Source organism: Longimicrobium sp. (assembly GCA_036389795.1).
GTDB lineage: Bacteria > Gemmatimonadota > Gemmatimonadetes > Longimicrobiales > Longimicrobiaceae > Longimicrobium.
In genome coordinates this window covers 1-40765 of the sequence record DASVWD010000149.1, presented here as the reverse complement: position 1 = coordinate 40765, position 40765 = coordinate 1, and the positions used below count along the sequence as shown (strand labels likewise).

At 72.7% G+C, this 40765-nt stretch carries 30 protein-coding genes; 15 read left to right on the top strand and 15 right to left on the bottom strand.

Features of this window, described 5'->3' with window-relative positions:
- Positions 1–236 precede the first annotated feature (236 nt).
- From VF746_20465 to uxaC, 8 genes are all read right to left on the bottom strand, one after another.
- Complete coding sequence (locus VF746_20465; GenBank protein HEX8694812.1) at positions 237–1868, bottom strand: RagB/SusD family nutrient uptake outer membrane protein; 1632 nt, start codon at positions 1866–1868, stop codon at positions 237–239.
- A 118-nt stretch (positions 1869–1986) separates the two neighbouring features.
- A complete protein-coding gene (locus tag VF746_20460; GenBank protein ID HEX8694811.1) occupies positions 1987–5172 on the bottom strand; it encodes a TonB-dependent receptor in 3186 nt (1061 codons plus the stop codon).
- 523 nt (positions 5173–5695) lie between these two features.
- Complete coding sequence (locus VF746_20455; protein HEX8694810.1) at positions 5696–7117, bottom strand: MFS transporter; 1422 nt, start codon at positions 7115–7117, stop codon at positions 5696–5698.
- Positions 7104–8126: a sugar kinase gene (locus VF746_20450; protein HEX8694809.1), complete on the bottom strand. Its 1023-nt coding sequence runs from the start codon at positions 8124–8126 to the stop codon at positions 7104–7106. The genes VF746_20455 and VF746_20450 overlap by 14 nt, the downstream gene beginning before the upstream one ends.
- The gene (locus tag VF746_20445; GenBank protein HEX8694808.1) at positions 8123–8812 is read right to left on the bottom strand and encodes a bifunctional 4-hydroxy-2-oxoglutarate aldolase/2-dehydro-3-deoxy-phosphogluconate aldolase; all 690 of its coding nucleotides are present in this window, start codon (positions 8810–8812) and stop codon (positions 8123–8125) included. Before VF746_20445 ends, VF746_20450 begins: the two co-directional genes overlap by 4 nt.
- A 14-nt stretch (positions 8813–8826) precedes the next feature.
- Positions 8827–10362 (bottom strand): tagaturonate reductase, encoded by a 1536-nt coding sequence (locus VF746_20440; protein HEX8694807.1) that lies wholly within the window; start codon positions 10360–10362, stop codon positions 8827–8829.
- Positions 10359–11876 carry an altronate dehydratase family protein gene (locus VF746_20435; GenBank protein ID HEX8694806.1) on the bottom strand — a complete coding sequence of 506 codons (1518 nt, stop codon included), beginning with the start codon at positions 11874–11876 and terminating at the stop codon, positions 10359–10361. Before VF746_20435 ends, VF746_20440 begins: the two co-directional genes overlap by 4 nt.
- A 19-nt stretch (positions 11877–11895) precedes the next feature.
- On the bottom strand, positions 11896–13401 hold the full coding sequence (uxaC, locus tag VF746_20430; GenBank protein HEX8694805.1) for a glucuronate isomerase: 1506 nt from the start codon (positions 13399–13401) through the stop codon (positions 11896–11898).
- A gap of 196 nt (positions 13402–13597) precedes the next feature.
- Here uxaC and VF746_20425 point away from each other — a divergent pair, with 196 nt between their 5' ends.
- The 5 genes from VF746_20425 to kduD all read left to right on the top strand — a co-directional run bounded on the left by VF746_20425 (position 13598) and on the right by kduD (position 19857).
- Positions 13598–14815, top strand: coding sequence for an ROK family transcriptional regulator (locus VF746_20425; protein HEX8694804.1), 1218 nt, complete (start codon positions 13598–13600; stop codon positions 14813–14815).
- Positions 14815–16113: a pectate lyase gene (gene pelA, locus VF746_20420; GenBank protein HEX8694803.1), complete on the top strand. Its 1299-nt coding sequence runs from the start codon at positions 14815–14817 to the stop codon at positions 16111–16113. The genes VF746_20425 and pelA overlap by 1 nt, the downstream gene beginning before the upstream one ends.
- Positions 16114–16250: 137 nt before the next feature.
- Positions 16251–17786: a glycoside hydrolase family 28 protein gene (locus VF746_20415; protein HEX8694802.1), complete on the top strand. Its 1536-nt coding sequence runs from the start codon at positions 16251–16253 to the stop codon at positions 17784–17786.
- Positions 17783–19075 (top strand): glycoside hydrolase family 88 protein, encoded by a 1293-nt coding sequence (locus tag VF746_20410; GenBank protein ID HEX8694801.1) that lies wholly within the window; start codon positions 17783–17785, stop codon positions 19073–19075. Before VF746_20415 ends, VF746_20410 begins: the two co-directional genes overlap by 4 nt.
- A complete protein-coding gene (gene kduD / locus VF746_20405) occupies positions 19072–19857 on the top strand; it encodes a 2-dehydro-3-deoxy-D-gluconate 5-dehydrogenase KduD (protein HEX8694800.1) in 786 nt (261 codons plus the stop codon). Before VF746_20410 ends, kduD begins: the two co-directional genes overlap by 4 nt.
- Positions 19858–19946: 89 nt before the next feature.
- Here the strand turns inward: kduD and VF746_20400 are convergent, their stop codons facing one another.
- Positions 19947–20174 carry a pinensin family lanthipeptide gene (locus tag VF746_20400; GenBank protein HEX8694799.1) on the bottom strand — a complete coding sequence of 76 codons (228 nt, stop codon included), beginning with the start codon at positions 20172–20174 and terminating at the stop codon, positions 19947–19949.
- 210 nt (positions 20175–20384) lie between these two features.
- On the opposite strand from VF746_20400, the gene kduI reads away from it, so the two are divergent.
- Complete coding sequence (gene kduI / locus VF746_20395; protein ID HEX8694798.1) at positions 20385–21221, top strand: 5-dehydro-4-deoxy-D-glucuronate isomerase; 837 nt, start codon at positions 20385–20387, stop codon at positions 21219–21221.
- A gap of 37 nt (positions 21222–21258) precedes the next feature.
- Positions 21259–22482, top strand: coding sequence for a DUF4861 domain-containing protein (locus VF746_20390; protein HEX8694797.1), 1224 nt, complete (start codon positions 21259–21261; stop codon positions 22480–22482).
- Positions 22483–22757: 275 nt separating this feature from the next.
- On the opposite strand, the gene VF746_20385 is transcribed toward VF746_20390, so the two are convergent.
- Positions 22758–25973, bottom strand: a complete 3216-nt coding sequence (locus VF746_20385) for a VIT domain-containing protein (GenBank protein ID HEX8694796.1) — start codon at positions 25971–25973, stop codon at positions 22758–22760.
- Positions 25974–26283: 310 nt separating this feature from the next.
- On the opposite strand from VF746_20385, the gene VF746_20380 reads away from it, so the two are divergent.
- Positions 26284–26673 (top strand): enhanced serine sensitivity protein SseB C-terminal domain-containing protein, encoded by a 390-nt coding sequence (locus VF746_20380; GenBank protein HEX8694795.1) that lies wholly within the window; start codon positions 26284–26286, stop codon positions 26671–26673.
- Positions 26674–27066: 393 nt separating this feature from the next.
- Entirely contained in the window at positions 27067–27594 is a 528-nt protein-coding gene (locus VF746_20375; protein HEX8694794.1) for a hypothetical protein, read from the top strand.
- A 74-nt stretch (positions 27595–27668) separates the two neighbouring features.
- On the opposite strand, the gene VF746_20370 is transcribed toward VF746_20375, so the two are convergent.
- Entirely contained in the window at positions 27669–29363 is a 1695-nt protein-coding gene (locus VF746_20370; protein HEX8694793.1) for an ATP-binding protein, read from the bottom strand.
- 58 nt (positions 29364–29421) lie between these two features.
- Positions 29422–29787 carry a hypothetical protein gene (locus tag VF746_20365; GenBank protein HEX8694792.1) on the bottom strand — a complete coding sequence of 122 codons (366 nt, stop codon included), beginning with the start codon at positions 29785–29787 and terminating at the stop codon, positions 29422–29424.
- A 543-nt stretch (positions 29788–30330) separates the two neighbouring features.
- On the opposite strand from VF746_20365, the gene VF746_20360 reads away from it, so the two are divergent.
- The 4 genes from VF746_20360 to VF746_20345 all read left to right on the top strand — a co-directional run bounded on the left by VF746_20360 (position 30331) and on the right by VF746_20345 (position 35666).
- Positions 30331–32343 (top strand): alpha/beta hydrolase, encoded by a 2013-nt coding sequence (locus VF746_20360; protein ID HEX8694791.1) that lies wholly within the window; start codon positions 30331–30333, stop codon positions 32341–32343.
- Positions 32344–32353: 10 nt separating this feature from the next.
- Positions 32354–33499 (top strand): PQQ-binding-like beta-propeller repeat protein, encoded by a 1146-nt coding sequence (locus tag VF746_20355; GenBank protein ID HEX8694790.1) that lies wholly within the window; start codon positions 32354–32356, stop codon positions 33497–33499.
- A gap of 224 nt (positions 33500–33723) precedes the next feature.
- Positions 33724–35016, top strand: coding sequence for an ATP-binding protein (locus tag VF746_20350; GenBank protein HEX8694789.1), 1293 nt, complete (start codon positions 33724–33726; stop codon positions 35014–35016).
- Entirely contained in the window at positions 35016–35666 is a 651-nt protein-coding gene (locus tag VF746_20345; GenBank protein HEX8694788.1) for an RloB family protein, read from the top strand. Before VF746_20350 ends, VF746_20345 begins: the two co-directional genes overlap by 1 nt.
- Positions 35667–35766: 100 nt before the next feature.
- On the opposite strand, the gene VF746_20340 is transcribed toward VF746_20345, so the two are convergent.
- A complete protein-coding gene (locus tag VF746_20340) occupies positions 35767–36777 on the bottom strand; it encodes a hypothetical protein (GenBank protein ID HEX8694787.1) in 1011 nt (336 codons plus the stop codon).
- Positions 36778–36811: 34 nt separating this feature from the next.
- Positions 36812–37171 (bottom strand): helix-turn-helix transcriptional regulator, encoded by a 360-nt coding sequence (locus tag VF746_20335; GenBank protein ID HEX8694786.1) that lies wholly within the window; start codon positions 37169–37171, stop codon positions 36812–36814.
- Positions 37172–37508: 337 nt separating this feature from the next.
- Between VF746_20335 and VF746_20330 the strand changes: the two genes are divergently transcribed.
- A complete protein-coding gene (locus VF746_20330; protein ID HEX8694785.1) occupies positions 37509–38051 on the top strand; it encodes a hypothetical protein in 543 nt (180 codons plus the stop codon).
- Positions 38052–38192: 141 nt separating this feature from the next.
- Entirely contained in the window at positions 38193–39074 is an 882-nt protein-coding gene (locus VF746_20325) for a surface-adhesin E family protein (protein ID HEX8694784.1), read from the top strand.
- A 245-nt stretch (positions 39075–39319) separates the two neighbouring features.
- Here the strand turns inward: VF746_20325 and VF746_20320 are convergent.
- Positions 39320–40765: serine hydrolase (locus tag VF746_20320; protein HEX8694783.1), on the bottom strand; the 1446-nt coding region annotated here is incomplete at its 5' end.

The following is a 40765-nucleotide window of genomic DNA, read 5'->3' as shown; positions in this document are numbered from 1 at the left end:
ACAGATTGGCATCACACAGAGGACACGGAGGACACGGAGAGAACTTCAATCTCTTCCGCTGTTCCTCTGTGTTCTCTGTGCCCTCTGTGTGAGACCTTTTCAGGGCTGATACCCGAACGATTCCCTGCGAAATGGTATGAGTCCAAAAGGTGTTCAGCACAAACGACAGCCCCGCCGGACTCGCGAGGAGCCCGGCGGGGGTCGTTCTTCAGGTCAGGATTCGGTGCCCGCTAGTGCTAGTACCCCGGGTTCTGCTCCAGCAGGTCGTTGGAGTCGATGGCGCCCTGCGGGATCGGGTAGAACATGTGGTGGTCGTCCAGCGTGAGCGTCACCTTGGGCACGCTGCTGTCGCGGGCCAGGCAGGTGCTGCACCCCGACGGGCGCGGGCGGTTCCAGAACGCGCGGGCGGCGTTGGTGGAGACCGCCTCGATGCGCGCCTTGGCCCACGCCCAGTTCCGCTGCGAGTCGAAGTGGCCGTGCCCCTCGGCCGCGAGCTCGAAGCGCCGCTCCAGGAAGAGCGAGTCCTTGAACGCCTGCTTCGAGAGCCCCGGCGTGAGGTCGGGCACGTTCGCGCGCCGCCGCACCTGGTTCACGAAGCCGTACGCCTCGGCCGTCGGGCCCGAGTTCTCGTTGATCGCCTCGGCCAGCGACAGGAGCACGTCGGCGTAGCGGATCAGGATGAAGTTGGGCCCCTCGGCCCCGTCCTGCGCGCCCGGCACCTTGTCCATGTACTTCTGCGGTACCGGGGCGAAGTGGCCGTACGCCGTCACCGCGGTGGCCGTGGAGTCCCAGGTCACCGTCTGCCCGTTCTTCTTGGTGTAGGTCAGCAGCCAGGTGGCCGCGCGGCGCGTGTCGCTGGGGTTGTAGCTGTAGTAGAACGGCCACTCCGGCCCGAACGACGGGTTCTGGCTGTCGCACCAGGGGAAGTCGGTGGCGGTGGGGACCGGCCGCGGCGCCAGCTGGTCGCAGAGGTGGCCGCCCGCCCCCGGGGTGCGGGAGTTCTGGATGTCGAAGATCACCTCGGCGTTGTTCTCGTTGGACTCGGCGAACACCTGCGCGTAGCTGGTGAGCAGCGAGTAGCCGCCGGTGGCCACCACCTGCCGCGCCGCCTGCTCGGCCGCCTGGAACGCCGCCGCCCCGCCGCCGCCCACCGCGCCGTACTGCAGCTGCACCTTGGCCAGGAGCGCCCGCGCCGCGCCGCTGGTGGCGCGGCCCACGTTGTTGCCCGTGTAGCGCGCGGGAAGAGCCGGCGCCGCCGCCTCCAGGTCGGCGATGATCGCCTGGTACACCTCGGCCTGCGTGGCGCGCGGACGGCGGATGTCGTCCAGCGAGCGCGTCTCGCTGAGGTAGAGCGGCACGCCCCCGAACAGGCGCACCAGGTTGAAGTAGTGGTACGCCCGCAGGAACTTCGCCTCGGCGATCACCCGGTCGCGCAGCGCCGGGTCCATCCCGGGGACGTTCGGGGTGTTGTCGATCACCGAGTTGGCCCGGTTGACCGCGTGGAAGGCCGCCTTCCAGATCCCGATGATGTAGGTGTGCGAGGGGTCCACCCGGTAGATGTCGGGCATGGTCCGCTCGTTGGTGGCCCCCAGCCTGAGCGTCATGGTCTCGGTGGGGTAGTCGGTCAGCATCCAGTAGTGCCGGCCGTAGTAGTCGTTGTCGCTGATCCCCAGCTCGGAGACGTTCGCCTGGAACGCCCCGTACGCCCCGGAGAGCGCGGCCAGCGCGCCCTCGCTGCTGGTGAACAGGTTCTCGGGCGAGACGAAGGAGAACGGCACCTCCGTCAGGCTGTCGTCGCAGGCCGCCGTCGCCGCCAGGGGCGCCAGCGCCGCGCAGAGGAGCACGAGGGCTCGGGTTCGCTGCTTCATGTCCGTTCCATCCCGTGGAAGGGGAAGTTCTTTAGTCCTTAGTGCTTAGTCCTTAGTGCTCTAGTCCTGGTGTTCACGACTGAGGACTAAGCACTAAATCACTAAGGACTGCTGTTCCTCAGTAGCCCAGGTTCACGCCCACGATCACCGAGCGCGACGACGGGTAGGCGCCGATGTCGATGCCGCGGTTCAGGTTGCCCACGCCGAAGCTGCTCACTTCGGGGTCGAAGCCCCGGTAGTCGGTCCAGGTGAGCAGGTTGCTCCCCGTCACGTAGACCCGCGCCGAGCTCAGGCCCCGGCCGCGCAGCCACGACGCCGGCAGGCCGTACGAGAGCGAGACGGTCTTCAGGCGCAGGTAGCTGCCGTCCTCGAGGATCAGGTCGTTGTAGTCCGTCGTCCCCGCCCCCACGGTGTTCACGCCGAAGCGCGGGTACTTCGCGTCCGGGTTGGTGGGCGTCCAGCGGTCCTCGTAGCGCTCGCGCAGCACGTTGGTCGCCAGGTCGCCGCCGGTGAGCCGCCACAGGTTCAGGTTCAGGATCTCGTTGCCGAACGCCCCCTGCACCAGCGTGGAGAGCTCGAAGCCGCGGAACGCCACCGTGTTGGTCCACCCGAGCGTGAAGTCGGGGTGCGGACTGCCGATCACGGTGCGGTCGCGCACGTCGATGGTGTCGTTGCCGTCCACGTCGTCGAAGATCACGTCGCCCGGCTGGTACGCCCGGTTGTTGACGCGGTTGGTGACGCCGGCGAGCGACGCCGCGTGCGCCGAGTCGCGCACGATGCCCGCGGTGCGGTAGCCCACGAACACGCCGATCGGCTCGCCCACGCGCACCACCGTGCCGCCCAGCTTGAAGTCGTCGGAGATGGTCGAGGCGCGGATCTCGGTGTCGCCGGCCAGGTCCACCACCTCGTTGCGGTTGCGCGCGAAGGTGAGCCCCGTGTTCCAGCGCAGCGCGCCCGTCTCGCGGTCGCCCTGCAGCACGTCGGCCCGGATCGCCAGCTCCACCCCCCGGTTCTCCACCGAGCCGGCGTTCACCAGCGCGCGGGCGAAGCCCGACTCCGAGGGGAGGTCGACGGTCAGCAGCAGGTCGTCGGTCTTCTTGTGGTAGTAGTCGGCGGTCAGGGTGAAGCGGCCCAGGAACGCCGCGTCGACGCCGACGTCCAGCTGCGTGGTGGACTCCCAGGTGAGGTCGTCGTTGGCCACGCCCACGGGGAAGTAGCCGGTCACCGGGTTGCCGCCGAAGGAGTACTGCGTGGCGATGAGCCGGGCGAGCGACTGGTACGGGCGGATCGCCGGGTTCCCCGCCACGCCGTACGAGGCGCGCAGCTTGAGCTCGTCGAAGAGGTCGCTGCCCCGCAGGAACGGCTCGTCGGAGACGCGCCAGCCGAGCGCGACCGAGGGGAAGAAGCCCCACTTGCTCCCCTTGCCGAAGCGCGAGGAGCCGTCGTAGCGCCCCGTCACCGTCAGCAGGTAGCGGTCGAGCAGGGTGTAGTTCAGGCGGCCCAGCCACGACTGCAGCGCCCAGCGCTGGCGGTCGGAGCTGGGGGTGCCCAGCTGCTGCGCGGCCGAGATGTCGTTGTAGCCGGTGGCGTCGGTCACGAAGCGGCTCCCCGAGACGCCGTTCCTCGCGGTCTCCGCGGTCTGCCGGGTGTAGCCGCCCAGCAGCGTGAAGCGGTGCGCCTCGCCGAAGCCGCCCTCGTAGGTGAGCGTGTTCTCGTTCAGCCAGGAGAGGATCTCGGTGCGCCCGCGGATCGCCTCGCCCTGCGCCTCCTCGCCGCGGCGGGTGGTGCGCGGGTAGTAGGTGTCGCGGAAGCGCCCCGAGTAGTCGCCGCCCAGGGAGACGCGCGCGCGCAGGCCGCGCAGCAGCTCGTACTCGCCGTAGGCGTTGCCCAGCACGCGGGTGTCGCCCAGGTCGTCCTTCACCTGCGTGGCCATGGAGACCGGGTTGGGCAGCTCCGAGGCGCCCGACAGCGAGATCCCCAGCGCCGCCAGGTCGCGCCCCTGGTACGGGTAGACCCCGCTCGGGAGCTGCACCGGGAGGAAGGGATACGCCTGCAGCGCGGTGCCCACCGCGCCCGCGCGCCGGTTGCTCTCGCCGTCGGTGGGGACGAACTTCGTGTTCACCCGGCTCCCGGTGAGGTTGGCGCCGAACTTGAGCCGCGCGCTGAAGCCCTGCTCCACGTTGGCCCGCAGCGAGTAGCGCTCGAACGAAGATCCCGTGACCACGCCCTCCTGGTCGAAGTAGCCGCCCGAGACGGCGTAGCGGGTGTAGGCCGTGCCCACCGAGCCGCCCGAGACGGTGGCCTGGAGGCTCCGGACCGGCGCGTTGCGGAAGATGGCGTCCTGCCAGTCGGTCCCCGCGCCCAGCGTGTCGATCACGGCCTGCGAGAACGGCGGCGCCTGGTTCTGGTCGGCCGCGGCCTCGTTCATGGCGATGGCCAGCTCGCGCGCGCCCAGCAGGTCGTAGCGGCGGGCGACGTCCTGCACCCCCGTGTACGCGTCGAAGGTGAACTGCGGGCGGCCGGCGCGGCCCTTCTTCGTCGTGATCAGCACCACGCCGTTGGCGCCGCGCGCGCCGTAGATGGCCGTGGCCGAGGCGTCCTTGAGCACCTCGATCGACTCGATGTCCTGCGGGTTGAGCGCGGCCAGCGGGTTCGACGGCACCGAGCCGGTGGGCGTGCCGCCGTTGCCCGGCGAGGCGCTCTCGGGGTCGTTCTCGATCGGGAAGCCGTCGATCACGTACAGCGGCTCGCTGTTCCCCGTGATCGACGCCGTGCCGCGCACGCGGATCGAGATCCCGCCGCCCGGGGCGCTGGAGGCCGTGGTCACGTTGACGCCGGCGGCCGTGCCCTGCAGGAGCTGGTCGAGCGACTGCACCGGCGCGTTCTCGAGCGCCTGCGTGTTCACCGAGCTCACCGCGCCGGTGATGTCGCGCCGCCGCTGCTGGCCGTAGCCCACCGCCACCACCTCCTGCAGCTGCACGGCCGAGGTCTGGAGGCGGAAGCTTGCCGTGGCGGTCTGCCCGGCGGCCACCGTGACCGCCTGGTCGGCCGGCGCGTAGCCGGGGCGGCTGGCGCGCACGGTGTGGGCGCCCGCGGGCACCTGGGTGAGGGTGTAGCGCCCTTCGGCGCTGGTGACGGTGCTCCGCTGGGTGCCGACCACGGTCACCGCCACGTCGGCCAGCGGCCGCGCGGTCTGCGCGTCGACCACGGTGCCGCTCACCGTGCCGGTCCCGCCCTGCGCCAGGGCCGCGGACACCGGCAGCAGCAGCGCGCCGACGAGGGTGAGGATGCGCGTCCAACTCATCTTGGACTCTCCTGAACGAGGATGGGTACGGGAACGGGGTGTCTCACTGCGACCGCAAGCCGACACGCCGCGGGACGGAGTTTGTCCCGCTTGCGAACATATTCCGGGCGGAGACGGTCCGAACGGGTCTCCGCGGTTCGTCCCGGGTGGGGACCGCGACGCCGAGAGGCGGAAATGCCCCGTTCCGCCGGGGTGGAGCGATTTTGTTCTCATCCAGAACAATGTGGATGCCCTAAGGTATGCGTTCCCGTGCTCTCCGGCAACCATCGCCGCGGAGGGTTCCACCTGCCTTGCGCTACCCGAAACGCTGTCATCCTGAGGGCGCACCCACCGAAATCGCGTCTGCACGAGAGCCTGTGCGCCCGAAGGATCTGCGGACGGGGACCGCACGTCATCCGGTCTCACGCTCGGACGCAACCCGCAGATCCTTCGTCGCCGCCCGGGATCCGGTCGATTCGCCAGTTCGGCGCGGCGGCTCCTCAGGATGACGGCGTTGTGCTTCCGTGCTCGAAAAGTCCCTCTCTCAGGCGCGGGCGCGTCCGTCGAGGTCGGCCGGGGCCAGCCGGGGCGCCAGCAGGTGGATCACCAGGAGCGCCGTGACGTACGCCAGCCCGCAGACGGTGAAGATGATCGAGTAGTTGTTCCCCGTGGCCTCCAGCACGCGGCCGGTCACCCGCTGGAAGAGCACGCCGCCCATCGCCCCCGCGAAGCCGCCGATCCCCACCACCGAGGCCACGGCGCGGCGCGGGAACATGTCGCTCGCGGTCGTGAACAGGTTGGCCGACCACCACTGGTGCGCGGCCGCGGCGACGCTCACGATCCCCACCGCCAGCCACAGGCTCTTCGCGTGCGGCGCGAACATGGTGGGGACGATCAGCAGCGCGGCGATGAGCATGGCGGTCTTGCGCCCCGCGTTCACCGTCCAGCCGCGCTTGATGAGCGAGCTGGAGAGCCACCCGCCGCCCACGGACCCCACGTCGGCCACCAGGTAGATGACGATGAGCGGCGCGGCCACGCCGGCCAGCTTCACCCCCCAGTTGGCGTCCAGGAATTTCGGGAGCCAGTACAGGTAGAACCACCAGATCGGGTCGGTGAGGAACTTCCCCAGGAAGAACGCCCAGGTCTGGCGGTGCCCCAGCAGGCTGAGCCACGGCACCGACTCGGTGCTCTCGACCGGGTCGCTGCGGATGTACGCCAGCTCGCCGCGGGAGAGGCGCGGGTGCTCCTCGGGGCGCCGGTAGAGCAGGAGCCAGAAGGCGAGCCACACGAAGCCGAGCGCGCCGGTGACGATGAACGCCATCTGCCACCCCCACTGCAGGGTGACCCACGGCACCAGGAGCGGGGCCACGATGGCGCCCACGTTGCTGCCGGCGTTGAAGATCCCCGTGGCCAGCGCGCGCTCCTTGCGCGGGAACCACTCGGCGGTGGCCTTGATGGCGCCGGGGAAGTTGCCGCTCTCGCCGAGCCCCAGCGCGGCGCGCGCGTACGAGAAGCCGGCGGCGGTGCGGGCGAGCGCGTGCCCCATGGCCGCCAGGCTCCACGCCACGATGGCGAAGGAGAAGCCGCGGCGCACGCCCACGCGGTCCAGCAGCCGCCCCATCCCCAGGAAGCCGAAGGCGTACGCCAGGCTGAACCAGGAGACGATGTCGCCGTACTGCGCCTCGCCCCACCCCAGCTCGCGCTGGAGGGTGGGGGCCAGGATCCCCAGCACCTGGCGGTCGACGTAGTTGATCGTCGTGGCCGCGAAGAGCAGCGCGCAGATCGTCCACCGGTAGCCGAAGCGCTTCCCCTCGGCGGCGGCCAGGGCCTCGGCCTGGGCGATCGCCGAGGCGCCGGCGCTGGAGGCCAGGGTCGGGTCCGCGGCGGGCGACTCGACGCCCGGCCGGGGCGATTCCGTGCGCGCCCGGGGCGTTTCGGTGCTCGCGTGCGAGTCAGGCGGGGGCATCGGCCTCACGGGGTGGCGGGGGAAGGGTGGCGCGGTCCACCTCGTCGGCGGTGACGCGGTTGAAGTCGCCGGGGATGGTGAGCTTGAGCGCGCTGGCCGCCGTGGCGAAATCGAGCGACCGGGCCGGCGCGCGGCCGTCGAGCAGCGCGTAGAGGAGCGCGGCCGCGAAGCTGTCGCCGCCGCCCACGCGGTCCACCACGCGCACCTGGTAGCGGGCGCTGCGGTGCAGCTCGCCGCGCTCGGGCTCGTACAGCGCCGCGCTCCACCCGTGCTCGCTCGCGGACACCACCTCGCGCGCGGTCAGCGCGACGGCGCCGCATCCCAGCTCGGACGCGACGCGCCGGGCGGTGCAGCGCAGGGTCTCGGGAGACTCGGGACGCGAGGCGCCGGCCTCGATCCCCAGCATCGCCGCGACGGCGCCGGGGTTGCCGATCAGCAGGTCGCAGCCTTCGACGAGCGCGCGGGTGACGGGGACCGGGTCGCGGTCCTTCCACAGCGCGGGGCGGTAGTTCAGGTCGACGCTCACCTTCACGTCGAGTTCCCGCGCCGCTTCGACGGCGGCCCGCGCGGCCGCCGCGGGGCCCTCGCCGAGCGCGGGGGTGATGCCGGAGACGTGGAACCGGTCCGCGCCGGCCAGGACGAGCCCCCAGTCCAGCTCCGCCGGGTCGAGCCGCGCGAACGCGGAGCCGGCGCGGTCGTAGACCACGCGGAGCGCGCGCAGGTCGGCGCCGGGCTCGACGAAGTAGATCCCCAGCCGCTCGCCGCCGCGCAGCACCTCGCCCGTGCCCACGCCCTCGGCGCGCAGCGCGGCCAGCGCGGCGTCGCCCACGGGGTTCACCGGGAGGCGCGTCACGTAGTCGCTCCGCACGCCGAAGTGCGCCAGGCTGACGGCGACGTTCGCCTCGCTCCCGCCGAAGTACGTGCGCAGCCGGGGCGACTGGAAGAGCCGCTCCTGCCCCGGCGGGGAGAGCCGCAGCATCAGCTCGCCGAAGGTGACGACGCGGCTCACGGCTCGCCTCCCGTCCGCCCGCGCGCCGCGGCGACGCTCGCGACCAGCCGCCGCGCGCGCTCCGTCAGCGCGTCGAAATCCCCCGCGGCGACGAGCTTCGGGTCGACCAGCGCGCCGCCGAGCCCGACCGCCGCGGCGCCTGCGCGCAGCCAGTCCCCCGCGTTCTCCGGGGTGACGCCGCCGGTGGGGACGAGGCGGAGGAACGGCATCGGGCCGAGCACGCCTTTGATGAACGCGGGGCCGAGCGCGTCGGCGGGGAAGACCTTCACCAGGTCCGCGCCCGCCTCGTGCGCCGCCAGGATCTCCGTCGGCGTGAAGGCGCCCAGCAGCGCGGCGGCGCCCCGCCCATGCACCTCGTCGACCAGCTCCGGCCGGACGACGGGGCTCACCACGAAGCGCGCGCCGGCGTCGATCGCCCGTCGCGCATTCTCCGCGTCGAGCACCGAGCCGGCGCCGACCAGCACGCCATCGTCCGCGTCGGAGGCCAGCCGCTCGATGACGTCGAAGGCGCCGGGCGTGGTGAGCGTGACCTCGAGCGCCGCGACGCCGCCGGCGTGGACGGCCCGCGCCGCGCGCAGCGCCGCCTCCGCGTCGTCCAGCCGGATCACGGCGACGGCGCCGAGTCCGACCAGCCGCTCGGTCACGGCTGCGGCTCCGGGCATCGTCGGCGCGGCGGAGGTGGGCATGGCGGCTCCGGGGCTCACGCGGCGGACGCGGCCGGCGCCGCCAGGTGCGCCTCCAGCGCGGCGGAGACGCCGTCGCGGTGCGCGCGGACCAGGCTGCACGTCACCGCTTTCGCGAAGCCGGGCACGCGCGCGAGGTCCGTCCCCCAGAGCGCGCGGTCGGCGCAGGCGACCTTGACCAGCGCCGCGAGCGACGCGTCGGAGCCGTCGTGCAGCGCGGACCACATCGCCCGTACGCGGTCTCCCTGGTCGTCCGCGGGGACGGGGAGCCCGGCCGCGCGCCGCCGCTCCTGCACGTCGCCGCGCATGTAGAGCAGGTACGCGGCGAACCCGAACGCCAGCGACGGCGGCGCGTCGCCGAAGCGCTCGGCCCAGCGGACGATGGAGGGGACCACGCGCACCCGCGTCTTCATCGTCTGCTGCAGCGAGATGTCGATCAGCGCGTGGCGGACGAACGGGTTGGCGAAGCGGTCCAGCACCTGGCGCGCGTACTCCTCCGCGCCGGGCGCGTCGAGCGTGGGGACGATCTCCTCGAGCATCGCCCGGCGCAGGAAGGCGCCCACGTGCTCGTGCCCGACCGCCTCCAGCACCGTCTCGCACCCGGCCAGCAGAGCCGCGGGGACGGTGACGGTGTGCCCGCCGTTCAGCAGCCGCACCTTGCGCTCGCGGTACGGCGCGACGTCGGGGGTGACCAGGATCCCCGGCTCGCCCTCGGCGAAGCGGAGCCGCGCGCGCAGCGCACCGTCTCCCTCGATGGCGAACAGCGTGTAGACCTCGGCCACGGTCAGCAGCCCGTCGCGGTAGCCGAGCTCCGCTTCCTCGCGGGCGCGCTCGTCGTCCCGGGGCGTGCCCGGGACGATCCGGTCCACCAGCGTGTTGCAGAAGGGGACGGCGGCGTCGATCCACGCCGCGAACTCGGCTCCGAAGCCCCAGCGCTCCGCCAGGGTGAGCACGATCTCGCGCAGCCGGGCGCCGTTGTCCTCGATCAGCTCGCAGGGGAGGACGACCACGCCGCGCGCGGGATCGAAGCCGAACGCGCGCGCCCGCTCCCACAGCCAGCGCGCCAGCTTGCCGGGGAAGGAGCGCGGCGGCGCCAGGTCCGGCCGGTCGCCCTCGTCCAGCGCGATCCCCACCTCGGTGGTGTTGGAGAAGACGAGCTCGATGCGCGGGTCGCGCGCGGTGGCGAGCACCGCGTCCCAGTCGCCGTGCGCGGAGAGGGCGCGGCTCACCGAGGCGATGACGCGGCGCTCGCGGCGCACCCGCCCGTCCTCCACGCCCTGCACGCAGAGGGTGTAGAGCCCGTCCTGCTCGCCGAGCACCCGGTCGCGCCCGCTGCCGGTCGACCCCACCATCACGATCCGCCCGTCGAAGGCGCCGCGCCGGTTCGCCGCGTCGACGAAGTCTTCCACGAAGCCGCGCAGGAACGCGCCGGTGCCGAACTGCACCACCCGCTCGGGGAGCTCCAGCAGCGCCGGGTCGGGCACCGCCAGGCGGCCGGCCGGCGCGCCGGAGCGGAGCAGCTCCGCATTCAGCGTCGGCAGGGGCGGCGTCACAGCGTCACCCCTTCCTTCCAGATGGCGATCTCGCGGTAGCCGTGCGTCTCGTTGCGCGTCTTCACCCGGCCCGAGGCCACGTCCAGCACCAGCGCGAAGAGGTCGTCCGCCAGCGAGTCGAGCGTGGCGGCGCCGTCCAGCAGCGCGCCCGCGTTGAAGTCGATCCAGTGCGGCTTCTTCTCCGCGATCGCCGTGTTCGAGGAGACCTTGATCGTCGGCACCGGGAAGCCGAGCGGGGTGCCGCGGCCGGTGGTGAAGAGGAGCACCGTGGCGCCGCTGGCCACCATCGCGGTCGACGAGACGCCGTCGTTCCCCGGCGCCTCCAGCAGCAACAGGCCCCCCGCCGCCGCCGGCTCGCCGTAGCGCAGCACGCGGGTGACGGTGGCGCGGCCGCCCTTCTGGATGGCGCCGAGCGACTTCTCCTCCAGCGTCGTCAGGCCGCCCGCCTTGTTGCCGGGGGACGGGTTCTCGTAGACCGGCTGGCCGTGGCGGAGGAAGTACTCCTTGAAGTCGTTCACCATCGCCACCACGTCGGCGAAGACGCGCTCGTCGGCGGCGCGGTCCATCAGCACCTGCTCGGCGCCGAACATCTCGGGGACCTCGGTGAGGATCACCCCGCCGCCCAGCGCCGTCAGCCGGTCGGCGACGCGGCCCAGGAGCGGGTTGGCGGTGATCCCGCTGAAGCCGTCGGAGCCGCCGCACTTGTGGCCGAGGATCAGCTCCGAGGCGGGGCACTCGACGCGCCGGTCGCCCTCCATCGCCGCCACCAGCTCGGCCACGGCGTCGAGCCCCTCCTCCACCTCGTCCACCACGTCCTGCGTGTTGAAGAAGCGCAGGCGCGCGGGATCGACGTTCCCGGCGCGCCGCAGCAGGTCGTCCATCTGGTTGTTCTCGCACCCCAGGCCGAGCACCAGCACGCCGCCCGCGTTCGGGTGGCGCAGCAGCCCGGCGAGCACCCGCTGCGTGTTCGCCAGGTCGTCGCCGAGCTGGCTGCAGCCGTAGGGGTGCGAGAAGGCGTACACGCCGTCCACGCGCCCCGCGAAGCGCTCGTTCGCCGCGCGCGCGATCCGCTCGGCGGCCGTGTTCACGCAGCCGACCGTGTTGACGATCCACACCTCGTTGCGCGTCCCCACGCGCCCGTCCGCGCGCCGGTAGCCCAGGAACGTCGGCATCTCGCGCATGGGCTCGGCCTGGCGGGGAGCCGGCCGATAGCTGTAGTCGAGCGTCCCCGACAGCCGCGTCGCCAGGTTGTGCGAGTGCACCCACTCCCCGGCCGCGATCGGCTGCGTGGCCGCGCCTACGGGGAAGCCGTACTTCACCACCGGCTCGCCTGGCTCCAGCGCGCGCAGGGCGACCTTGTGCCCGGCCGGCACCTCGCCCTGCAGGACGATCGCGGCGCCCTCCACCTCCAGCTCGGCGCCGGCGGGGAGCGCGCGCACGGCCACCGCCACGTCGTCCGCGGGGTGGACGCGCACCAGGAGCGGCTGCGCGCTCACGGCGGGCACGGTCGCCATCTCCGTCGCCATCCTCGCCTCAGTCCGCGGCCAGGGCGGGGGCGCCGGCCTCGGGGGCGGCGCCGTCGATCCGGTACGTCTCGCGCGCCAGCTCGTACGCCAGCGCGCGCGCCATCTCCCGCGCGTCGTCCATCCCCACCACGTGGCGGGCGACCAGGCCGGCCAGCCAGTTGGCGTCCACCCGCCGCGACAGGTCGTGCCGCGCGGGGATCGAGCAGAAGGCGCGCGTGTCGTCGTTGAAGCCGGCGGTGTTGTAGATCCCCGCCGTCTCCGTGGTGCGCTCGCGGAAGCGCTTCATCCCCTCGACCGAGTCGTGGAACCACCAGGGCGGGCCCAGGCGCAGGGCGGGGTAGTGCCCCGCCAGCGGCGCCAGCTCGCGCGCGTAGGTCGACTCGTCGAGGGTGAAGAGGACCAGCGTCAGACGGGGATCGTTGCCGTAGGCGTTCAGCAGCGCCCGCAGGTTGCGCGTGTACTCGGTGGCGACCGGGATGTCCGCGCCCGTGTCGGGGCCGAAGCGGTCGGCGACGGCGCGGTTGTGGTCGCGCAGCGCGCCCGCGTGCAGCTGCATCACCATCCCGTCCTCCACCGACATCCGCGCCATCTCCATCAGCATGTGCGCCTCGAAGCGGCGCTGGTCGGCCTCCGCGGCCTCGCCCGTGCGGGCCCGGCAGAAGAGCCGCTCCGCCTCCTCGTCCGGCAGCCGCTCGGTGTACGGCTCCACCACGGCGTGGTCGGTGGAGGTGGCGCCCAGGCCGCGGAAGTACTCCCGCCGCTCCTCGACGGCGCGGAGGAAGCCCGCGTAGCAGTCCACGCCCAGGCCGCTCACCCGCTCCAGCTCGCCGATCGCGTCGCTCCACCCGGGCGCGGCGATGCGGAAGAGGGCGTCGGGGCGGAAGCAGGGGACCACGCGCCCGCCCCACCCCGACTCGCGGATGGCGCGGTGGTGCGCCAGCGTGTCGGTGGCCGCGTCGGTGGTGGTGAGCACCTCGATGTTGAAGCGCTCGAACAGCGCGCGCGGCCGGAACTCGGGCGAGGCCAGCCGCTCGGCGATCTCGTCGTAGACCCGCCGCCCCGTCTCGCCGTTCAGCCGCGTGCGCACGCCGAACACCTCGTGCAGCTCGTGGTCGAGCCACGCGCCGGTGGGGGTGCCGCGGAAGAGGTGGTAGTGGTCGGCGAAGAGCTGCCAGATGCGGCGGGGGTCGGTCTCCACCGGCGCCCCGTCCGTCGTGGGGATGCCGAGCGCCTCCATCGGCACGCCCCGCGAGTACAGCATCCGGAAGATGTAGTGGTCGGGGACGACGATCAGCGCGGTGGGCTCGGGGAAGGGCGCGTCCTCGGCCAGCAGGCGCGGGTCGACGTGCCCGTGGGGACAGACCAGCGGCAGGTCGCGCGTCTCCTCGTACAGCTCGCGCGCCACGCGGCGGACCGCGGGGTCGGGGTCGAAGAAGCGGTCGGGGTGGAGCACCAGCGCGTCGCCCGGGAGGGGAAGCGCGTCCGCCCGGCGGGCGGCGGCGTTCGTCGGCATCTATGGCACCTGCGGGGGAACGAAAGCCCTCCGTGGGTCAGCCCGGCTGAAGCGCGGGGGCTTGCGCCGGAAGCGGGAGGCCTGCATTTTGTTCCGAGAAGGAACAATTGCGGTGAATGTATCACCGTCCCCCGGATCGCGCAACGCTCTCGTATCCGGACCCGCTTCCGCCGAGCCTTACGAGGACCGATCCTCCGTGAGAAAGATCAACGTCGGCAACTTCAAGCTCGCCACCCGCTCCACCTCGCGCGAGATCAACCGGCAGATCGTGCTGAACCTGGTGCGCGAGCACCAGCCGATCTCGCGCGCCGACCTGGCGCGGCGGATGAAGGTGGGGCGCGGGCGGGTGACCGCGCTGGTGAACGAGCTGCTGGCCGAGGGCGCGGTGCTGGAGGGCGAGGCGGTCGACGCGCCGCGCGGCCGCCGGCCGAAGATGCTGTACGTGCGCACCCGCGACCGGCTGGCGGTGGCGGTCGACATCCGCTTCAGCCGCACCTACCTGATGCTCTCCGACTTCGCGGGGACGCAGATCGCGCTGGAGACCTTCGAGACGATCCTGGACCCGGCGCGGCTGGCGGACGAGCTGGCGGGGCGCATCGCCCGGCTGCTGCACGTGCACGGCGCGGGCGGCGACTGCGAGGGGATCGGGATCGCGGTCCCCGGCATGGTGGACCACCCCACCGGCCGCGTGCTGAACGCCCCGCAGCTGGGCTGGAAGGAGGTGGAGTTCCGCGGGCTGCTGCAGGCGGCCACGGGGCTCCCCGTCTTCATCGAGAACGCCCCCATCGCCTGCGCGCTCGCGCAGATGTGGCTGGGCCAGCGCGGCGGCGACACGGGCGACTTCGTCTACGTCACGGTCAGCGAGGGCGTGGGCACCGGGGTGGTGGTGAACGGGCAGGTGGTGCGCGGGCACGGCCACGCCGCCGGCGAGTTCGGGCACGTGCCGATCAACCCCGAGGGCCCCCGCTGCCTCTGCGGCGCGCGCGGCTGCTGGGAGGCGCACACCTCCAACCTGGCCACCATCTCCCGCTACCTGGGCCGCGAGCTCTCCCCCGCCGACGCGCGCGAGCTGCTGGCGCAGACGGCCATCACCGTCCCCGACCTGGTCACCCGCGCGCGCACCGGCGACGAGCGCGCCAGGCAGGCGCTGGTGGAGACCGGCCGCTTCCTGGGGCTGGGGCTGTCGATGATCGTGAACTCGCTGAACCCGGCGCGCATCTTCGTGGGCGGCGAGATCACGGCCGCGTGGGACCTGGTGGAGCCGCAGGTGCGCGCGGCGATCGAGGAGCGCGCGCTCACGAAGGCGGCGGCCGCCACCCCGGTGATCCCCGAGCTGGCCGTCGGCTACCCGCGCCTGCGCGGCGCCGCCGCCCTGGTGGCCGCCCCCGTCTTCGCCGCGCCGCAGGTCGCGTGATGGCCGGCACCACGCAACGGACGGCCGCCCTCGCCGCGGCCGCGCTCCTGCTCGCGGCCGGGTGCCGCACGCTCCCCGCGCAGGACCCGGCGCGGAACCCGGTGGACTCCATCGCCCGGCTCCCCGGGGCCGCGGTGGAGCGCGACACCACGCCCCTGCTCGGCCCCGCGCGCATCTCCGCCCTCCCCGCCGCCGAGCGGGAGGCGTGGACGCAGTACGTCGAGACGTCGCGCCGGGACCGCGCGCGCGACCGGGCGCTCCTCGCCGAGGAGATGCGCACGCTCGGGCGGGAGCGGATGGAGCGCGCCGCGTACGCGCGGAAGTCGTTCGAGGTCGAGGACCGGATGACGGAGGCGTGGTTCCGGGGCGACTCGGCGCGGCGGATGGCGGAGACGATCCTCTCCTACCAGACGCCGTCGGGCGGGTGGTCGAAGCACGTCGACATGAGTGGCGGGCCGCGGCGGCCGGGGCAGAGCTTCTTCTCCGAGAGCGACTCCTGGCAGTACATCGCCACCCTCGACAACAATTCGACCACCGAGGAGATGCGCTTCCTCGCGCGCGCCTACGCGGCGCACGGGGACGCGCGCTGGCGCGACGCCTTCCTGCGCGGGCTCGGCTGGCTGCTGCGCGCGCAGTTCCCCAACGGCTGCTGGCCGCAGGTCTACCCCCTCCAGGGCGGCTACCACGACGCCGCCACCTTCAACGACGACGCCATCGTGCACGCCGCCGCGCTCCTGCGGGACGTCGCGCGCGGCGAGTACGCGTTCGTGACGGAGGAGGAGAGGCGGCGCGCGGACGCGGCGGTCTCCCGCGCCCTGGACTGCATCCTCGCCAGCCAGGTGGTGGTCGGCGGGAAGCGCACGGTGTGGGGGCAGCAGCACGACCCGCTCACGCTCCGGCCGACCTCCGCGCGCAGCTACGAGCCGGCCTCGCTCGCGTCGAAGGAGAGCGCCGGGATCACGCGCTTCCTGATGTCGCTCCCGTCGCCGGACGCGCGCGTGGTGGAGGCGGTGCACGCGGCCGCCGCGTGGTTCCGCGAGAACCGCATCTACGGCTACGTCTACGACTTCCAGACCGGGCGGCGCGAGCAGGCGGGCGCGGGGCCGCTCTGGGCGCGGATGTACGAGATCGGCACCAACCGCCCGGTCTTCAGCAACCGCGACGGGGTGGTCCTCTACGACTACGAGCAGCTCACCGACCGGCGCACCGGCTACGGCTGGTACGCCGAGGAGCCGGCGTCCGCGCTGCGGGCCTACGAGCGCTGGGCGGCGCGCCATCCCGCGCCCGCCGGCAGCTGAGCAAAGGAGACTTGGTTGGAACTGCTTAGCTCACACAGAGGACACAGAGAACACAGAGGAACTGCAATGAAGTTCTCTGTGACCTCTGTGTCCTCTGTGTGAGACCATCAGCGGAGCCTGCACACGCGAGGAGATTGGTGGAAAGCCCGAACCTCACCCGCCGCGACTTCCTCCGCGCCGCCGCCCTGGGCGCCGGCGCCGTCCTGGTGCTCCCCGGCCTGGAGGGGTGCGCGACCGCGGCGCGGAGTGCCGCCGCGAGGCACGGCGTCCTCGCCGGCTGGGAGCTGGTCCCCGGCATCCTGGCCCGCATCCGCCCGCCCGCGTTCCCCGACCGCGACTTTGCCGTGACCAGCTACGGCGCGGCGGGCGACGGGAAGACGGACTGCACCGAGGCGTTCCGCCGCGCGGTGGCCGCCTGCGGCGAGGCGGGCGGCGGGCGCGTCGTGGTTCCCGCGGGGCGCTTCCTCACCGGGCCGATCCACCTGCGGAGCCGGGTCAACCTGCACGTTCAGGGCGGCGGGACCATCGCCTTCAGCCAGGACCCCCGCGCCTACCTCCCCGCCGTCTTCACGCGCTGGGAGGGGGTGGAGGTGATGAACTACTCGCCGCTGATCTACGCCTTCGAGGCGACGGACGTGGCGGTCACGGGCGAGGGGACGCTGGACGGGCAGGCCGACAACGCGCACTGGTGGCCGTGGAACGGCAAGACGCAGTACGGCTGGCGCGAGGGGCAGCCGAACCAGCGCGCAGCCCGGACGCGGCTCTTCGAGATGGCCGAGCGCGGCGTCCCCGTCGAGCAGCGCGTGATCGGCGAGGGCGGCTACCTGCGGCCGCAGTTCATCCAGCCGTACCGCTGCCGCAACGTGCTGGTCGAAGGGGTGACCATCGTCAACTCGCCGATGTGGGAGATCCACCCGGTCCTCTGCCAGAACGTCACGGTGCGCGACGTGAAGATCGTCACCCACGGCCCCAACAACGACGGCTGCGACCCCGAGAGCTGCCGCGACGTGCTGGTCGAGGGGTGCCTCTTCGACACGGGCGACGACTGCATCGCCATCAAGTCCGGCCGCAACGCCGACGGCCGGCGGCTGGCGGCGCCGAGCGAGAACCTGGTGATCCGCCGCTGCCGGATGAAGGACGGGCACGGCGGGGTGACCATCGGCAGCGAGATCTCGGGCGGGGTGCGCAACGTCTTCGTCGAAGACTGCGAGATGGACAGCCCCAACCTGGAGCGCGCGCTCCGCTTCAAGAACAACGCGATGCGCGGCGGCCTGCTGGAGCACGTCTACATGCGCAACGTCACGATCGGCGAGGTGAGCGACGCGGTGCTCTCGATGGACCTGTACTACGAGGAAGGGCGCAGCGGCCCGTTCGTCCCCGTGATCCGCGACGTGGAGATGCGGGGCGTCACCAGCCGCAAGAGCGAGTACGGCCTGTACATGCGCGCCTACGAGCGCTCGGAGATCTCCGACGTGCGCGTGATCGACTGCCGCTTCGACGGCGTGGCGCGCGGGAACGTGACCGAGGGGGTGCAGGGGCTGCGCTTCGAGCGCGTGTCGATCAACGGCCGGCCCGCCACCCCCACCTCGCACCTGGCCGCGGCGAGGTCGGACGCCGAGCGGCTCCCGAGCGACGTGCGCGCCCCCGCGCCCGCCCGCCCCTCGCCGCGATGAGCCGCCTCCCGCGCCTGCGCCGCGCCGCGGTGGTGCTCGCGCTCGCCTGGCTCCCGGCGGTGACGTCGGACGCGCACGCCCAGGTCGCGCATCTCCCCGCGGGAGAAGGGCTCGGCGAGGGCTCGCGCCAGCCGGGCGACGCGCCGCTGGCGATCCCGAACGCGGCGCCGCGCGCGCGCCGCTCGCCCGACGGGCGCCCGTGGTCGGTGCGCATGGCCGAGTCGGTGATGCGCCGCAACCCGCAGACGCACCGCCGCTGGGACTACACGCAGGGCGTGGTGCTGGGCGCCATCGAGCGCGTGGCCCTGGCCCGGCGCGACGCGGCGATGCTGGCGTACGTGAAGACCAACATGGACCGCTGGGTGAAGCCGGACGGGACCATCGAGGGCTACGAGCTCGACGAGTACAACATCGACGAGATCTCGCAGGGGCGCCTGCTCTTCGGCCTGTACGAGCGCACCCGCGACGAGCGCTACCGCAAGGCCGCCGACCTGCTCCGCCAGCAGCTCCGCACGCACCCGCGCACGGCGGAGGGCGGGCTGTGGCACAAGCAGATCTACCCGCAGCAGATGTGGCTCGACGGCCTGTTCATGGGGCAGCCGTTCTACGCCCAGTACGCGAAGACCTTCAACGAGCCGGCCGCGTTCGACGACGTCGCGAAGCAGTTCCTCCTGGTCACGCGGCACACGCGCGACCCGCGCACCGGCCTGATGTACCACGGGTGGGACGCGGCGAAGGCGCAGAAGTGGGCCGACACCGCCACGGGGCTCTCGCCGAACTTCTGGGGGCGGGCGATGGGGTGGTACGTGATGGGCGTCGTCGAGACGCTCGACCACTTCCCGGCCGACCACCCGGACCGCGCGGCGATCGTCCAGACGCTGCGCGACGCGGCCGAGGGGATCGCGCGCGTGCAGGACCCGGTGACGGGGCTCTGGTGGAACGTGCTCGACCAGCCCAACCGCGCCGGCAACTACCTGGAGGCGAGCGCGTCGAGCATGTTCGTCTACGCGCTGGCGAAGGCCGCGCGGCTGGGCTACGTCGACGCGCGGTATCGGCGGATCGCCGAGCGCGGCTTCGACGGGCTGCTGGCCAACCTGGTGCGCGAGAACCCCGACGGCACCGTGTCGCTCGTCAACGTGGTGCAGGTCTCCGGGCTCGGCGGCAGCCTGCGGCGCGACGGCTCGTACCGCGACGGCTCGTACGCCTACTACGTGAGCGAGCCCGTGGTCACCGACGACTACAAGGGCGTGGGGCCGTTCATCCTGGCCGCGCTGGAGCTGGGGCGGTGACAGCCGACGTCACCCCGCGGCTCGCGCGCCTCTTTTCGCTGGAGGGCAGGCGCGCGCTGGTGACGGGCGCCAGCCGTGGCCTGGGCCAGGCGATCGCCCGCGCGCTCGCCGAGGCCGGCACCGACGTGGTCTGCGCCAGCACGCAGCGCGCGGGGACGGACGAGACCGCGGCGCTCGTGCGCGCGGCCGGGCGGCAGGCATGGCAGGTGGAGGCCGACCTCTCCGACCGCGAGGCCGTGCTGGCGATGGCCGACGAGGCGGAAGCGTTGGCCGGTCGCATCGACGTGCTGGTGAACAACGCCGGGACGATCCGCCGCCACCCGGCCGCCGAGTTCCCGCTGGGTGACTGGGACGTGGTGATGCACACGAACCTGGACTCGGTGTTCGTGCTCTCGCAGCGGCTGGGGCGGAAGATGGTGGAGCGCGGGGCGGGGAAGATCGTCAACGTGGCCTCGCTCCTCTCCTTCAGCGGCGGGATCACGGTGCCCGCGTACACGGCCAGCAAGCACGCGGTGGCCGGGCTGACGAAGGCGCTGGCCAACGAGTGGGCGCGCCACGGCGTGCAGGTGAACGCCGTCGCCCCCGGCTACTTCGCCACCGACAACACGGAGCGGCTGCGCGACGACCCGGAGCGCTCGCGCGAGATCTCCGCGCGCATCCCCGCCGGGCGCTGGGGCGAGCCCGAGGACCTGGCGGGAGCCGTCGTCTTCCTCGCCTCCCCCGCCAGCGACTACGTCAACGGCCACGTGCTGGTGGTGGACGGGGGATGGATGGCGCGGTGAGGCGGTGCCCCCGCCCACCGGGCTTCGATGGCGCCAGGAGCGGATACGTAGCTAGGGGTCCTCTAACGGGGATTACCCTGTGGTCCGATCTAGATCTCGCAGTCGATGCATTCCGACACCGCGTAGTTGCAGCTGTGGCAGGTCTCATTCCCGCTGATACCACCGCAGCCGGCCCAGCACGTGGTCCCGTAGGTCTGGCAAGCGCTGTCCTTCGAGTGGGTCGAGTGGGCATGCACGGTACCGCGACTCTCCGTGGTCGCGTCCGTCACGAACGACTCGACGCGAAGCGACTCCACGTTCAGCTGGAGCTTCTTCATGCTGGCCTCCGGTTCAGCGGGGTTTCTGCACGTCGGATGGAATCGCCGATAGAGCACCGGCGACCCGGCGCGCGGGGGAAGACGGAGCGACCACTCTCTCAAAATACGTCTGGTTATGGGCGCCCGCAACAGTTTTGCATCCCGCTATCGGCCAGACGCCTTTGCGCGGCAGCGAGACGGAGCGCGCGTTGAAGAACCCGAATCCCTGAGATGACCGACCGCATGCACTACCTCCCCTCGCCCGACGCGGCGCGCCGCATGGACACCGCGGAGCTGCGCGACCGCTTCCTGGTGGAAGGCCTCTTCCAGCCGGGGCGGATCACGCTGCGCTTCGTGGACCTCGACCGCGTGGTGCTGGGCGGCGCCGTCCCCACCGGCGGGCCGCTGCGCCTGGACGCGCCCGAGGCCATGGCGGCGGACTACTTCACCGAGCGCCGCGAGCTGGGGGTGCTGAACGTCGGCGGCCCGGGCGCGGTCACCGTCGACGGCGAGCGCTACGGGATGGCTACGCGCGACGGGCTGTACGTCGGCCGCGGGAGCCGCGAGGTCGCGTTCGAGAGCGACGACGCGGCAGACCCCGCGCGCTTCTACCTGGTGAGCTACCCGGCGCACGCGTCGCACCCCACCACGCACCTGGCGCACGCGGACGCGCAGGCCACGGAGCTGGGCTCGGTCGCGCAGGCCAACCGCCGCGTCCTGCGCAAGTACTTCCACCCCGACGGAGTGCGCACCGCGCAGCTGGTGATGGGCGTCACCGAGCTGATGGAGGGCAGCGTGTGGAACACCATGCCCGCGCACACCCACGCGCGCCGCACCGAGGTCTACCTCTACTTCGCCGTCCCCCAGGACGCCGTCGTCGTCCACCTGCTGGGCGAGCCCGGCGAGACGCGGCACCTCGTCGTCCGCGACGGGCAGGTGGCGCTCTCGCCCGGGTGGTCGATCCACTCCGGGTGCGGCACCGCCAGCTACTCCTTCTGCTGGGCGATGGGCGGCGAGAACCAGGCCTTCGCCGACATGCAGGGCGTCGCGATGGGCGACCTCCGCTGACGCCCCGACTTCACGAGATCCCGATCCCACGACGCTCATGATCCGCTTCCGCCGCCTGCTCGCCGCCTCCTTCTGCGCGCTCGCCGCCGCTTCGACCGGCCTCGCCGCCCAGCGCGCCGCGCCGGCCCCGGCTGGCATCGCGGTGCGCGCGGAGAACCCGATCGCCGCCGACCGGCCGGACGAGACGCTCTCCCTCGCCTGGGCCGAGCTGCTCCGGGCGCTCCCCGCGCTGCGTCCCGACCGCGTGCGCGTGGTGGACGCCGGCAGCGGGGCCGAGGTGGTCTCGCAGCCGCTCGACGCCGACGGCGACGGCACGACCGACGAGCTGCTCTTCCAGGCCGGCTTCCGCCCGCGCGAGGTGCGCGAGTTCGTGGTCCAGGCGCAGGCGCCCGCCGCGCCGCCCGTGGCCCGCGTGCACGCCCGCCACGACGCCCACCGCGACGACGTGGCGTGGGAGAGCGACCGCATCGCCTTCCGCATCTACGGGCAGGGGCTCTGGCAGGCCAGCGAGTTCGAGCCGCTGGTGAGCAGCGGGATCGACATCTGGCCCAAGCGCGTGCGCGACCTGATCGTGGAGAAGTGGTACGCCAAGGGGCACGACGCCTACCACCAGGACACCGGCGAGGGGGCGGACTTCTACACGGTGGGGCCGACCCTCGGCGCCGGCGGGAGCGCCGTCTGGCGGAACGGGACGATGTACCGTGCCCGCAACTTCAAGAGCCACCGCATCCTGGCCACGGGGCCGATTCGCGCCGTCTTCGAGCTGCGGTACGAGCCGTGGGACGCGGGCGGGGTGCAGGTCTCCGAGGTGAAGCGGATCTCCATCGACGCCGGGCAGAACCTCTTCCGGCAGGAGATCACCTACCGCGCCGAGGGCGCGGCCGAGGTCCCGTACGTGGTGGGGACGGTCAAGCGCGAGGGGCTGGTGGGCGCCTCCCGCCGCGCGGGGCCGTGGGCGTGGGTGAGCACCTGGGGCCCGGTGGAGCGCAAGAACGGCGGCCACGGCCAGCTCGGCACCGCGGTGCTGATGGAGCGCTCGCGCATGCTGGAGTCCCGCGAGACCGACGACCACTACGTCGCCGTCGCGTCGGCGCGGCCCGGGACCCCCGCCGTGCAGTACGTGGGCGCCGGGTGGACGGCCAGCGGCGACTTCCGCACGGTGGAAGACTGGTGGCGCTACCTGGACGCCTTCGCCGAGCGCCTGGCGAACCCGGTCCGGGTGACGGTGGGGCAGGGTGGGACACGCTCCGCTGCGCGGTAGAGCGCACGCGCAAGAGGCAGAGCAGCAGAGAGATGTCATCCCGAGGGGCGCGGTAGCGACCCGAAGGATCTACTTCGCCTGCACGCGAGGGTTGCCGCTCGCGACTACCCACGTGCCAGGGTGAGTAGATTCTTCGGTCGCCGCCCGGGCTCCATCGCATTCAGAAGGTTCGGCGCAGCGGCTCCCTCAGAATGACATTCGAACGGAAGAAGGCGCCGGGACGATCCGGCGCCTTCTTCTTGTCTGTCTTCCACCGAAGTCCTCGAAAGATCCGGTCACCGCGCGGGGACCTCGATGCTGGCCAGGCGGCGCACGTCGGACTCGTCTCCTTCCACCAAGCGGAAGGGGAGGATCTGCACGGTGGGCCGGTCCGCGCCGCGGTCGGAGCGGATGACGACCAGCACGCCGCGGCTGACGCCCATGGCGCCGGCGCTGAAGTAGTTGACGCCCACGTGGTAGGTGCCGGGGACCAGCCTGGCCGCGCGCACCACCTCGGGGCCGAAGCCCTGCGTGATGTCCTCGTAGAGATCCAGGCCCAGCTTCGTCTCCTGGTGGGCGTAGTAGCACTCCTCGCCGGCGGGATCGACCACGTGCAGGTCCACGTCGTTGCCGTCGGCGTCCCAGGCCAGGGTCACGCGCAGGGCGTCGCGGCGCTCCAGGTCGACGCCGTACTCGGCCGCCTCGCCGCGGATCTGCGCGCGCTTCGCGGGCTCCTTCGCCATCCACGCGCGCAGCACGTACCCCAGCTCCTCGCGCACCACGCGCTGCGCGTCGCCGTACCAGTCGGGGAAGGTGCGGGTGGTGGCCTCCTCCAGCACGCGGGCGGCCTCCTCCTCGCGGCCGTCCTGCCAGAGCATCAGCGCCAGGTGCCGGTAGCCGTTGACGCGGTCCGGCCGCTCGGCCAGCGCGCGGCGCAGCGGCGTCTCGGCCAGCCGGGCGGCGTTCACCCGCAGCAGGAGCAGCCCGGCGCGCTGCAGCAGCTCGGGCTTGCCGCCGGCCACCTCCACCAGCGAGCCCAGCGCGCGCTCGGCCTCCTCGCGCAGGCCCAGGTTCACCCCGGCCTCGCCCAGCGCCTCGTACACGTGCGGGTTCTCGGGGTCGTACGGCTGCCAGTCCAGCGCCAGCTCGCGCAGCGCCGCCCACTCCTTCCGCGCCCACAGCGCGTCGGCCAGCTGGTTGCGCACCTCGCGGTCGCGCGGCTCGGCTTTCAGCTCCGCGCGCAGGCTGTCCACCCGCCCGCGGCTGACGGCCGCCGGCCGGATCCACTCCGGCGCCACGGGCCGCGCCCGCTCCGCGGGCGGCGGCGGGGCCATGGGCGGCGGCGGCGGAGGCGGGGGTGCGGACGGAGGAGGCGCGGGGGGAGGCACCGGCGCCACCTGCGCACGCTCCGGCACCGGCCGGGGTTGAGGAGGTGGTGGCGGGGGCGGAGGCGGCGGCGGAGCGGCGAGGAGCGGCGCCTCGGATGCTGCCACCTGGTCTGCGTCCTCCGCCCTCGCGTTCGCCGCGGCCCCGGTGACGACCACCCCCTCGAGCTGCAGCGCGCGGCCGGTGTCCGCCGCTTCCGGGCGGGCTCCGCCGGCGGGCGCGTCGTCCGGCTCCCCGGCGTCTCCCCGCGCCACGCGCAGCGCGGCCGTGTCGCGGTCCACGCGGACGATCCCCTCGGGCCCCACGCCCAGGATCTCCGCCAGCGCGCGGCGGTCCAGCCCGAAGCGCGCGTAGTCCTCCTCCGTCTCCAGCACCAGCAGGGTGGTGCGCGGCGAGAGCACGCGGTGCTCCACCGAGACGCGCACCTCCTCCTCCGCCAGCACCGCGCGGGTGGAGTCGTCGGTGGTGCGGGAGGCGCGCTCGGCCAGGTCCTGGAGGTACGCGCGGTACGCCTCGCGCTCCAGCAGCGGCGCGAAGCTCCCCGCCGGCAGCGACTCCGCCAGGCCGGCGGCCTGCGTCCCGCCCCGGCCGGCCAGGCGCGGCGCGGGGCGCGCGCCGGGCTTCAGGCGCGCCAGCACCAGCACCTCGTCGCCCGGCTGCACGTCGTCGGCGCCCGCGGCGTACGCCCACGCGGCGCCGGGGTCGCTCGCGGCGAAGGCGGCGCCGGGCGGCAGCGCCAGGCGGCGGGCGGCGCCCTGGGCGCGCACGTCCAGCGAGTCGGTGAAGGGGATGGAGACGACGCGCCCGCGCCCCGCGGTGAGCAGGCGCAGCGTGGCGGCGTCCTGCCGCGCGCCCAGCACCAGCGCGTGCACCGCGGCGGCCGCGGGGATCGAGTCGGCCGCGGCGCGCAGCCGGGCGGGGTCCACCGTCCCCAGCGTGGCGACGCCGTCGGTCTGCACCACGATCGCCGTGCCGGGGCGGGCCCGCGCGGCGGCGGCCGCGTCGCGCAGCACGGCGCCCAGGTCGGTGCCGCCCAGGTAGCGCCGGGCGCGCAGCATCGCGCCCACCCGCCGCGCCACGTTGGCGGCCGTCCCCGCGGCCAGCGGGCTGACGCGGTGGTCGAACGCCCGCACCTCCACCGCGTCGCCCGCCGGGAGCGCCGCCAGCAGCCGCTCCACCGCGCGCACCCGGTGCTCGGCGCCGTCCGCGCCAGACGCGGAGGTGTCCAGGTAGAAGAGCCAGCGGCGCGGACCCGGCGCCTGGACCGCGCGCGGGACGGCGGGCTGGAACGCGGCCACGTAGAACTCGCCCGCCGACAGCACCCGCGACGCCGCCGCGGGGCCGTCCGCGCGCCACGCCACCTGCAGGTCGTGCTGGGGGACGAAGCTCTCGTCCGAGCGCTCGATGACGCGCACCGGGCCCTCGTCGCGCACCCGCCCCGGGCCGGCGGCCTGCACGAAGGTCTCCCGCCGGCCCGTCTCGCCCGGCAGCGCGCGGAAGCTGCCGTGGAAGGTGAACACGCCCACCCGGGGCAGCCCCCGCAGGGGGAGCGTCCAGCTCCGCTCGCCCCCCACCTGGCGCAGGAGCAAGCTGTACGCCAGCACCAGGCGCACCGTCCCCTCCGGCTCGATCGGGAACACGCGCGCCGAGAAGCGGTTGCCGGCCTCCTGGTCCAGCATGGCCGGGTCGCGCATCTCGTGCAGGATCTCGTCGTAGACGCGGTGCGCGCGCAGCCGCTCCACCACCTCGCCCTCCACCAGTCGCCCGTCCACCTCCTTGGCGAAGCGGCTCACCGTGGCGCCCTCGGGGAGCACGGCGCTGAAGCGGCCCTCCATCCGCCGCGGCCGCGGGTTGCGGAAGCGCAGCTCCACCTCGGTGAGCGCCAGCATCCCGTGCACCGCCGTGCGCACGTCCAGCCGCTCCAGCACCAGGTCCTGCCCGTCGGGGTCCGAGAGCGCGAACGGCGCCGGGGCGGGCACGGTGTCCCGCGCGGCCGGCGCCGGGCGGACGGACGCCGGGCGGACGGACGCCCCGGGGTCGGCGGACGGCCCCCGCGCGAGGCCCGCGGCGGGGAGCGCGGCGAGGCAGGCCAGGGCCGGCAGGACGCGGGTGAGTCGGATCGTCACGAGAAGCCGGGTGCGAGGGGAAGCGGTTGCGGCGGGGAAGAGGACGGCGGGTCGGCGCAACATACGTTTTGGGCCGAAGCCCGTCCAGCCGCCGGTGAGGAGAACGCCCCGCGGCGCGCGACTCTGACCGACGACCGGCCGGGGGTTCTCTGCCGACTCGCTGACTCTGCCTGAGGCCTGAGGTTTTTCGGGCGGGCGTTTCCTGGCGTTCCGCCGCGGAACGGGTCCCCACCCCCCGGGCAGGGCCGGCTTTGTGCAGTCGCTCCCGCCTCTCACCCGCGCCAGGCGTCTTCAACCGGATGTGTGCCGAATGTCCTCCGATCCCTCCCGTCCCGGGGAGCCGTACACCCGGGTACAGGTGCCGAGGAGTCAGATCCAGCTTCTCGGCGAGCCGGCCGGCGACGGAGTCCCGGTCCTGAAGGCCGAGCTCGCGAGGATCCTGGCCGCGGAAGGGAACACTTCGCGCGCCTACCTGTCGAGGGTCCAGTATCCGGGCGAAGACCGGAAGCGCCTCGCGCTCATCCTCGACTCCCGGGCTCCAGGGCAGGAGACCGCTCGGGCGATCGCCCGGGAGTGCCAGCCGCTCGTGGCGGTCGACATCCTGTTCCTGGAGTCGCTCCCCCGCTCGGAGGCGGAGCGGCTGCAGCAGACGGCCGCGCCCTTCTATCCGCCCGACGGAGCGAGAACAAGCTCTTCCTGATCATCGTCGAGGTCGGCCATGGCACGAGCGCCGGGCTGCCGCCGGAGTTCGCGGGCGCCGTCGGGTCCGTCTTGCGTTTCGACCCCCGCTCTTACTGATCGGGAGATGCCGTTCCCCTATTCGAACGAAGCTCGTCGCTTCCACGGTTTCTCCCCCACGGCATGATCTTCCGCCGTCCGGAAATCCCGCACACCCGCGACCGGCGACCCACCCCTGAAGTTTCCACCGTCTGCTGACAGGGCCCGGCCGCGGCCATTTCGCATATTCGCATGCGAAAGGAGCCGACGATGCTGAGCCAGACCTCCGAACACGCGATCCGGGCAGTCCTCTTCCTCGCCCAGCAGCCGCACGGCGAGCGGGTCCCGGCCGACCGCGTCGCCGCGGCGCTCGGGGTTGCGCGCGACGCTGCCCTCCTACCTCAGGACGGAGACGCCGGCCGCCACGGCGGAAGGCCTCGGCGACGCGGCGCTCGCGGTGAAGCACCGCTTCCGCCAGGCTGCGGGGTGGCGGCCGGGGATCTCGCTCACGCTGGGCTCCACGCTCCCGACCGGGGCGGACGCCGTGGGCGCGGGGGCGGCGCAGCCGGAAGCGATCCTGGCCGCGGAGTGGCGTCTGCCGCGCCGGCTAGCGCTGGTGGGGCTCGCCGCGCACCGCGAGGCGGTGCTCTCCGGCGACCGCTTCGGGCAGAACACCATCGGCGCGGCCGCCCGCGCGGAGCTGACGCAGGCCCTCGGCGCGCAGGTCGAGTACTCTCGCGTCTCGTCCACGCGGGCCGGCGCCGCGGACGTGGGACAGCTCCGCGCCACCGCCGCCGTGCGCGTGACGCGGGACCTGCAGCTCGACGGCTGGGCGGGGCGCGTCACGCAAGCGGGGGCGCCGGCCGAGACGCAGCTCGGCTTCGGGCTCACCCGCCGCTGGTGAGATCCGTAACCGAAAGCCTCACACGGAGGAAACGGAGTTGACGGAGAACTACAGGGGTTCCTCCGTTTCCTCCGTCAACTCCGTGTGAGGCCTTGGGGCGGGTCCGCGCGGGACCCCGGCGCTTCCGCGACGGGCACTCCCACGGAGAGCGCGGAGCCGGCTTCCACGTCGCCCTTGTCCGGTGTGGCGCCGTCGCCCTCGCCGCGGTCGTCGGCCGCGCCGGGAGACGGACGGCGGTCGGGCCCGGCGGCGGCCTTCGGCAGGCGCAGCGTGAAGCACGAGCCCCGGCCGGCGGTGCTCTCGGCCGTCAGGTCGCCCCCCATGGCCCGCGCCAGCTCGCGGCTGATCGCCAGCCCCAGCCCCACGCCCTGGTGCTCCTGGGCCGTCTTCTCGCGGTCCACCTGCACGAACGGCTCGAAGATCCCCGGGAGCTTCTCGGGCGGGATGCCGCGCCCCGTGTCGCGCACCCGGACGAGCACGCCGTCGCCGTCCTCCTCGCACGAGAGCGTCACCCTGCCGCCGGGCTCGGTGAACTTGATGGCGTTGGTCACCAGGTTCAGCACCACCTGCTGCATCTTCTCCGGGTCCGCCTGCACCACGAGCGGCCGGGGGGAGGGGAGGCAGTCGTACTGCAGCCCGCGCGAGGCCAGCTGCGGGAGGAAGCTCGACTCCATCTCGCGCAGGACCGGCTCCAGCGGCACCGGCTCGGGGTGCACCTCCACCCGCCCGGCCTCGATGCGGGCGAAGCTCAGGATGTCGTTGATCATGGCCAGCAGCCGGCGGCCGCTGTGGCGGATGCGCTGCAGGTCCGCCACCTGCGCCTCGCTCACGGGCCCGCGCACCCCCATCTCCAGCAGGTCCACGTAGCCGGCGATGGCGTTCAGCGGCGTGCGCAGGTCGTGCGACATGGCGGCCAGGAAGCGGGCCTTGGCCACGTTGGCCGCCTCGGCCGCCTCGGTGCGCTCCTCCAGCTCGCTGGTGACCAGGTGGAGCTGCTCGTTCTGCGCCTCCAGCTCGCCCGACTGCTCCTGCAGCTGCTCGTTCTGCAGCTCCAGCTCCACCTGCTGCTCCTCCAGCTGCGCGTATGCGCCCTCCAGCGCGGCCGCGAAGCGCGCCTGCGAGGCCCCGTAGCGCTCCAGCACCCCGTTCAGCAGCAGCGACACCAGCGTGGCCAGCGCCGTCCCCAGGGCCAGGGTGGCCAGCAGCCCGTTCTCGTAGCGCGCCGCCCGCAGGTCCAGGCGCTCCAGCTCGTCGCGCTCGTGATTCCCGATGGCCTGGGCCATGGCGCGCGCCTGGTCCATGCGCTCCCTGCCGCGGCCGGTGCCCACGATGCGCAGCGCGGCGGGAACGCCGTCGGCGCGGGCCACCGCCAGCGTCTCCTCCAGCTCGTCGAACTTGCCGCCCAGGAGGAACGCCAGGCTGTCCACCCGCGCCCGCTGCGCCGGAACGTCGTCTTCGGTCAGCTCGCGCAGCGTCGTGAGCGACGCCTGCACGCTGTCGCGCGCGCGGCTGTACGGCTCGAGGTACTCGGCGCGGCGGGTGAGCAGGTAGCCGCGCTGCCCCGTCTCGGCGTCGACGGTCAGGCCGATCGCCTTGTGCAGCTCCTCGATCACGCCGCGGCTGTTGTTCACCGCCGCGCGGGTGTCGCGCTCGCGCGCCGCGCCGTGGTACGCCAGCGCGCCGAAGACGAGCACGATGAGCGTGCCGCCGAAGGTGGCGGCCACGCGCTGTCCGGGCGAGAGGCGCAGGGGAGCGGGGGTGGAATGCATGGCTTCGTCCTCCGCCGGGGGGAGGCGGGCGGGGAGAGGCCGCCGCGGCGCGCGGCCCTCACCGCCCTTCCTGGTACTCCATCACTCGCGTCTGGGCGATCGAGCGCGGCACGGTCACGGCGAGGGTGTTGCCGGGGCGGACGAGCCCCACGTCGATGGTCTCGTCGCGCTGGTCGCCGCTCTCCACGAAGACCACGGCGCCCGCGTTGCCGAGCATGACCCGGCGGCACTCGGTGAGCCCCGGCGTGACGGCGCGGAACGTCACCGCGGAGGCGTCGCGCTGGCGGAACTGCACCGAGATCAGCGCGTACCCCTCATTCGTCACGCAGACCCGCGCCTGGCGCCGCGGCGCGTCCGCCGGGGCGGGGCTCCCGGCGCAGGCGGCCAGCCCGAGGGCCGCGGCGGCGGTGAACAGCTTCTTCATGGCCCCTCCCGGGCGCCTGGTGAGCAGAAGCTGTGTCGTGATGATGCGTGCCGGCACGCAGGCGCTCGACCGCGTGCCGGTCCGCGCGCCGCGGGCGATTCCCCGTCTCGCGGTTCCCGCACGCGCGGCGGATTCACCAGCAAAAGCAAGGTAGGGGCGGGAGGTGGCCGGGACAACGTTGCCGTCCTGTGCCTGACGGGCACCGGCCCGACCGCATACCGCCCGCCGGAGAGGTGACGGTCGACGGTTCCGAAAGGGGCACTTCCCTTTGCCGCCGGTAAACACTTGACGTCTTCCGGAAGGCTCGTTAGTGTAGAACCGGAAGGTGTTCTGCAGCACCCACTTCCAGCGGGTTCCCGGCCGGCAGAGCGCGACGGCCGCCCGCCCCCTGCCTGCGGCCGCGGGCAGGACGCACACCCGGGGTATACCGTTCATTCCCTCGCGTGCGATCCGGCGCGTTCCCACCCCTCTCCGGCGCGGACCCGGCGGGCTCCTCCGCCCCGCTCCCGGAAGAGCGCAACCCCATCGTTTCGGGAGGAAGCAATGCCCACACGCAGTAGCCACCGGCGCACGGCGCTGGCGGCGGGTGCGGCGGCCCTGCTCGCCGCCGCCTGCACGGACCGGAACCCGGTGGTCGACACCCCGCTCGCGCCCACCGGCCCCCACACCATGATGGCTTACCAGGAGCCCGCGATGGACCCCGCGGACACCTACGTGAGCATGAGCAGCGAAGTGGAGAGCTCCACCACCATCACCCTGGCCGAGCCGGTGTACGACGCGTCCACCGGCCAGTCCACCACCACGCTCACCCTCACCGGCCCCGCCGAGTCGCGCAGCATCGAGGCGGGGTACGACACCTACGACCAGGTGCTGGTGAACACCTACCGCCAGCCCGACGGCCTGGACCCCGAGGCCGCGGTGGCCAACCAGGTGCGCGCCATCAAGACGGTGGCCGCGGACTACAACCAGTACGACGCCAACGGGAGCTACATCCCCGCCGACAAGCCCGACGGCTCGGTGACCACCTCGCCGCTCGCCGTGCTGGGGTCGCTGCAGGGCGTCTCCATCACGCAGGGGGTCATCATCGAGGACGCCAGCAGCGACCCGGGCACCCCGCGGCCCCAGGGGCTCGGCGGCCTGGGCGGCGACGTGGACTACCCCGACCCCAGCACCCTGCGCATCACCTCCACGCTCTTCGGCGGCGGGGTGGTGATCCAGGGCGCCGGCGCGGCGCAGCCCGACCGGGGGACGCTCACGCGCGTCTACAAGCGCCGCGGCCAGCACTGGGTGCTGCAGGAGGTGGTCACCGAGGCCACGGCCTCCACGGGCGAGGCCACCTTCGCCACCCGCCAGACCATGCGGATCAGCAACGTCAAGTTCCGCATCAACAAGCAGAAGGAGGCCCGGCGGCTGCAGGCCACGCGCGAGCGCCCCGACCCGCAGTTCGGGCGGGAGGCCGCGCCGTCGACCGTGCCGGACCGCCTGCAGATGTGCGCCTACTCGTACAACACGTACGCCCTCTGCCGCGACCCGGGCGACACCGAGCCGATCGACCCGGGGACGGGGGGAGGGACCACCACGCCTCCGCCGGGCGCCAACATCGTCTTCCAGCACGGCTTCCTGAGCAACGCCGGCGCCTGGAGCCGCATGGACCCGTGGATCAGCGAGCGGTTCTACCTGAACACCAAGCTCGTTCCCAGCCTCAACGGCAACGACCGGGCGTTCAACCAGGCCACCGACCTCATCGGCCGCATCGACGCCACCGGGCAGAAGAACTTCATCCTGGTGGGGAGCAGCATGGGCGGGCTGGTGGCGCGCAGCGTCGCCCAGCGGCGCGGCGACCTGGCGCGCGGGGTGATCACCCTCAGCACGCCGCACCAGGGCGCGCTGCTGGCCCGCAACGGGCGCCAGGCGCTCTCCGGCTACCTGAACGGCCAGCTCAACCGCCTGTACTTCGGCTGCCAGTCGCCGTACCAGGACGTGGGGTGCTACATCGCGTACATCATCGGCAACTACGCGGTCGACCAGGCGCTGCAGTGGGCCATCGACGCCGCGCTGCCGGGGCAGATCGACCTGCAGCCGAACAACTCGTTCGTGCAGCAGCTCAACTCCACCCCCGAGGCCTTCACGCGGGTGGGGATCGAGAGCTACGCCAACAAGCGCTTCGTGCTGGCGCGCCTGGCGGGCGACCGCATCTGCAACCCCGAGTCGGCGTGCGGCGGCCGGGCGTTCGCCTCGTACGCCCAGTGGGGGTACAGCGGGTTCGTGAGCTGCTCGGTGATCGCCAGCCTGCTGGGGTACTGGAACACGGCGTACTGGTGCGCCTACATCTACCGCCGCATGGACGACGTGGACCGCGGCTGGGACCAGATCACGGCGCCGGGGATGACGTCGGACGGGATCGTGCAGGGCCCGTCGCAGGTGTACCCGAACGCCAACCAGCAGTACCCGATCAACGGCGGCGACTCGCACCTGGGCGGCACGCGCAGCGACAAGATGCGCGACCGGCTGGTCAGCGCGCTGTCGAACAACTTCGCCGTTCCCCGAAAGTTCTGAGGCTCGAGGGATGACGCAGAGGTCCCACCGGCCGGGGCGGCTCGCCGCCCCGGCCCTGGCGCTGGCGGCGGCGCTGCTGCTCACGGCCGCCGGCTGCTCGGAGGTGACCGGCGGGGAGGGCCGCGGCGAGGCGCGCGTGCTCTGGCGCGTGCCGCTGGAGGAGCCCGCCTTCGGCTTCGGGGTGCCGGCCACCGACGGCGAGCGCCTGTACGCGCCGTACCGCGGCGTGTCGGCGTTCAGCGCGCGCGACGGGCGCCTGCTCTGGCGCAGGCCCCTGGCGCAGTACGCCCCGCGCAACCTGGTGCTCCAGGGCGGCCGGGTGTATGCGGCCGAGTCGGTGGTCTTCGCCTTCGACGCGGCCACGGGGCGCGAGCTGTGGCGCTTCTCCCCCGACTCGTCGGCCGACTACGCGCAGTCGGCCGCGGACGAGCGCGCGCTGTACGTGGGCACGCGCGACCACCGGGTCACGGCGCTCGGCGCCGCCGACGGCCTCCCGCTCTGGAGCACGGACGTCGGCCCGGGGTGGGAGCACGCCGGGCTGGTGGCCGGGGTGGCCGTCTCGGGCGACACGGTGTACGCGGCGGCCGAGCGGCACCACTCGGCCAACGGCTTCTTCTCGTCGGGCTGGCTGGTGGCGCTGGACCGCGCCACCGGGCGCGTGCTGTGGACGTACCGCAGCGGCGACGGCACGGACGGGCGCACCTTCAGCTCGGCGCCCACGGTGGCGGGGCGGCTCCTGCTGGCCAGCGACCGCAAGGCGAACGCGGTGGTGGCGGTGGACCGCTTCACCGGGCGCGAGGCGTGGCGGGCCACGGGGCTCCCCGGCTTCGTCGGCTTCACCATGGCGCCCGAGGTGGTGGACGGGGTGGTGTACGCCTCGTCGGGCGACCGCCGGGTGTACGCCTTCCGCCTGGACGACGGGAGCGCGCTCTGGAGGACGGAGACGCCGGCGGCCAACGACTACTTCGCCGTGTGCGGCGGGCGGGTGCTGGCCAACTACCAGGGGGTGGCGGTGATCGACCGCCGCACGGGCCACCGCCTGCAGCAGCTGCTGGACGCCGACGAGGACTTCGTGTCGTCGCCGTTCGCGGTGGCGGGGAGCCGCGCCTGGGTGCTGGGGAACCGGGCGATGTACGCGCTGGCGTGCGGCGGCTGAGCGCGCGCCCTTTCCCGCCATCCCCAGCCGTGGGCACGGCCGAACCACGGGAGCCCCGCCGCGAGCACTCGCGGCGGGGCTTCTGCCGTTGTATGAGGGGTCCTCTCTATGCGCAGGGTTATGCGTATCTATGTACTTTTCGATGCTGAACGCGCAGATTGTGTGCGCGAAGATCCATAAAACCGCAATCCTGGTGCATTCTGCTGATCCGCAGGAGGGAAGCCGTGCTGATTCGCTTCCGAGTCGAAAACCACCGGTCGATCCGCGACGAGCAGGAGTTTTCGCTCGTAGCGTCACCGCTATCCGGGCACGCGGAGTCGCTCGTCCGCGTCGACCGCTACGACCTGGACCTGCTGCGCGTGGCGGCGGTCTACGGTGCGAACGCGTCGGGGAAGTCGACGCTGTTCGATGCTCTGTCGTTCATGCGCTCTGCGGTTACAAGATCGCAACGTTCTTGGAGGCCGGATGGCGGGATTGCGCGGGTCCCATTCGCTCTCGATTCCAAGATGAGTTACGAGCCGTCGCTTTTTGCGATAGATCTCGTACTCGATGGTGTTCGATACGAATACGGTTTTATAGTCAACTCTTCGCGCGTTCTTGAGGAATGGCTTCACGCCTATCCCAAGGGACGGAAGCAGGAGTGGTTCATCCGTGATGCTGCTCGGAAAGAGGAGTTTTCCTTCAGCCGATTGCTTGCCGGTGAGAACCGCTCGATCAGCACTCTTACACGACCGAACAGTCTCTTCCTGTCAGCAGCGGTGCAGAACAACCACGAAGCTTTGGCTCCGATCTACAACTGGTTCTCTCGAAGCCTGTCGATCGTCGATAATCGTACGCGAAGCCTCATCGAAGCCCGCGTTGCGGAGCGATGCATGGACGATTCGTATCGAGCTGCTGTTCTATCTATGCTCAAATCGGCGGACCTAGGGATTACCAATCTTGAGGTTGAGGAAGAGGTCGACCTGGCTGATGTAGTTGAGGTCGTCCTAGATATGTTTCGTGGTCATGGAGACGATAGTTTGTCAGTTGATGAAGTGCCCAATGCCATTCGCCGGTCTCCACGCGTTCAACTGAAGCACGAGTCAGGCACATCCGACGGATTCGCTCTACCGTTCGATCACGAATCTCAGGGCACGCGGACACTGTTCTCTCTGGCTGGGCTAATGGTGGACGTTCTCGCTACGGGCGGGACTTTGGTAGTGGATGAGTTGGACCGCAGCCTGCATCCACACCTGGCGATAGAGATCGTGAACATCTTCAACGACCCCACTACGAACCGCAACAACGCACAACTGGTCTTCAACACCCACGACACGAACCTGCTCGACACCAGCATCCTGCGCAGGGACCAGATCTGGTTCACGGAGAAGGGCGACGATGGCGCCACCCGGCTGTTTCCACTCACAGACTTCCGGGCGCGAAAGTACGAGAACCTGGAGAGGGGCTACCTCCAGGGGCGCTACGGAGCGGTTCCGTCGGTGCGCTCGCCGGACCTCCGCAAGATTGTGGGTGGTTGATGGCCCGACGCGGCCCACGCCGGGAGGAAACCCGTGATCTCAGGCGCCACCCCGCTTCTCGCGATCCCCTCCCGCTGATCCTGGTGGTCTGCGAAGGAACGGTGACGGAGCCGGAGTACATCAACGAGTTCCGGCTCGCTCACGGGACCACCACGGTCCGCGTCCACGTGGTCGCTCCGGGTGGCGACCCGATGGCGCTGGTACAGCACGCGATCGACATCAGCGAGGCTGCGGCTCGCGAGGCACGGCGTGCACGCGACGAGAACCTCGCTTACGACGAAGTCTGGTGTGTCATCGACGTCGACGTGCACGCTCGCCTGGTGGAAGCGCGGACTCTGGCGGGGAGGAACCGGGTCAATCTCGCGGTGTCGAATCCCTGCTTCGAGCTGTGGCTGCTCCTGCACTTCGCCGAGCACACGGCACACCTGAACGCGGGTGACGCTCGCCGGCGCCTGCGGAAGCACCTGCCTAACTACGACAAGCACGTGCGGTTCGAAGACGTGGCGGCGGGGTACGCGGACGCGGTCAAGAGGGCGGAGGCTCTCGACCGCCGCCATGCAGGAGCGGACTCGGAGGGCGCGAACCCCTCGACCGGCGTGTACCGGCTCACGGAGCGCATCCGGCAATTCGGGAAATCCGAGCGCCTGTAGCGTTCCGGCTCGCGGAAAGCCACAGGTTCACGTTCCACGATGACGAAGCCCCGCCGCGAGCTCTCGCGGCGGGGCTTCTCGTCTGCGGTCCTGACGGTCTTCAGAACACGCCCTCGCGCACCTGGTCCTTGCGCAGGCCCTGGCGCAACTCGACCACGTTGGCCGGGGCGACCGGCTCGTTCTCGGGGAGGGGGACGTCGCCCTTCTCCCTGCCCAGCCCCAGGATGCTCTTCAGCCCCCTGAGCACCGGCGAGCCGTCCACCGCCGTCTGCCGCTCGGCGTAGTACTCGAACCAGGGGAGCCCGGCGCGCGTGTACTCGGCCGCCGTGGGAGGCACCGTCGGCGGGCTCTCGCCCGTGACCTGGCGCCAGACCAGCGAGTTGGCGATGTGCACGAAGCAGCGGCTGGTGCGGCCCTGGTCCCAGTCCGCGAGCTGCCGCCGGTCCGTGTAGATCTCCTGCCGCATCCGCCCCCCGGGCGCCAGCCCCATCTCCATCGCCGCCGGGGCGGCGGGCATCGCGGCGGCCGAGAACCTCGCCGCCGGGGGCCTGCGGCTGCGCTCCTCGAGCAGCCGCTCGTACGCCTCGCGCGTCATCGGGTAGGCCGAGACCTGCAGGCCGCCGTGCTCGGCCTTCCCCGTGACCTGCTCCTCGGCGCTGTAGCCGGAGCCGAGCGGCATGGCCACGAACTGGCGGACGTACCCCTTCTCCACGCAGTAGCCGTCGAGCCACGGCTGCTCGGGGACGGGCAAGTAGTCCTGCGGCCCGCGGTTGAGCCCGTCGCGCCACTCCTCGCCGGTGACCGCGTTGATCTTGCCCGTGGCCACCTTCACCGCGAACGGGTAGCCGTGCGGCGAGCGGAAGTTCAGCCACATCGCCTCGGCCTGGTACATCGGCAGCATCACCCCGCCGTGCCGCAGCCACGCCTCGGGGACGCGCCCGGCGAAGTCGTCCACGTGCCGCAGCGGGAAGCGGCCGAGCCCCGGCGGCAGCGGATAGCTCTGGGCGTCGTCGGGGATGCGGAGCGTGCGCTGGAACTCGACGCGGAGCACCGCGTGCTCGTGCACGTCGGGGAAGCGGAACACCAGCGCGTCCTGCTGCAGCTCGATCATCACGGCCTCCCGAATGTGGGTTGCGGCTTCACCGTCACCAGCTCCCGTCGCGGACCTCGCGCACCAGCCGGAGCACGGCGTGGTCGGGGAGGTCGCGCAGCTCCCGGATGAGCTGCCCGAAGAGGAGCGGGCGCCTCCGGATGGCCTCCAGCAGGTCGCTGGAGACCTTGCCCGCCAGCGCCAGGAGCAGGTCGGGCTCCACGTCCAGCTCGCGCGCCAGCCGCACCAGCGTCTCCTCCGACGGCGGCGACACCTCGTCGCGCTCGACCTTGCTGAGGTACGAGGGCTGCACCCCGACGCGCGCGGCCACCTGGCGCACCGAGTACCGCCGATCGCCCTGCCGCAGCACCTCGCGCCGCTCACGCAGGAATTCTCCCAGGCCTGCCATCCGCATGCTCCCATCGACTGGCTGGTGTGTAGTGTATACTAACCAGTACACACATGCAAGGGGTTTGATGCCGATTCGCGGGATCGGGAAGATGTCATTCCGAGGGAGCGCCCGACGTAAGTTTCTTCGGCACGACAGGTTGGGCGCGACCGAGGAATCTACTCCGCGTGTCTGGTGGTCCGAGAAGGGCGCTGGACCCGACCGCTCGCGGGGGTCGAGCAGGTGCGATGACACGGACGATCTTCAAGCGGTGTGATCGGTGGATCTGCTTGTCCCCGTCCCGGGCAGCGCTTACGATTTTCCCGCGACCTCCGTCTCCCTGCTCCTTCCTTCCCGGACGAAGATGAAGCGCCGCGTCCTCCTCCGGCTCCCGTTCGCCGTGGCCGTGCTCGCCGCGCCCGCGCTGCACGCGCAGGACGCGCCCCGCCTGGCGGAGGGGACGCGGGTGCGCGTCACGGCCCCGGCGCTGGCGATCGACCGGCAGGCCGGGCGCGTCGCCAGCCTCTCGGTGGACACGCTGTTCCTGGCGCGCGGCCCGGAGCGGACGCTCACGGCGGTCCCCCGCGGCGCGATCACGCGGCTGGAGGTGTCGCGGGGGCGGGGGGAGCGCGGGAAGAGCGCCCTGCGGATGGCCGGGATCGGGTTCCTGGCAGGGGCGGCGGCCGGCGCCCTCTTCGGCCTGTCGTGCACCGACCCCGAGTGCAACGAGGGCCTGCCGGCGATCGGCGCCGCCGTGGGCGCCGGCTTCGGCGCCATCGCGGGCGGGGTGATCGGCGCCGCGCGGGGGCGCGAGGCGTGGGAGCCGGTCCCGCTCGGGGCCGCCGCGGCGGCGCCTCCTGGCGGCCGCGGACGCGGGCTCGCGCTCGGGCTCACCCTCCGGCCCTGAACGAGGCGGCGTGGCACGGCCGGCACGCCGGAGCGAGGAGAAAACATCTGGCGCATCTCCGGCGCGCGGCGTAGCTTTCACCCGCGGGCCATTTCCTGCGCCCCGGCTCCCGCCGCCCCGCTCCACCTCTCCCGTACTCCGATGGCGATCCCAGGCATCTCCCGCATCTGCGCGGCCGTGTCATGCACGGCCTGTCTCGCCGCGGCCCCGGCGGCCGCGCAGAACCACATCACCTTCGCGAACATCCCGTACGGCACGCCGGCCGACAGCGTGCGCACGCTGCTGGAGGCGCGCGGCTTCCGCCACGTGCGCACCTACGAGACGGGCGAGCTGCGCTTCCGCTCGGCCGGCGACGTGGTGGCGGTGGCGATGATCGGCTCGGGGCGGCTGGTGGGGACGGCGGTGTGGGAGCCGGCCGCCGACCCCGAGGCGCGGCTGCGCGCCGTGGTCGACTCGCTCCGGCAGGCGCTCGGTCCGCCGGTGGACAGCATGGACGGCTTCCGCGCGTGGGCGCGGGGCCGCTCGGCGGTGCTGGTGGGGATCCGGCCGGAGCAGCCCGGCGGCGAGCCGCGGCTGGCGCGTGTGTACCACGGGCCGGGGATCTACGACGAAGCCGCCCGGCGCGGCGCCGCCTCCGGCGAGTCGAATCTGCCTGCGCCGGGACCGGAGTGGACCGTGCTCGGCTTCAACCCCCGGGGCGCGCGCCTGGCCATCGACACCACTTCGATCTCGCGGAGCGGCGCCGGCGTCTACCGCGCCCGCGTGCGCATCGACGAGCCGGAGCCGGTGCCGGACCCCTCGGGGCGCTACGACGCGCTCGTCTACGGCGCCGACTACGACTGCGCGAAGGAACGGACGCAGCTCCGCAGCCGGACGGCGATCCTGCGTGGACGCACGGTGCGCACCGACAAGGGCGCGACGGTGTGGGTCACCCCGCGCCCCGGCAGCCACGAGGCGCTGGCGCTCGACCTGGTGTGCGAGTACGCGGCGCGCCGGCCCGCGCCGCCGGCGGGAGGCGGGTGAACCGCCTCGCTTCCGGGTAACGACAAAAGGCCCCGCCGCGAATCTCCCGCGGCGGGGCCGTGTCTTTGCATTCCTGGCAACACCGCAACGCCAACCAAAATGTCATCCTGAGACTGAGGGAGCGTCCTCACGAGACTCGCCTCCGCTCCAGCGGTCGCCGCCAGACACTGGTGCCGGAGCAGGTTCGGCGCAGCGGCTCTCCCAGGATGACATCCTCGTCGCACGATCGACCTCGGAATCCGGGATCAGCGAGCGTCGGAGGCCGCCGGCTCGGCCGCGCGGGCGAAGGGGCGGCCGTCCACCGTGGCGGCGGCGACGGTGCCGCGCGCGTCGAGCGAGAAGGTGACCGTGCTCTCGCCCAGCCCCGCGTCGCTCCAGCGGATCGCGAAGGTGTCGTAGGCGCGGTGCTCCAGCGTGCCGGCGAGCCGCGGCCCCAGCGCGGCCACGAGCCTGCCGCCCTCGAGCCGCACCCGCAGGTCGCCGTAGAGCGAGTCGGCGTAGGTGCCGGCGTAGCGGGCCAGCGGCAGGGTGGGGCGGGTGCCCGTCACCCGCACCGACTCGCGCTGCCGGCCGGCCGCGGCGTAGAGGCGGCGCAGCTCCGCGCTCCAGTCACGCTCCGGCGCGCCCAGGTACAGGTCGAAGACGCGGTACATCAGCGCGTGGCGCACCTCGGCGTGGTCCAGGTTGGCCAGGACCACCACGCCCACGCCCTCCTCGGGGAGCATCCCCACGATGGCGCTCATCCCGTCGATGCTCCCGGTGTGCATCGCCACCAGGCGCCCCCGGTAGTCCTGGAGGAACCACCCCAGCCCGTACGCCGCCAGGTGCGTCCCGGCCGCGCGCGCCGCCGGGTAGAAGCGCTCCAGCGGCACCACGAACTGCGGGGTGGTCCAGGCGGCGTGCTGCCGCGCCGAGACCAGCCGCCGTCCGTTCAGCCGCGCGCTGTCGAGCTGGAAGCGGAGCCAGCGCGCCATGTCGTGCGCGGACGACATCATCGACCCCGCCGGGCCCACGTTGTCGATGTCGCGGTACGGGATGGCGGCCACGGTGTCGCCGCGCAGGTCGTGCGGCGTGGCCAGGTTGGGCCGAGCGCGCGCGGCGGCCAGCGTGGGGAACGTCTCCGCCATCGCCAGCGGCGCGTAGATCCGGCGCGCCACGAACGCGTCCCAGGTGCTCCCCGACGCGGCGCCCACCACCTCGCCGGCGACGACGAACATGTTGTTGTTGTACGCGTACTCCGAGCGCAGGCCGGCCGCGCGCGGCAGCCAGCGCATCCGCCGCACGATCTCGGCGCGCGGGTAGCCCAGCAGCCAGAGCTGGTCGTCGGCCGCCACGCCGGTGCGGTGGGTGACCAGGTCGCGCACGGTGATCTCGCGGGTGACGTACGGGTCGGCCAGCGAGAACGCCGGCAGGTGCCTGGTCACCGGGTCGTCCCACGCCACCCGCCCCGAGTCCGCCAGCATCGACAGCGCCGCCACGGTGAACGCCTTCGTGGTGGACCCCACGGCGAAGAGCGTGTGCTCGTCCACCGGCTCGTCGCGCCCCTTCGTGCGCGTGCCGTAGCCCTTCTCGAAGACCACCGAGTCGCCCTTCACCACCGCGATCGCCAGCCCCGGCACCCGCCACTCGCGCACCGCCCGCGCGACGTACGCGTCCAGCGCGCCGAGGTCCGGCCGCTGGGCGGCGGCCGG

Excerpts from the sequence above, each read along its gene's own strand:
- VF746_20390 (HEX8694797.1), top strand. The coding sequence starts at position 21,259 with ATGATCCGCTTCCGCCGCCTGCTCGCCGCCTCCTTCTGCGCGCTCGCC.
- VF746_20400 (HEX8694799.1), bottom strand. The coding sequence starts at position 20,174 with ATGAAGAAGCTCCAGCTGAACGTGGAGTCGCTTCGCGTCGAGTCGTTC.
- VF746_20345 (HEX8694788.1), top strand. The coding sequence starts at position 35,016 with ATGGCCCGACGCGGCCCACGCCGGGAGGAAACCCGTGATCTCAGGCGC.
- pelA (HEX8694803.1), top strand. The coding sequence starts at position 14,815 with ATGGCCGGCACCACGCAACGGACGGCCGCCCTCGCCGCGGCCGCGCTC.
- VF746_20465 (HEX8694812.1), bottom strand. The coding sequence starts at position 1,868 with ATGAAGCAGCGAACCCGAGCCCTCGTGCTCCTCTGCGCGGCGCTGGCG.
- VF746_20335 (HEX8694786.1), bottom strand. The coding sequence starts at position 37,171 with ATGCGGATGGCAGGCCTGGGAGAATTCCTGCGTGAGCGGCGCGAGGTG.
- VF746_20380 (HEX8694795.1), top strand. The coding sequence starts at position 26,284 with ATGTCCTCCGATCCCTCCCGTCCCGGGGAGCCGTACACCCGGGTACAG.
- VF746_20355 (HEX8694790.1), top strand. The coding sequence starts at position 32,354 with ATGACGCAGAGGTCCCACCGGCCGGGGCGGCTCGCCGCCCCGGCCCTG.
- VF746_20325 (HEX8694784.1), top strand. The coding sequence starts at position 38,193 with ATGGCGATCCCAGGCATCTCCCGCATCTGCGCGGCCGTGTCATGCACG.
- VF746_20360 (HEX8694791.1), top strand. The coding sequence starts at position 30,331 with ATGCCCACACGCAGTAGCCACCGGCGCACGGCGCTGGCGGCGGGTGCG.
- VF746_20370 (HEX8694793.1), bottom strand. The coding sequence starts at position 29,363 with ATGCATTCCACCCCCGCTCCCCTGCGCCTCTCGCCCGGACAGCGCGTG.
- VF746_20365 (HEX8694792.1), bottom strand. The coding sequence starts at position 29,787 with ATGAAGAAGCTGTTCACCGCCGCCGCGGCCCTCGGGCTGGCCGCCTGC.
- uxaC (HEX8694805.1), bottom strand. The coding sequence starts at position 13,401 with ATGCCGACGAACGCCGCCGCCCGCCGGGCGGACGCGCTTCCCCTCCCG.
- VF746_20340 (HEX8694787.1), bottom strand. The coding sequence starts at position 36,777 with ATGATCGAGCTGCAGCAGGACGCGCTGGTGTTCCGCTTCCCCGACGTG.
- VF746_20445 (HEX8694808.1), bottom strand. The coding sequence starts at position 8,812 with ATGCCCACCTCCGCCGCGCCGACGATGCCCGGAGCCGCAGCCGTGACC.
- VF746_20330 (HEX8694785.1), top strand. The coding sequence starts at position 37,509 with ATGAAGCGCCGCGTCCTCCTCCGGCTCCCGTTCGCCGTGGCCGTGCTC.
- VF746_20460 (HEX8694811.1), bottom strand. The coding sequence starts at position 5,172 with ATGAGTTGGACGCGCATCCTCACCCTCGTCGGCGCGCTGCTGCTGCCG.
- VF746_20435 (HEX8694806.1), bottom strand. The coding sequence starts at position 11,876 with ATGGCGACCGTGCCCGCCGTGAGCGCGCAGCCGCTCCTGGTGCGCGTC.
- kduI (HEX8694798.1), top strand. The coding sequence starts at position 20,385 with ATGACCGACCGCATGCACTACCTCCCCTCGCCCGACGCGGCGCGCCGC.
- VF746_20455 (HEX8694810.1), bottom strand. The coding sequence starts at position 7,117 with ATGCCCCCGCCTGACTCGCACGCGAGCACCGAAACGCCCCGGGCGCGC.
- VF746_20410 (HEX8694801.1), top strand. The coding sequence starts at position 17,783 with ATGAGCCGCCTCCCGCGCCTGCGCCGCGCCGCGGTGGTGCTCGCGCTC.